The organism is Ureibacillus sp. 179-F W5.1 NHS (genome assembly GCF_045369345.1).
GTDB classification, from domain to species: Bacteria; Bacillota; Bacilli; order Bacillales_A; family Planococcaceae; genus Ureibacillus; species Ureibacillus halotolerans.
The window spans coordinates 1-44,224 of the sequence record NZ_JBIQFG010000025.1; the positions used below are offsets into that span (position 1 = coordinate 1).

A 44,224-nucleotide genomic window follows, 5' to 3' on the forward strand; every position below is an offset into this window, starting at 1 on the left:
TTGACACCCCGTATCATACCAAGAGGGCTCTTTTTTGTTCAAGTCCTCGAAAATCCTTCTAACAGGAATGCTCCTTTATGCAGCTTTATGTAAATAGATATTAAGTAAAGCATCTAATTCTTGGCTACATGTTACAGTTTCGGGGTGAGTAAAGCCTAAATTGTTTGCTTTTTTATACATATCCTTTCTTTTCATTTCAATAAGTAGTTTTAAAATTTGTCTATAAAATTTACTTCGCATTTAAATAATCCTCCAAGATTTAGTATTATATTAAAATTTAATAGATTTGTAATTTACTTTAGTAATTGTATATTACTTATCTTAAAAATTATGTCGGTTCATGGTTGAAAAAACGGAATTCACAAATATGTCACAATTAATCTTTTAAATAGACACATATTTTCATTTTAATCTTTGTAATAAATTTTTTTTTTGCGTAACGCTAGTAATCCCTAACAACCTCCGTATTTTAAAATAATCAAGACTTGTTTTAAAAAAATTAGTCCAATTAAGGTGAATTTGTCAAAATGCAAATTGTCGAAGTCGACACATACTCGAATAATGACGATTTTTTAAGAATACTTGTTGAAAAGAAAGAAAATAAATGAGTGATTAAATAGTTAGAAAATTTGAAATTTTTAATTGAAAAATATTATATTACAAAACTATTATTGGATCACTTTCAAAGTGAAAAATTTCACATTTTCTAATTTCTCCATGGAGCTTTTGTACTACTAATTTTCAAATTGTATAAAATAGTATACATGTATAAAATAGTTTACAAAAGATATTTTATATAATTACTAACAAATTTACAATATTTTTCTTTTTACAATATGCTGAACTTTATGTTACAAAATGATGTGGATTTGGATATATTTGTAACAAAATATAGGGGAGCTAAAATTTAAATTAGCTGCTTTTGAAAGAGAAATTAACGTAGGTCTTTTAAATTAATTTCCATTTTTTGAGTTTCTGCTATCCGTATAAAGTTACAAGTTATTGGTAAATTATAGTTGGAAAAGATAGTATAAGAGTAAGACATACTTTGGGGGTAAAAAGTGAAATCCTGGTCAAAAGAAATCGTAATTCATGCATCAATAGAAAAAATATGGAAGTTATTCGATGGTAATGTAGAAGAAATGCAAAAAATAATGCCTCAAGTTGTATCCCATGAACCGCTTAAGCTCACTTCCAATAAAGTTGGAAGTGTATATCTTCAAAAATATCGAGAAGGTAAACGAATCCAAGAGTATGAAGTAAAAACGTTAGAGTATGAGAATGAGTGCGATTATAAAAAACTAACGATAGGATTTAATCTTGCACAATGGTTTAATATATCAGCCCAATATGAATTGGAAAAAATAGATGATCAAAAAACGCTTTTTAAATACAAGACGACGAATCAACCTTTGAAATGGTTTTTAAAACCATTAGTAAAGTTTGCATCTGATAAACCTGTTATTCAATTTATGGGAAGGGTAAAAAAAGTAGCAGAAGCTGACTTAAAGGACAGATAAGTTTCTGTTCTTTTTTTGTTCCTTTACGTATATCATCCAAAGGTATAAATGGGTCTTCCAAATAAAATGAAACAAATCCCACTTATTTCTAAAAACATCCATAAATTTATTATTTTCACTAAAATGCTTGTTTTACTCCAATGTTCATTTATATTTTTTTATTTTTTGGACATTATAAAAGTTATAACAAGCGAGGTGTCTTCAAATGATTATTGAACGATCGACTAACTGGAGAGAGGACTTTTTTGAACGCTTTGAACAAGATGGTCCATGGGATAGTTGGACCCTTTATAAAATGAGTTATGAAATTGAGAAAATGAACTTAATACCTGAGTTTTCCGGATTGCAAGCTCCGAAATTTTTAACAAACTTACAATTATTACCTCATCAAGTAGAAGCAGCCCAAACCGTTATCGAAAAGATGAATGGAAAAGCGATTTTAGCAGATGAGGTAGGTCTAGGGAAAACCATAGAAGCCGGTTTGATTATGAAAGAATATATGATTCGTGGTTTAGTGAAGAAAGCCCTTATTTTAGTTCCCGCATCGTTGCAAAACCAATGGGTGACAGAGTTGAATGTACGTTTTTTCATACCAGCTATCTCCTATCGGAAAAATACACCTATTGATCATTATGATGTGGTAGTTATGAGTATGGATACTGCCAAAAAAAGTCCCCATCGAGAAAAAATTTATGAACAAGATTACGATATGATCATTATAGATGAAGCACATAAATTAAAAAATCATAAAACGCAAATCTATGAATTCGTACAAAGTTTAAAGAAAAAGTTTTGCCTGTTATTAACAGCAACACCGATTCAAAATGATGTATTTGAGATCTTTTACTTAGTTTCTTTATTAAAACCTGGTCATTTAGGTAACTATGAGGCATTTCAAAGTTCCTTTTCAGCTACAAAAAATAGTCTAGATGGAGAGAAATATTTAAGAGAGCTTGTGAATCAAGTAATGGTAAGGAACAGAAGACATGATACGGGAGTTGAGTGGACAAGAAGGAAAGTTCAAACGATAACAGTACAGTTCACTGAACAAGAAAAAGAAGTTTACGACATGATTAGTGAATTGAAATCAATATCCTCAATCTTTTCAAGCTCCTTTACAATGGTGACTTTACTGAAGGAAATGTGTAGCAGTAAAGAAGCAACCTTTTTAACGTTAAATAAAATGCTCCAAAAATGTGCTCAATCAGAAGAGAAGGAATATATAGAAGCAATAATGGAGAAGTTAATGAATCTAGAAATTAATGCAAAAGCGGAAAAGGTAATCGAAATTATAGAAAAAGCACAAGATAAAGTCATTATTTTTACTGAATATCGAGCAACACAAGCTTATTTACAATGGTATTTATACACAAAAGGAATTACTAGTGTATTATTTAACGGGAAATTTAGTAAAAGTAAACGGGATTGGATGAAACAATTATTCCGAGAACGTGCTCAAGTGCTTATAGCAACAGAGTCTGGAGGAGAGGGGATTAACCTTCAATTCTGTCATCATGTTATTAACTATGATTTACCGTGGAATCCGATGAAGTTGGAACAAAGAATAGGGCGTGTTCACCGTTTAGGACAAGAAGAAGATGTCCATATTTATAATTTAGCGATTGAACAGACGATTGAGCAGAAAATTTTAGATTTATTAAGTAGTAAAATTGATGTTTTTGAAAAAGTAGTAGGAGATTTAGACGACATTTTAACTCGAAAGGCGTAATTGTTGGATGATTAACTATAAAAAAATAGACCTTGGATGAAAAAGGGGTACTAATTTTATGTATGCTGAGGAAATTCATAATTATTTAAAAAGCTTTTTTAATGAAACAGGTTGCGAAGTTCTATCTGATGAAGGGCATTTATTAATGGTTCAATTAACAGTTGATATTGATAAAAAAATAATGAATCGCCCCTTCTACTGGCAATATATCGAGGCAACAAATAGTACGCCAAATCCAGCCAGACTTACATTAATTACGAATCGAACAAAAATAGATAATCCATTAATGGGTGAAATTATTCATTTCGGTTCTGGAAGATTAAATCAAATATTTAAAGCAACAAAGGACCTTGGTTCATTCGTAAAGATGTATCAACAATTTAGTAATGAGGAAGGGAAACAACAAACGTTAACACCATATTTTTGTGTTAATTATAAAGTTTCCTATTATTGTGATTACACAAAGGAAAAGCTTTATTCTTTAGGAATTAATTTAATAAATGGCGAGATTGAAGACCATTTTCATGAATTTGTTAGTCAATTAGATTTGGAACCTCTACCACCTAAAGATACTTTTTGTTTGCAATATATTATAAAGCCAACAAGAGCTTTGGAACGGTTAGATTTAATGATTCAAAATATTATCCAAAAGGATGATCATTCTTGGGCAGAAGAAGCAAAAAAACGATGGGTTAAAGAACAGGAAGTGTTAGATTACTTTTATGTTGGCGTAAAAGAAAAACCGGAAAGTTATGAAATTGAGAAAAGGGGATTGGAAGACCGGTTTAACCCTCGAATTAAAGTCGAAATCATCAACGGAGGTTTATTTTATATTAAATAATTTTTCCTTATAAAAATAAAAATTTTCTTATGTTGAATAGAAAGAATAGATTATTGGCTACCTTGATAAAAAGTATATGAAAAAGGAGAAAACACAAATGAAAAAAAGCTACATCTATGCTTTTTTATTAATTGCCATTGTTGTAGTCGCAGTAAGCTATATAGTAAATCCTCCAATTGAACAAGCCCCAGTTGAAAATAAACAACAATTAACAGCGAACAATGGGGCTTCTCCTAATGGGGAAACGAACAATTCAAATGAAATGTTGAATGTTAATTCCAATTATGAAGCTTGTGGCAAAGGTACATTACAATCGCCTATTAACATAGAAGTAAATGAAACGATTGACGAAGAGCAGGCAAAAAAATTAGCAGAACAAGTGTCATTAAATTACGATCAAGCGATATTTGCGGTGGAAAATATTGGACATACAATAGAAGCTAACTCAACTACTTTAGATAATTCTCTTTTAATGAACGACAAGGAATTTAAATTAACAGGAATTCATTTCCATTCTCCGAGTGAGCACCAATTAAATGGCCAATACTTCGATATGGAAGCGCAACTTTTCCATGAATCAGAAGAGGGTGAGCTAGCCATTATCGGTTTATTCATTGAAAGTGGAAAAGAAAATGCCGTTTTAGCAGAAATGTGGGATGAAATACCAACTGATGGTGATGCGGCAGCGAAATTGTTAAAAAACCCTGTTGATTTACAACAGCTTTTACCTGAAAATAAAGAAGTATATCAATATGTGGGATCTTTAACAGCTCCTCCATGTACAGAAGGTGTTAACTGGTTAATCTTAGAGGAGCCAATTGAAATGTCGAATGAACAAATTAATCGTTTTAGCTCCATTTTTTTACAGAATAATCGGCCAATACAACAATTAAATGATCGAGATGTATATAAATTTAATTTAAATTAAAAGGAAATGCGATTGAGAAGTTTTTCTCAATCGCATTTGTTCATTTGAATTGATCTTGATTAAATATTTCTACATCGATTAGCCTTGCTCCTACTTTGTGAAGAAGTTCTTCTACTTCTTTAATGGTTTGGTTGTTTGCTCCTTTACCTAAAGTCACAATAATTCTTCTTAAATACCAATTGTCATCATCGATTGAAAATACACCTTTTATAGTAGATTTTTTCTTAATGAGAGTTAAAATTTTAGCTAAAATTCCTTCCGTATCAGGAAGGGCAATTGTTAATGCACAACTGCCTGTTTTATATCCCCAAGCTTCTTCCAACAATTCAAATACTTTCGAATGGGTAATAATGCCTACAAATTGTTGATGTTCATCAACTACAGCTAAATAGGGTAGTCGTTTTATTGAAAAGAACACTTTAAAAAAAGAGCTTTCTTCATAAATGTGTCCATCTACATCTTGAACAAGTTGTGATATCGGGATATCCATATTGGGTTGTTCCAATAAATGTTCCAAAATCGCTACCTTATATGCATTTCCAATAAATTTTTGCCCATGGTCATCAAGAATCGGAATGCAGCGGAAGCCAGATTCTTTCAGTTTTGCTAAAACAGAAGTACAACTTTCTGATTCTGTACACCATACAACATCACTTTTTTTCACATATCTTTGTTTTACGATCAATTTTTTTCTTCCCTTCTCGTTGAGCGATTCCAAATTTTCTTAATAAAAACTGGAAATTTGGGCAAATGATTTTCATCATATTTTAGAATATGACCGCATAATTCGTTATATTCATCGAATAACAGTATAAATTTATGCGGATTGCAAAAAATAAAGATGCACAATAAAAATTGATTGTAGGAGGTTCACATGGGTATTATATATCGAATTTCACTTGTTCTTGTCATTATTGGGGCAATTAACTGGGGATTAATCGGTTTATTTAATTTTGATTTAGTTGCAACACTGTTTGGAGGTCAAGAATCAGCATTATCAAGAATTGTGTATAGCCTAGTCGGATTAGCTGGTTTATTATGTATACCACTGTTGTTTAGAGAATTAAAAGATGACGAAGTGGTGCTTGAAGATAATCGTCATTCCAATGCATATACAAATATGAATTACCAAACAGAATTCGGTGATGAACCTGATTTTTCGAAGGAAGAAAGAGAACGGGCATTAAATCTTTACGAAAATGACGGAAAAGGCGACAAAGAAGATAAAAATAAAAATGATCTTGTTTAATAATGAAAAGCGTGTGATGAATTCACACGCTTTTTAATGTTTACTTTGTTAAGTAATCAAATTTCTTTGGAAATGTCACATCGATTTTTTTAAATTCTGCCTTTGCTTCCTCTACACGACTTTTTACTTTTTCTTTTGTTTTTTCGTCTAATTTTTCATAACTTTCATGCATTGGATGTTTAGGCATTTCAACTCCAAGAGCAGCTAATTTTTGATCTGCTTCTTTTTTTGTAATTGTCCCATCTTTCTTTTGCTTAAAGATTTCTTTTACTTTTGTTTTCGTTGTTTCATCTAAATTCTCAAATGCTAGACAATGCTTATGTTTTTCTCGGGGATTTACTCCAAGAGCTTTAAACTGCTGATCGGCCTCTTCTTTTGTAATTTCACCTGATTTTAATTGTTTGAAAATTTCCTTTATCTTTTTTTTCGTTTCATCGTCTAATTTATCAAATTGTTCGTGTTTTTCTTTATGATCCGGTATTTCCAAACCAAGTTCCTTTAAGTCTGTTTTTAAAGAACTTAAAATATTGTCTACTTTTTCTTTTGTTTTAGCATCAAGTTGTTCATATTCATCGTGAAACTTATGATGGTTATTATGAGCGGAAACCGATGCTACAGAGCTAAAGGAAATTCCTACTGCTAGGAAAGTTGTTAAGACATAAATCCAATATTTATTTAATTGTTTCAATGTAGTCCCTCCTATTATTTTTTGATTTTCTCATTTATATTTTGCGTAAAAAGAAATGAATAATGTAACCATTTGTAGATTTTAAATTTGTACTTAAAAGTTACAAAAGGTTGTGGATTATTAAAGAAACGTTAATTTTCCATATATTGAATAACATCACCTAATTTATGGAATAATTGGTATATAATTATTCAAAAAGTAGGTGTTGAAGATGAATTATGTTTTCGTTTTAATTCTTTCTTTTGTTATGATGATTACAATTACCGCTACGAATGTGTATTTAGGTAAAAAAATATCTTACAATTACATACTTTATAATGCATCGATTACCTTTGGCAGTGGCGTAATTTTTTTTCTAGTAAAAATGATCGTAACGATAGATGTTGCTGGGAAAATAGAGCAACTTGCTGACATCGTCATAACGATGTTATTGATTTTAGTTTTCTTTATGTCATTAGTTGAAACGCTTGTGATTGAAGTAATGGAAAATGGAAAAGAGATAAAAGGGAATCTCCAAACATTTACAAATAAAGTAAAAGCAATAGACAGGGGAACGATTAAACAAATCCCTGGAATGTTCCATACGATTAAAAACAAAATGATCACGAAATCGAAATCCCTTTTCCCCGTATTTATTAGTTATATTAAAAAGGTAAAGTTAATTGATCATTTAATAAAAAATAAAGTTATAAATAAAAAGGTGTGAAGGAATGAATAGTGCTGTGTTTTTAGATCGGGATGGCGTTATTAATGAGGTTTTAACTAATCGAGTGAAGTTTGTAAATCAACCAAAGGATTTTTATTTTTTACCGGGTGTTCCAGAAGCCATTAAACAATTAAATCGCTATTTTGATTTTATTTTTGTAGTGACAAATCAAGGGGGAGTAGGACTTGGTTTTATGAAGGAGTCTCAACTTATTCAAATTCACGAACATATGGTGAAGGAATTAGCTAAATTTGGTGCAATCATACATGATGTGGCCTTTTGTCCTCATAAACCGAAAGCAGGATGTGAGTGCCGAAAACCAGGCAGTAAAATGCTAATCGATTTAAGTAGAAAATATCATGTGAATTTAGAGAACAGCTATATGGTAGGAGATACAGATACGGATATACAAGCGGGTAAAAAAGCAGGGACGAAAACGGTCTTCCTTGGTGAAAATGATCCATTAGCCGATGCTGTTTTTCCTGATTTACTTTCAGCATCTCAATGGATTATACAAGACGTACAAGCTCATTTAAAATGAAAAAACCGCTTTGAAATGCTGTAGGAGCAAAAAAGTGGTACTGATAATCATAACAACTTTTATCTTCTTTTCTTCTTATCTACGTTATTGACTAAAGATTGTTTCTTTACTGTTTCTAATTCAAGCTGTACATGATATTTGTTAGGCTCAATTTCGGTTACACTTATTACTTTTCCTTTACGACCTTTCAGTTTAATTTCAGCACCTTCAGTTGGAATATGATTAAGTAATTGACTAATAAAAAGGTTATTTTTTTCATAAAAATGAACAGCAAACATGAGTCCATCTCCTTTTAAGAAATTTACTTCCATTCTATGAAGGGAATCAAAATATAGAAGGACTTATAAAGGAGAAGAGGAAATATTTTTAAGTTTTAATTAAAGAATGGCTAATTCATTTTGATGAATTAGCCATTTATAATGAGACAAAGGTTAATTGGACCTAGTGACGCTTTCCTTAAAATATTTATTTAAAGTCATTAAAGCACTCCCGATTCGTTCATCTTGAGGAATGAGCATTCTTTTAACTCCTTGTTCCTTTAAGGCATTACCTGTCACTTTTCCTATTGGAAGCGCTAAAACGTTTTCTTCCAATGCACTTAAAAGTTCAAAATGAAGATTGCGTTGTTTCGCATATTTAAAAACGTAATGTACTTGTTGAACGCTAGTAAAACTGACAGCATCCAATTGATTTGTTAGAATTTCATTCAATAGTTGTTCCAATATCTCCTTTTGAGGTGGGATATGTTGATATGGAATAATTTCCTGAAAGTTTGCTTGTTGCTCCTTTAACCAATTTATCAATTCAATTGAAGGGGATCCGTATAATTGAACGGCAACGGATTGATTCTTAAGATTATGGGAAGCAAATGCACGAATTAGTCCTGCAATACTTCCATCATCATCTCTAACAATCGGAAATAATCCTCTTTTCTTTAAGGAATTCGCACCTTTATACCCGCGAACGGCAATTTTCATAGTGGAAAGGGCTTGTTGAAGATTTTCTTCATAATCCATCTCCTTTGCAACCTCAAATAATTTATCAATTCCAATACCTGTTGTGAAAATAATCCATTGAAATTTACCGTTAATAATTTCTTTAATTTCACTACCTATAAAACTGGAGTCAAAAAATACAGTTCCTTGCGCTGGTCGGTGAACAGCAGAACCTCCAAGTTGCTTAATAATATTCATTTGTTCGTCTACTTTACGTGTGCCTAATAAGGCAATACATTTATCGTCTAATCCACCCATTGTTTCGCCCTCCTAAACTATTCTTTATTTCATATTAACAGAAAACCGATGATAAAATTCTAAATGTTAAAAAAACTTACATAAATTTTATGAAAACGTTTAAAAATCCGTCGAATTTGACTTCTTACTATAAAAATCAAGCAAAAAGAAAACGTTTTCTATGAAAAATTGGAAAAAAGATGCTTTACAAATACTTCTTATGTGATATTATCTGACATAGATATAGTTTAGAATTTTCTGTTAATTCAAAACGATAAGAGGAGGATTATAAATGGAAAAAAGACGATTAGTCCTTGTTGGAAATGGGATGGCGGGTGTAAAAACAATCGAAGAAATTTTAGCAATTTCAAAAGATCAATTTGAAATAACGATAATTGGTGAAGAACCTCATCCAAATTATAATCGAATTTTATTGTCTAAAGTATTACAAGGTGATACGACGTTAGATGATATCACATTAAATGATTGGGATTGGTATGAGGAGAACAATATTCAATTGTTAACGAATGAAAAGGTAATTTATATTGATAGAGAAGAAAAGATGATTACAACAAATGTGGGAACAACTTTAACCTATGATGAGCTTATATTAGCTACTGGATCAAAACCATTTATTTTACCGATACCTGGAGCGGACTTAGAGGGAGTAACGACTTTCAGAGACATGAAAGATACCGATGAAATGCTTGCAGCCTCAAAAAAATATCGAAAAGCAGCTGTAATTGGAGGGGGACTTTTAGGATTAGAAGCGGCTAGAGGTTTATTAAATTTAGGAATGGATGTAACGGTTGTACACCTTGGAGAAAATTTAATGGATCGACAATTGGATGAAGCTGCAGCTACTTTATTAAAAAAAGAGTTGGAAAAACAAGGGATGCGTTTTTTACTACAAAAAAATACAACAGAAATAGTTGGTCAAAAAAGAGTGGAATTTTTAAAGTTTTCAGATGGAGAAACATTGATGTGCGACCTAGTTGTGATGGCAGTTGGGATTAAACCAAATATCGATTTAGCAAAAAGTGCGGGGCTTAAAACGAACCGTGGCATTATAGTCAATGACTTCTTGGAAACGAGTTTTCCTAACATATATGCTGTTGGAGAATGTGCAGAACATAATGGAATCGCATACGGATTAGTTGCTCCGCTTTTTGAACAAGGGAAAGTATTAGCTAAAAAGATTAGTGGATATGAAACAAATCCTTATAAAGGTTCAGTTGTATCTACCCAATTAAAAGTTTCTGGAGTGGAAGTTTTTTCTGCTGGAGATTTCATCGAAGGCGGAGAAAGAAAAGCTTTAAAGGTGTTTGACGAACAAGATGGTATTTATAAAAAAATGGTATTTGTCGGAAAGAAGTTAGTCGGTGCGGTACTGTTCGGTGATAGTAAAGAAGGAAATCGACTTTTTTCCATGATTAAAAAACAGGCTGATATTTCAGATACAGTAAAGGTAAGTTTATTGCAGCCGATTGGAGGTGATTCGGGCGAAAGTGTTGTTGCGTCAATGGCTTCCGATGAAATCATTTGTGGTTGTAATGGTGTATCTAAAGGAACAATCGTACAAGCGATTCATGAACAGGAGTGTACATCTGTTGATGGAATAAAAGCATGTACGAGTGCTTCAAGATCGTGCGGCGGCTGTAAATCAATGATCTCTGAATTACTTGAAATCACTTTAGGTGATCAATTTGTTGCAACAGTTTCGAAAGAAACTTTGTGTAGTTGTACGGATTTATCCCGTGACGAAGTTTTAGATGCAATTCGTAACAAAAAATTAATGCATACTCGGGAAGTGATGAATGTTTTAGGTTGGTCGACTAGTGAAGGCTGTTCAAAATGCCGTCCAGCTCTAAATTATTATTTAGGCATGATTTATCCACTTGACTATGAAGATGAAAATGAATCCCGTTATGTAAATGAACGCTTACATGCCAATATTCAAAAGGATGGTTCCTTTGGTGTTGTACCCCGTATGTATGGGGGTGTGACAAATTCAGATCAATTACGGAAAATCGCCGATGTGGCTGATAAATATAACGCAAAGTTATTGAAAATTACTGGTGGCCAACGAATTGATATTTTCGGTATCGAAAAAGAAGATTTACCTAAGGTTTGGGAAGAACTTGATATGCCTTCAGGTTATGCATATGGTAAAACTTTACGAACAGTGAAAACATGTGTTGGAGAAACGTTCTGTCGTTTTGGCACACAGGATTCTATGAGTTTAGGAATTGCTTTAGAGAAACGTTTAGAACGAGTAGGCAGTCCCCATAAATTTAAAATGGCCGTATCCGCTTGCCCGAGAAATTGTGCCGAATCAGGTATTAAAGATTTTGGTGTAGTTGGAGTAGAAGGTGGATTTGAAATGTATGTAGGGGGGAATGGAGGTACCCATCTACGAGCAGCTGACCTACTAGGAAAAGTAAAAACAGCGGACGAAGTAATTGAATACGCATCAGCTTACTTCCAATATTATCGCGAAACGGGAATTTATTTAGAACGGACATCTAAATGGTTAGAGCGAATGGGCTTAGACAATATTAAAGCCGTTATTGAAAATCCAAAACAACGAAAAGAATTAAATGAACGATTAGAAGTTGCTTTATCTGTTCAACAAGATCCTTGGAAGAAGATTATTCATAGTGAGAAGTTAAAAAGTGAGTTGTTTGAAAAAGTAAAAGTCTAATTATTCCAAACGGGAGGGAACAGGATGAAACAAGTAGTGGAACGTATAAAGGTATTAAAAATTGATGAAGTAGCAAAGGACTTCGGAAAAACGATTCGTGTAGGAGAAACAGAAATAGCTTTATTTCATTTGAAAAGTGGGGAATTTTATGCGATTGAAAATCGGTGTCCCCACAAAGGCGGTGTATTAGTAGAAGGTTTAATTAGTGGACAGCATGTTTTTTGCCCAATGCACGATTGGAAAATTGACGTTACGACAGGTAAAGTTCAAGAACCGGATCATGGATGTGTCAAAACTTATCAAGTAGAAGTCAAAGGGGACGATGTTTATATTCTTCTTTCTTAATCATTTAAGGAAGTATCCACTATTAAATAAAAAGGAGAATGCCTATGTCATATGTAAAACCGAAGCAAGTGATTGAAAATATGATTGAAGCAGGGACAGACAAAGCAAAACTATCGATTCATAATATGGTCTTACGGGGTATATTATCAGGTGCTTTATTAGGGTTTGGAACAACATTGGCTTTCTCAGCTGAAATGCAAACAAAATTAGGCATTGTAGGTGCGATTCTGTTTCCTGCTGCTTTTGTTATCATTATTTTACTTGGATTGGAATTGGTCACTGGGAATTTTGCTTTAATTCCATTGGCAGTACTCGAGAAAAAAGCAACAATCAAAGAAATGTTTTTGAATTGGTTTTGGGTTATTGTAGGGCATTTAATTGGCGGCTTTATTTATGCGGTATTATTCGTTGTTACTGTAACAAATTTTGGAACGACATCGGAGAATATGATAGCTGAAAAAATTATTCAAGTTGCTGAAGCAAAAACAATTGGCTATCAAGCCATTGGCGCAACAGGCATTATTGTAGTTATAGTCAAAGCAGTTCTTTGTAATTGGATGGTCTCTCTAGGGGCTGTAATGGCAATGACTACTCAGTCTACTATTGGAAAAATTGTTGCAATGTGGCTACCTATTTTAATCTTCTTTGCTCAAGGATTCGAACATGCCGTAGTTAACATGTTTGTCATTCCAGCAGGTATGTTATTGGGTGCTGATGTTGGCTTTGGTGACTGGTGGGTTTGGAACCAAATTCCTGTGTTATTTGGGAATATAATAGGTGGTTTTATTTTTACAGGATTAGTCCTTTATGCAACTTACCATGGATTTTCAAAAAATGGAGTCAGCTTGTACAAAATAAAACAATCAAGTTCCATTAAAGAAGTAGAGGATTTATAAATGGGAACTGTATATATCGTAGGTGCTGGTCCAGGTGATGAAGAGTTGATTACAGTAAAAGGATTAAATTGTATAAAAAAAGCTGATGTTATTCTCTATGACCGATTGATTAATCCAAATTTATTGAAATATGCTAAAAAGGGAGCGGAAATCATTTCCTGTGGTAAGCTACCGAATTGTCATACGATGCAACAAAATACGATTAATCTTGAATTAGTAAAATACGCAAAGCAAGGAAAAATTGTTACTCGTTTAAAAGGTGGCGACCCATTTATATTTGGTCGAGGTGGTGAAGAAGCTGAAGCTTGTATTAATGCAGGAGTTCCTTTTGAAATTGTTCCTGGAATAACATCGAGTATTGCAACCGCTGCTTATGCAGGCATACCAGTAACTCACCGAAACTATAGTTCTTCTTTTGCGCTAATAACTGGCCATCGTAAACAAGGGGAAACAGATAATATGAATTGGTCCGCTTTAGCTTCAAGTATTGATACGTTAGCCATTTATATGGGAATGAGAAATTTAAAGCATATTACCGAACAACTAATTGCCAATGGTAAAAGTAAAGAAACACCCGTTGCCCTTATTCATAAAGGAACTACTGCTTTTCAACGTACATTAGTAGGCACTTTAGATAATATTGAAGAAATGGCAAAGCAGGAGCAAATCACCAACCCTAGCATGATTATTATTGGTGAAGTAGTTCGATTTAGAGAAAAATTAAACTGGTTTGAATCCAGTGTTCAACTTCTGGCTGTAAATGATATTCCTTAATTCTTAAAAAGGATAGCTTATCAATCTCCAATACCTAATTTCGTGAAACTTTTTATTTACGGAAGGAAGTCTCTTTTCCTCCTATCGGATAGTATTTAATAGAATAGAGAATTCTTTTTTAAATTTGAGGCAACTGTTCTAACCTCTATTTATTCTATGCATATACTATTTCCGAGGGTGATGAAAAATGATAAAAATAGGATATGGTGCCGGTCATGGATATCATACACCAGGAAAACGGTCACCAGACGGAGAAAGAGAGTGGTCTTTTAACAATAAAGTTGCCCGTGCTTTTGCGAATGAATTAGCCTTGTATAAAGGGGTTATTACGAAAAGATTTGATGATCCAACTGGAGAAACAGATGTTCCATTAATTGTACGGACAAACGGCGCAAATAGTTGGGGTGCAGATTATTATATTTCATTTCATCACAACGCCCTATCTGGTCGATGGGGGACTCATACAGGTGTAGAAACATATACTTTCACATACCCATCTCCTCAAAGTGTTGCATTAGCAAACGCCATTCATCCAGCAGTTGTTAAAGCTTATGGCTTAACAAATAGAGGAATAAAACGAGCGAACCTACACATTGTTCGTGAAACAGAAATGCCTTCTATTTTAATTGAAGGCGGTTTTATGGATAGTACGATTGATATCGTAAAATTACGTAATGATGAAATTCTAGCGAATGTTGGAAAATCTGTTGCCCAAAGTCTTGCTCGTTTTTTAGGGCTCAGTAAAGTAGCTGAATCTGAACAAGAAACACCGGTTTCAACACCTAGCCGACCTCCAGTAAATTCACTAACTCCAACACCAGTTCCAACACCAAGTGAAAAACCATCCCAGTCATCAACAAAACTTGCGGTAGATGGTTATTGGGGACCAGCAACAACAAGAGCATTGCAACGTCATTATGGTACAACAGTCGATGGTATTATTAGCGGCCAACCGAGAAATCCGTCGACTGTAAATATTCCATCAGCTCGCTTTGGTAGTGGCGGAAGCCAATTAATTCGTGCAATGCAGAAAGATTTAGGAACAACGGTTGATGGATTTATAAGTTATCCCTCACTCATGATTAGAGCATTACAAAGAAGATTCGGTACGACACAAGATGGTTTTATTAGTAAACCATCCCAACTTGTAAAAGCAATGCAAAGAGCGTTAAATAATGGAACATTTTAACTTAAAAAACTGTACTCCCTAGTTGCTAGAAATAATCTAACATTACGGAGTATAGTTTTTTCTTTTTTTAAGCATGTTGAATGAACCTTTAAACCATAATAATAGAAATTCATTTAAAAGGTGTTTAATATGCTGCGTAAAATTTTATTTACAGTTGTTGGTATCTTTGTCATTTTAGGAATATTTGTTTTATCGTTATCCATGTCAAAAACTAAGGATATAGATGATATTGAGATTCAAACGAATAAGAAACCCGTTATTTTTATTACAGTCGATTCTCTTATGACCGAATCGCTTCAAAAAGCAATTGATCAAGGAAAGGCACCAGCACTAGAATTTTTAATTAAAAATGGAACGTTTTATTCAGATTTTGTTAGTTCCTATCCAACGATGTCCGTAACGATTGATAGTACGATTTTAACAGGTACTTACGCTAACGAGCATCGTATTCCCGGTTTAATTTGGTTTAATCAAAAGGAAAATCGAATGATTAGTTATGGAAGTGGTTTAGCTGAAATCTGGAACAATGGTATACGAAATGTCACGAAAGATAGTATTATTCATTTAAATAATGACCATTTAAATAAAGAGGTTTTAACGATTCATGAGGAGTTGGACAATAGAAATTTACAAAGTGCTTCTATTAACGGGCTTCTTTTTCGAGGAAACGAACGTCACCTATTAAATGTTCCGAAGATGGTTACGTGGCTTAATTTATTGCCAAAAAATGTTGAGGTAGTTGGTCCTACAATTTTGTCTTTAGGCGCTTTATCTCAATTGAATCCCCAAAATGATCGTCAAAAGTTTCTTTGGGATCGAATGGGTGTTAATAATGAATTTACGGTTAATGAATTGAACTATTTAATTGAACAACATAAATTACCTTCCTTTACCCTTGCTTATCTTCCTGATGCCGACGCGACTTTACATCGAAACGGTCCAGATGATTTATCGGCTATTGAAAAGGCAGATGAATCCCTTCAAAAACTGTTAAATAACTTCTCTTCATGGGATAAAGCAATTCAAGAAGTTACTTGGATTATAATGGGCGATAGTGCTCAATCTTTAGTGGAAAAGGATAAGAAAAAAGGTTTGATTGATTTAAATAAACTGTTAAATGGCTATAGCTTTTGGGATGGTGATAAACGGAATGGTCAAATTGCTATTGCCATTAATGAACGAATGGCTTACATCTATTTAAATGATGATAAATTATCGATAGATGAAATCGTTGGAAAGTTAAAGAAAGATGAACGGATTGGCTTTATAGCTTGGAAGGAAGCAGATCGTAATTATGTAATAAATCCTAATCAAAATGATTTACTCTCCTTTTATCCGGATGGATCATTTAAAGATAGTTATGGACAAAGTTGGCAGTTGGAAGGGGGTTTAACTGTATTAGATTTAAATTTTGATCATGAAGGAACTATTCAATTTAATGCGTATCCAGATGCTCTAGCTCGACTTCATGGTGCTCTACATTCAAATCCAGGTCGTTTTATTATTGTAGATGCCAAACCGCATTATGAATTTATCGAGGAACATAGTCATGATCATGCAGGAGGGGGAGCTCACGGTTCCCTTCATAAAATTGATTCACTCGTTCCGATGATAATTGTTGGAACAAATTCAAAGCCCGAAAGTCATCGCTTTGTAGAATTAAAAGAATGGTTAGTAGAAATAGTTGAAGAAGCAAATAATTCGTAATTGAAAATTGTAAGGTATATAATCGTAACACAATTATGGTAGAACATAATTGTGTTAAAAAGTAAAAAGTTATGGAGGTAATACACAATGACTAAGGAACCAATTACAGTTCATGCAATAATTAATGGGGAAAAAATTAAAACGGAAAAGACAATTCCGAGGGAAAACCCAACTCATCCAGATGAAATTGTAGGTTATGCTCCAAATAATACAAAAGAAGAAACGATTCAAGCAATCGATGCAGCATATAACGCCTTTAAAAATTGGGCTTGGACTGATGTAGATGATCGAATAGAACGAATGAAACGTGCTATTCAAAAATTAAAGGATTCGACAGATGAAATAGCCGAATTATTATCCCGTGAACATGGTAAAGCTCTTTATGATGCAAAAGGAGAAATTGCTATATCCATCATGTGGATGGAATTTGCTTGTGACCATGTGAAAAAGGTAGTAACGCCAGAAGTTAAGGAACATGAAAATGGTAGAACGATTATTACCTTTGATCCAATCGGTGTTGTATCTGCCATTACACCATGGAACTATCCAATTTCCTTATCAACGATTAAAATTGCACCAGCACTTTTAACAGGGAATACAATGGTTTTAAAACCAAGTCCTTTTGCTCCGTTAGCAGTTAGTCGTGTAACAGAAATAATTGCCAATGAATTCCCACCAGGTGTGTTAAATTTAGTTAACGGGGATGCGGAAGTAGGAATTGAGTTAACATCAAATCCGAAAGTAGCGAAAATCGCCTTTACAGGTGGGACAAACACTGCTAAGCACATAATGAAATCCGCTTCAGAAACAATCAAAAAAATGACATTAGAACTCGGTGGAAATGATGCTGCGATCGTGTTGGACGACTTTGATGTTAACGACGAACGTGCATTACGTCGAATGGTTATTTCGAATTTCTTAACTGCAGGACAAATTTGTATGATTGCAAAAAGAGTCTATGTGCACCGCTCCATTTATGATGCTTTTGTTGAAAAATATATTGAGGCGGCAAATAAATGGATTCGAGTAGGAGATCCTTTCCATCCAGACGTTACAGTAGGTCCGGTTAATAATAAAAATCAAGTGAAATACGTAAAAAGTTTAATTGAAGATGCAAAAAATAAAGGGGCTAAAATAATTCCGTTAGGGGAAGTATTAAATCCTGAATTAATGGATAATGGTTATTTCCTACAACCGACCCTTGTATTAGGTGCAGATTACCATGATCCGATTGTTGTAGAAGAACAATTTGGCCCAACTGTACCAATTCTTCCTTTCGATGATGAAGAACAAGTTATCGAGTTACACAATGAAAGTATTTATGGTTTAACAAGTTCGGTTTGGGGTGAGGAAGAACATGCTATTAAAGTAGCACGTCGCATTGAAGCTGGTACAACAATGATTAATACAGCTGCTGTTCAAGGGTTAGATGTTCGGTTCCCATTCGGAGGCGTAAAACAATCCGGAGTAGGAAGGGAATATGGGGAAGAAGGATTAAAATCTTATACTGAAACCCATGTCATTAATATTCCAAAAAATTTAGAATTACCATATATTCCTGAATAAAATAAAAACAGTTGGAGACCTGTTCTCCAACTGTTTTTTGTTAATAAACTTAATGCTGTAGCTTCTTGGGGGAATTGTTAATTCGATCTCTGCTTGTAAAATTCTTAAATTATGCATGTACTTTTTCAAGAGTTGCAAAATAAGGCTCCATTCCAGCGCGGAAGTAAGCGAGTAAATATCCTTCTTTCACTACAATTTGTCCATTTTTGAAAGCTTCATAATCTAGTGCAAAAGGAATCAATAAAGAATGTTTAAAGAATGCCTTTTCACTAAGGTCAAATTGGGTAAATTCTTCACCGGCAAGGGTTGGATTTTCCTTTAATATATTGTATATTTCTTTTTGTTCTTCCCGTGAAACCCGTTCATCCCACCATAATTTTCGCGGTTGGAATTGTTGTTTTGATAAATAATCAAGCTGCATTAAACTGCGAACGATATCAAGATTTACATTAGGTTGAGTAGCTAAAAACGCTTCTAACCTTTTAAACAAATCTTCGAGCTGGTGCCCAATTCGGGACCACCCTTTTTCTTCCCAATAAGTACCGAAGTTTTGGAAGAAATCAAAGGGAGTTTCAAAACTTTCCGTTACGAGGTATTCAATTGTATTATCCATTCGATGATCATTCCAATATTTCTCAAGTACATCTTCTGCCTGTTTAATTCGAACAATATCATCAAAAGTTAACACGTTATTAGAGAAAATTTCATAAGGTGCCACATCGACATACGTATAACCATATTTTTGTGCCTCTACACGCAGACCTGTCCCACGTAAAAGTTTTAAAAATCCAAGCTGTAACTCTTCAGGTCGCATCGCAAATACATCGTTAAAGGTTTGTCGGAAGCTATTATAGTCTTCTTCTGGGAGACCGGCGATTAAATCTAAATGTTGATCGATTTTGCCACCTTCTTTAACCATGGTTACTGTACGTTTCAGTTTTTCAAAGTTTTGACGACGTTTAACAAGTTCATTAGTTAAATCGTTTGTTGATTGAACACCAATTTCAAAGCGGAATAAACCTCTTGGTGCATTGTCATTTAAAAATTGAATTACTTCTGGACGCATAATGTCTGCTGTTATTTCAAATTGGAAAACGACACCAGGCACATGTTCATCGATTAAAAATTGGAACATTTCCATTGCATAACTACGACTAATGTTAAAGGTACGATCGACAAATTTAATCGTTTTTGCACCATGGGCCATTAAGTACCTTATATCCTCTTTAATTTTTTCCCGATTAAAGTAACGGACGCCTACTTCAATAGAAGATAAACAAAATTGACAAGAGAACGGACAGCCACGACTTGTTTCGATATATTGAATTCGCTTACCAAGATGGGGAAGATCTTCTTCGAAACGGAATGGACTAGGAAGTTCACGTAGATCAACTTTTTTCGGTTGGGCATGGATTTTCATTTTGCCCTCTTGTAAATAACAAATTCCCGGTACATCTTCGATGGCGATTTCACCATTGAAATATTTTAATAATTGTTTAAAAGATACTTCACCTTCACCCAATACGATAAAGTCTACTTCTGGTAGTCGACGTATCCAATCATGGACATCATAGGAAACTTCAGGCCCACCTAAAACAATTTTTGTTTGTGGCGATACGGTTTTAAGCATTCGAATGACGCGAATTGTTTCTTCGATATTCCAAATATAACAGCTAAATCCAACAACATCCGGCTTGTATTGATAAAGATCGGACACGATGTTAAATGCAGGGTCTTTTATCGTATATTCAACAATTGTCGGATCAAATTCTGGTCTAGCTGATCCTTTCAAATATCGTAACGCCAAGTTGGTATGGATATATTTGGCGTTTAAAGTTGTTAATACTATATTCATCAATGAATACTCCTTTATATATACAGTTACTATATCTAACTATATGATTTTAGCAGTAATAATGGATTTATGCTACAAAGGTATTATAGAAATCAATAGAATAGGCTACACTTTGATTTGAGTCTAGAAATAATTACCAATCTTAAAGCGGTAATTCATTTCTACATTTTTACCATCTTATTTTAAATTGTTTACACACCTTTTGTTCCTATTATTTCCAACTTATGAAGGTTTTAAATCTTTAATTAACTATTTTTATATAATCGTCGCAGATTTAATCGTAAATGTACGATAGAATATGGTACTGTTGAAATAAATAAAATTTGTAAGTTATTTAAAGGTACACTTGGATTATAGTGAAATTAAGAAGTATGAAAAGACCTTAAACAATAGTCTAGTTGATTACAAAAGGAATCTATTAAAGGAGGAAATACAACGATGGATTTTGAAACCGTTATGATGGAACTAGAATCCCTAGGTAAAGAACGAACGAAGAAAATGTACATATCTAACGGTGCCCGTGAGCCTCTTTTTGGCGTCGCAACCGGTGCTATGAAACCTATTGCAAAGAAAATAAAAATAAATCAACCTTTAGCAGAACAACTATATGCAACGGGAAACTATGATGCAATGTATTTTGCCGGTATTATTGCAGACCCAAATGGTATGACGGAATTGGATTATGATCGTTGGATGGACGATGCCTATTTTTATATGTTGTCCGATTATGTAGTGGCAGTTACTTTATCAGAATCAGCCATTGCTCAAGACGTTGCTGATAAATGGATTGCCAGTGGTGATGAGTTGAGAATGTCGGCAGGTTGGAGCTGTTACTGTTGGCTTTTAGGAAGTCTTAAAGACAATGAATTTTCCGAAAGTAAAATTTCTCGTATGCTTGATTTGGTAAAAAATACTATCCATCATTCACCAGAAAGAACGAAATCGGCAATGAATAATTTTTTATACACTGTAGGAACTTCCTATTTACCATTACATGAAAAAGCTCTTTTAATTGCTGAGGAAGTAGGAATTGTAGAAGTAAAAAGGGATAGCAAAAAATCTAGTTACTTAAATGCTTATGAAAATATTCAAAAACAAAAAGAAAAGGATAGACTTGGATTCAAACGGAAGTATGTTAGATGTTGATATTTTAATAAAGGACGCATTTCTAAAATAGAAATAGCGTTCTTTTTTATTTCCAGTCTTTATAAAGCCATCTTCATTTTCATGTGAAATGTAAATATGAGAATTGAAATTAGTAATAAACCTTAGATGTACTCTAGTTCGAATAAAAGAGGACATTTGAGTTACTTTGTAGAATAAGATGACATTGTATAGATATGTATGATACTAATTTAAAGGTAAGGGAGTGTTGGATATAGTTCATGCAAAAGATATTTTAACGGATCAATTATTAGCAAATGCAAATGACCCCAGTTGGTATGAACCTTTTTCAGTTGCTGTAGAAAATTTGTCTGAGGAGCAAGCCTTTTGGAAGCCAAACGAAGATAGTAATAGTATTGCTGAAAACGTGCAACATTTACTTTATTGGAATCAAACATGGCAAACAAGGTACGAAGCATCGCATGTTGATGCTGTTCCTTCAATAGGAAATAATGATAATAGTTTTATAATTCCTGAAAATTTTATTTTTAACGATTTAAAAAAAACAACTATTAGAAGTGCTTATACGGTGGGAAAAGTTATTAACTGATGAAAAGATTGAATCTGATGTAAAAGGTTTCCCAGAAGTTGTAAAGTGGTGGCAAGTGCTTGGGAATGTTTCAACTCATAATGCCTATCACATCGGTCAAATTATATATATTCGAAAGATGCTTAAAAACTGGAAATAGAGGAAATATAAGAGTGAAAAATTCTTTAAAGTTATTAATCGGGCGCTATTCTTTTATAAGAAGCGCCTTTTTCAATTTATTTCAGAATGACAGGAGCAATAAATTTTAATATGTGAGGATCATTGTGTTAAATTATATAAGGGCTATTGAGGTGTAACAGAGTGCGTGGGCAAGAGTTGAAAATCAGGAGATTTTTTTGATTATAAAAACCGATGAACTAATTATTTTCTTTGTTATGGTAAAAATAATATTTATGGTTGAGTTAAATTACGACAATTTATTTTTTTATGAAGTACTTGTAAAACTTGTTATTTTTTGTATACTTTTTTATTCCATACAAGTATAATCAACTCGGAGTATGGAAGAAAAGCACTACAATTATGCTTTATTTGACAGAAAACATCTACACTTTAGTTATTATGGGATGTATTAGCTATTTAGTAAAGATGGCGGAACTTTATGAAACACATAAGAAATAAAGGATTTGAAAGGTGTTTTACATATGATACAAGTAAAAAAAGAAAATATATAGGCTTTAACCCTACACCAATAGCATTACTTTTAAGAACATGATTTTCATAACAATTAAAGGGGGTAAAAATGATGAACATAGACATGTCCGCAAACAATGGTTCGACCATTGCAAAAAATAATATTAGAACAGTACCTATTATCGTTTCGTTCCTAATCGCGGGCTTTATTGGACTTTTCAGTGAAACGGCATTGAATATGGCATTAAATAGTCTTATTACTGATTTTGGAATTAATGAAACTACTGTCCAGTGGTTAACAACTGGTTATTTATTAACGTTGGGGATATTAGTTCCCGTTTCAGGTCTAATTTTACAATGGTTTTCGACTAGACAATTATTTATCACTTCTCTTATTTTTTCGATTATTGGTACTTTTATTGCTGCTCTTGCACCAAGCTTTACGGTTTTAATGATCGCTCGTGTCATTCAGGCAGTAGGGACAGCACTATTATTACCTCTTATGTTTAATACCATCCTTGTCCTAATTCCACCGCAAAATCGTGGTAAAATTATGGGTTTAATGGGATTGGTGATTAGCTTTGCACCAGCTGTGGGGCCAACAATTTCAGGCTTAATTTTAAAATGGTTAACTTGGCATTGGATTTTCTGGATTTCATTACCGTTATTAATTGTAGCAATTGTATTTGGAAGTTTCTTTATGCAAAATGTTACAACACCAACTAAACCAAAAATTGATATTTTATCTATCCTATTATCCACAATTGCTTTTGGAGGAATTGTTTATGGATTTAGTAGTGCAGGAGAAGGTGGAGGTTGGGGCAGTTTAGAAGTAATCATTGCCTTAGTATCAGGTGTCCTAGGTTTATTATTATTTGCTATTCGTCAGTTAACAATGAAGCAGCCAATTATGAATTTAAGTGTATTTAAATATCCTATGTTTGTAATTGGTTTAATTCTTATAGTTATCGTTATGATGGTGATGCTTTCTTCTATGATCCTATTACCACTGTATTTACAGACTGTACTTGCACTTAGCACATTTACAGCAGGATTACTTTTACTGCCAGGTGGATTAATGAATGGATTGCTATCCCCATTAATGGGTGGACTTTTTGATCGATTTGGACCTAAGTGGCTAGTAATTCCCGGTTTCGTATTAGTAATGGCAACATTATTTGGTTTTTCTACAATTGACCTAGATACTTCCAAAGGTTTCATTATAGGTTTACTGATTGTTTTAATGATTGGTGTATCAATGATTATGATGCCAGCGCAAACGAATGGATTAAATCAATTGCCACCAGAGTTATATCCACATGGAACAGCTGTTATGAATACTTTGCAACAAGTAGCTGGAGCAATCGGTACAGCAATTGCAATTTCATTATTATCGTCAGGAACTAATGATTATTTAAGTAATCCTGTAGATGCAACGAATCCACTAAATCCTTTATTAGCATTTACAGAAGGTTTACACAGATCATTTACTTTTGCTATTATTGTGGTTGTAATTGGTTTAGTTATTTCTTTCTTTATTAAACGAGTGAAAGTAGAGCATAGTTAATTAATTAATGGTCAGCCATGAAAAAAATGCTCCTTTGTTTAGCAATAATAATGTTTGATATGAGTTCAGTTTTATATTAACTCATGTCTTTTAATATAAAAGCCGGATTATATATCCCGGCTTTTTCCTTTCCAAAAGAAATCTAGTACTATTCTTTCTTTAGATTATATCATTTTAAATTAATGATCCCATGTCAACTCACCTAATGTTAATAGGGATTCTATTAATAACAATAGATAGGAAGCTGTATGAAAGTCTTTTAAATTTTTACCTGTTAATTCTTCTATTTTTCTAATTCGATATTGGATTCCACCCATTGATAAGGATAAGTCTTTCATCGTTTTTTCAAGATGTCTTCCATTCACTAAATAAATATAAAGGGAATAAAGTAAATCTTTATTTTTATTATCTTCGCATATTAATTTCCCTAATTCATTTTGTGCAGTCTGTCGAATGCTTTCTATATTCGAATTGGATAGAAAATTACCAAGTAAACCAAGTTCCTCAAATTGAATAATATTTTGCGAACGGGGTAACAAAGCTGCTCGCTTTGATTGATGTAAATGATCGATAAAGTTTGTTAAATTTGAAAATTGCTTACTTATACCTATTTTATATGGTACGTCGGGATTGTGGAAATAATTACCCGTGATCTATTGGCAATTGGAACCCATGTCACATCTTTATACGAAGATGCGATAGATGCTTATGGTAAGCATTTATTTGATTATCCTTCGCCAGTATTAGGGTAAGAATAACGAAAATAAAAAGTGAATCGTATTTTTAAGAAGGGTATCATACTTTTTCGATAGTAAGAATATTAAATATAAGATAGTAAAACTTTTTATTTAAAAGAAGGTCTTCATTTGTAATTAAACAAAGGTTTAACTAAAAGAGTGTTTCATGATAAGGAAGTTGTAAACATCTCATTGTTTAGGGATATTTACAACTTCTTCTCATTGAACAAAAAGGATGTGTACCATGCCTGGTCACTATAAGTTTACTTTATATTTATTAATGTTTTGTATGTTTATTACGATGGGCGGATTAGGAATCATTGTCCCTGTAATGCCGGCATATTTAGAAATGTTTGATGCAGGGGGAAGGATATATGGTTTATTAATTGCCACCTTTTCTTTCGCACAGTTTGTTTTATCTCCTTTCATAGGTGAACTATCAGATAAATATGGTCGGAAAAATTTTATTATTATAGGTTTGATATTTTTCGGTAGTGCCCTCATATTGTTTGGACTTGCAAATTCTTTATGGTTACTTTTTGTTTCACGATTAATTTCAGGCATTGGCGCTGCGTTTGTGATGCCAACAATATTGGCCTATGTTGGTGATGTTACGCCGTTGGGAGAACGGGGAAAAGGTATGAGTTTAATCGGCGCAGCAATTAGTTTAGGGTTTACAGTAGGGCCTAGCATAGGGGGCGGTTTATCAGGAATTACTTTAGAATTCCCATTTTATTTTGCTGGTTCAATCGCATTAGTTGCGGCAGTTGTTTCTTATTTTGTTTTACCGAATGTTGAACAAAAATTGAATGTGCCAGCAGGTAGACCGAACCAAAATACTTTTCATCAACTAATCTCTTCTTTTAAAGTTCCATATTTTGTTTTTTTAATCGTTGTATTTACATTCAGTTTTGGGATTGCCAATTATCAAGCTACTATGTCACTATATTTAGATGATAAATTTCAATATACACCCTTTTTAATTTCAGTCATTTTTACTGTTGGTGGATTTGCAGGTGTAATACTTCAATTGTTTTGGATGGATAAATTATTCCTTCGCTTTGGCGAAATGAAAATTATTTTATTTCATTTAGTGGTAGCCTCGATTACCCTTGTACTATTAATTTATGTAAATGGATTTTTCATAATATTAACTGTTGCCTCTTTAAACATGATTGCTGCTACTTTCATTCGTCCGGCAGTTAATACAGCAATTAGTAAAATGGCGGGGGATGAACAAGGATTTGCTGCTGGAATGAATAATGCATATATGAGTTTAGGGAACATGGTCGGTCCGATATGCGCGGGAATGTTATATGATTGGAAAATCGATTCACCCTATTTATTTGGAGCCTTTGTATTATTCAGTTGTTTCATTCTGACTTATTTTTGGTCGATGAAAAAATCTGCCCAACAAAAATTACAATCATCGAATCCATAATGGAGATAATAGGAATAAACTGATTTCTGTATGAAAGGGATCAGTTTTTATGTGGAATTTATTTAATTAGGAAAACAATAAATTTGTAGTTTTTTTCATATGATTGTATTTTTATTAGAAAGCTACACACTATTGGGTTATATAATCAAATTAAAATCTTTTCTCTAAAAATAATATCCTTCGAGAAAGGAGTCTATAGATGGGGATTGAAATAAAAGAGATTTTATCAAAGAAAATATTGACGGAAGCAAAAGGTTATCTAGATGTTGGATTTACCCATTCTCTTAATCCGTACAGTGGTTGCGCCTTTTCATGTAAATACTGTTATGTAAGGGAAATGCCCATTCAAAAATTCAACGAAATTCCATGGGGTGAATGGTTAAATATTAAATTAAATGCAGCGGAAAATTATCGTAAGGAAGTCATCAAAATTCGGAAGAAACAAGATCCTTTGAATATTTTTATGTCATCAGCAACAGATCCGTATCAGCCGATAGAACGCAAGGCACACATAACAAGAAGCATTTTAGAAGCAATGATTGAATTTCCACCCGATTTTCTTCAAATTCAAACTCGTAGCCCTTTAGTTACAAGGGATATGGACTTGTTACTAAAATTAAAAGAAAAATGTAAAGTTGTCGTATCTATGACAATTGAAACAGACCGAGATGACATTCGGAAATTATTTGCGCCATTTTCTCCTAGTATAAATTTACGTTTACGTGCTTTAGAAGAACTGCGTAAAGAGGGTATATCCACACAAGCTTCCATTTCACCTGTATTACCATTTACACCTGACTTCCCAAAGGTTCTAGAAATAAGAGCGGATACTATTTGGATTGACACATTAAATATTGGGGATGGGGCGATGGGAAAACGTTCAGAAAGATTAGGGATGCCACAACTATTTGAAGAGCATGGTCTATCCAAGTGGTATCGAAAAGACATACACGAAATGGTTGCAAAATATTTTAAAAAATTCCTTCCAAAAGACATTATTCGAGTATCAAAAAATGATGCCTTCCCACGATGAAAAGCTTGTTTGTTCAAGCTTTTTTATTTTTCACTATAATTTAATGAAGGAGAAATCTTTTTGAATCTCTCTCTTTATATGTACCAATTGTTTATAGATTATAAATAGCAATCAATTGATAGAATATTTATATTCTTATAGAATTAACAATAAATGATTAAAAGAGGATGCGTTATATGAGGAGAGTATCAATCCAAACAAAGATTTTAGGATTAACATTATCATTAAGTTTTTTAATTATTCTCCTATTAACTTCTTATTTTACCTATATGCACGGTAAACAAATAGCAGAAGATCGAGGTCGCTTAGCATTAGAACTATCCAAATCCGTTTCAATGATGCCAACAATTATCGAGGCGTTTGGAAGTGAAAATCCATCGGAAATGATTCAACCCGTAGTAGAAAAAATTCGTCAAAAAACTGGAGCAGAGTTTATTGTAGTCGGTAATAAGGAAGGGATTCGTTACTCCCACCCACAAGAATCAGAAATTGGGAAGAAAATGGTAGGTGGGGACAGTAAACGGGCAATTGAAAAGGGTGAATATTATATTTCGGAAGCTCGTGGTTCCCTTGGTCTTTCAATGCGAGGTAAATCGCCTATTTTTAATCAAAATGGTGACATCATCGGAGTCGTATCAGTTGGATTTTTAGTAGAAGATATAGAAAAACAAATATTTAAAAATATATCAAAAGAATTGGTCATTTCGTTATCCGCTCTAATTGCATCTATTATAGGAAGTTTTTTACTTGCGAAAAGTATTCGAAAAGATACTTTAGGATTAGAGCCTTACGAAATTGTTAATTTATATAAAGTGAAAAACGCTGTATTACATTCCGTACAAGAAGGAATTTTGTCAATTGACAAAAATGGAATCATTACTTCCATGAATCAGCGAGCTAAAAGTTTACTTGGTATAAAAGGTTCTGTCCGTCACTTAAAAGTCGATGGTTTATTTCCATCAAATTATTTATATGATGTGTTAAATTCAGGAGAGCCCCAATTCGATAAAGAGTTAACATGGAAAAATAAAACGATAATCGTCAGTTGTACACCGATAAAAGATGAAAAAAGTGTGAATGGTGTCGTTGCTGTATTTCGTGAAAAAACAGAAATCGAGCAAATGATAAATACACTTTCTGAAATGAAAACCTACTCGGAAGAGTTAAGGGCGCAAACCCATGAATTTACGAATAAATTATATGTGCTATCAGGGCTTTTACAATTAGGTGAGTATGATGAAGCAATCGAAATGATTCAAGGGGAAACAACGGAGTTAGAGTTTCAGAACCAAATCGTGTTTGAACAAATTAGGGATACGAAAGTTCAAGTCATTTTATTAGGGAAAATAGGGAAGGCATCGGAGAAAAAAATACTATTTGAAATAGCTCCAGAAACTTATATCGACAAACTTCCTGATCATATTAGACTTTCTCAGTTGACCCTTATACTTGGAAATATAATAGATAATGCATTTGAAGCTGTTTCTGATGTAGAAAAACCAGTTATTAAATTTTTCGCGACAGATATTGGTGAGGATATTATTTTTGAAATAAGTGACAATGGAAAAGGAATAGCAGATGAAGATATGCCATCCCTTTTCGAAAGGGGCTTTAGTTCAAAAGAAGGGGAAGACCTAAGGGGATATGGATTGTCAAACGCTGACAAATCGGTAAAAGAACTAGGCGGTATTATTGAAGTCCAAAATGGCAAAGAGAACACGGTATTTACAGTGTATCTTCCGAAACAGCTGCAAGGAGGGGAAAAACAGTGAAATTAAAAGCAGTTATCGCAGAAGATGACTTTCGTGTAGCAGCTATTCATGAAAAGTTTTTAGGAAATTTTGAAGGAATTGAAGTTGTAGGGAAAGCACTTAATGGAAAAGAGACAATTGAAATATTAAAAAAAGAGAAGCCAGATTTACTTTTACTTGATGTATATATGCCCGACCAACTGGGAACGGATTTGCTACCTAACATTCGTAAACAATTTTCGAATTTAGATATTATTATGATTACAGCAGCAACCGATAAAGAGCTATTTACAAAGGCACTGCATTACGGAGTAGAATATTTTTTAATTAAACCGGTTAAGATGGAACGGTTTAATGAAACAATTGAAGAGTATTTGAATAAACATCAGCTTTTGCAATCAAAACAGGAAATAGATCAAGATTTTGTTGATCTCATATTGAAAAAATCTGCTCCCTCTACTACGACAAAGGAAACTGCATTACCGAAAGGGATTGATGAAATTACCCTCGTAAAAGTGAGAAATGTTCTGGAGAATAGTAAAACGAGTTTATCGGCTGAGCAAGTAAGCGAACAAATTGGCGCTTCTCGAATTACTGCAAGACGTTATTTAGAATATTTAATCACTGTAAAGGAATGTAAAGCAGAAGTCGTCTATGGTGTAGTTGGAAGACCTGAACGAAGATATTGTAAAATTTAAAGATATTGTATTTTCTTCAATGGTGAAAGGGAGGATGAAAATGTTAGAAAATGGAGATTTACTTATTTGGGAACCACTTCAAGTGAATCCCTTTGATCGATTTCATGCACCAATGAATCTAGTATCTATGCATTTTGAAGGTGATTTTGTACTGAAATTTAATACGTTTAACAGTTCAATGGAGTATGTATTTACTTACAAACAAAGTCAATCCAATTATTACGCTATTCGTCATTTTCGTATTCTCGAAGAGTTTATAAGGCATGATGTTGAAATATTAATTGATCAATTTCGTTTAAAAAGGGAATCGCTAGGTCTACCTAAATTAACATATGACTCTACTTTTTTTAAAATAGAAAATTCTAGCTTTTTATCTTGGTATCGAAGCATAGATCCATCCTTCCCATTACAAGAAGATTGCTGTGTGGAACATCATTTATATATTACAACGGATTATTTTATTGATGTATTAAGTGAACAGCAACCTAATATTACGATATCTACTAAAAATGAAAGCGGTAATATATTAGAATAATATTCCCTTTTACATATTTGTGGGCACTTTTAATGGTGCCCACTTTTTATATTGTAATAAAGTTTCTGTATTTTCATGTTCGGACATAATATTCCGTTATTCCGTGAACACAATGAACAAAAGTTTCGTAATGTTCTTAAAAAACATTATTTTGCAATCGCTTACAAACTAACTTTTCTCCTCTACAATTTATTTAAAGGGAAAATAGTAGATTGTTATTTTACTTCATAAGGGGGAGAAGAAAAAATATGCTAGCTATATTAGGATTTTTAATGATTATTGTATTTATGGTTCTAATTATGACCGGACGACTTTCAGCAATGATTGCATTGATTATGATCCCAATCGTCTTTGCGTTAATTGGTGGGTTCGGTAGTGAAATGGGACCGATGATGTTAGACGGAATTAAAAGTGTAGCACCAACAGGGATCATGATTTTATTTGCCATTCTTTATTTTGGTACATTAATTGATGCCGGGGTTTTTGACCCGATCATTAATACGATTCTTAAAATTGTAAAAGGTGATCCTGTTAAAATTGCCATCGGTACAGCGATATTAGCCTTACTTATTTCATTAGATGGCGATGGCACTACTACATATATGATTACTATTTCAGCAATGCTTCCATTATATAAGAGAATTGGAATGAGACCGATACTATTAGCGGGTATTGCAGTTTCTGCTTCTGGGGTTATGAATTTATTACCTTGGGGTGGACCAACAGCACGTGTTATGTCCGCTTTAAATTTAGAAATGTCTGAAGTATTTACACCAGTTATTCCTGCAATGGTCGGCGGGGCTCTTTTTGTCCTGTTTATGGCGTTTATTTTAGGTCGAAAGGAAAGAAAGAGAATTGGAGTGATTGAATTTGATTACCAAACAATCGCTCAATTAACGGCTACTGTAGATGAGAACAATTTAAAACGTCCAAAATTGATAATTTTTAATTATGCATTAACGATTGCTTTATTAGTTGCACTAATTATGGAGTTGTTACCACCAGTTGCATTGTTCATGCTTGGATTTGCAATTGCAATAACAGTTAACTATCCAAAAATGAAGGATCAAAAAGAACGTATAGCAAATTATGCGGATAATGCATTGTCTGTCGTATCGATGGTTTTTGCAGCAGGTATTTTTACAGGTATTCTTTCAGGTACAACAATGGTGGATGCCATGGCTAATTCGGTTATCCAATACATACCAGAATCTATGGGGTCCCATTTTACTATCATCACAGCTATCCTTAGTGCTCCTTTTACTTTCTTTATGTCAAACGATGCTTTTTACTACGGTGTCCTACCGCTACTTGCTAAAGCAGGAGCTGTATATGGCATTGATCCGGCATTAATTGGTAGAGCTTCACTATTAGGTTTACCAGTACATTTATTAAGTCCATTAGTTCCGTCTACTTATTTATTAGTAGGGATGGTTGGAGAAGATTTCGGGAAATTCCAACGCATCTTCTTAAAATGGGCTTTCGGATCGACAATTGTTATGGTGATCGTTTGTCTTGTATTAGGTATCATTCCTTTTTAAAGTAAATTTTTTAAATAAAGTTCGTAAGATAACGGTAGTGAATACTATCGTTATCTTTTTATTTTTATAGATTATCAATTGAATTTAATTACGAACACAACTTCTTGACTCAAAAACAATATAACACTACAATGTGTAATGTGAGGTGGTAAATCGTGTTGATTCGAAAATTTAAAATGAAGGAAAGTGGCTTAAACCGCTTTTTTGGACCGCTTGAAGCAAAAATTATGGACATATTATGGAATGTAGAAAAAGAAATGACCATTAAAGATGTTCAATTTGAGTTGGAAAAAGAGAAGTCTACTAATTTTAATACGGTAATGACCGTCATGAATCGTCTAGTTGAAAAGGGGATTCTTCGAAAAAAAACGGTAGGTCGTTCTTCTGTTTATGCCCCTGTTCAAACGAGAGCATCTTTTTTGAATGAACAATCGAAGGAAATGACTCATGAATTAATGGATGAATTCGGGACTGTTGTTGTCAGTCATATGTTAGATGCGCTTGAAGATGTTGATGAAGACCTTGTATCAAAACTTGAACAAAAAATTAAAGAATTAAAAAAGGAAAAATAACTATGTCAAAACGTCGCGCAACCATTACATATATAGTTCCATTAGCCATATCAAGTATTATTTTTGTTCAAATGGGATTATACATCCTTTCGATAATGGGTATTTGGAATTCAAAGTACAATTTAGTCGTTGCTTGTCATAGCCTTTTAAAAGCCATTGGTCTTTCGTCACTTCGATATGCATTAGATTTACTCGTTTTTTATACGGTACTTTATTTAATGTGGAAAATCGGCTCCCAACTGATCAATAGTTGGAATTTGAAGCGGAAATTTAAACAATATCAAGATATTACCCTCACAAATGACTTTAATTTAATGTATCAAAAGGAAAGGGACGATATTGTTGTTATATCGCACCCAGTTCCACTTGCTATTACAATGGGGTTTATTAAACCTAAAATTGTGATTTCAACAGGGGTAATTAATTTGTTAACGGAAGAAGAATTACGCTCGGTTATATCCCATGAATTTTATCATTATAGAAATCGTGACCCACTAAAAGTATTTTTAATCTCTTTATGTGCTTCTACAATGTGGTATATTCCGATTTTACAATGGTTTACCCAACAATACCGAATTATTCAAGAAATATTAGCAGATGATTACGCCATTAAAAGGCAAAATACACCGGTTTATTTAAGTAGTGCATTGTTGAAAATGATTAAAGTAGGTAAGCAACATAAAATGCCTTTTGCATACGTATCCTTTGCAGATACATCTGTAAATTATCGAATTGAGTATATTTTGAATCCATTAAAAAATATAGAATGGAAGATTCCTAAGAAAGAGTCCTATATTTCACTCTTTATCTTCCTATTAATTTGCATATTTTTTATTTACGCTTTAGCGTAAATTTTTTACCCCATTACACTACGTTATGTAGTTTGAATTAGGAGTGTTTCAAATGTCTAAAAAAATATTTTGGATTATCGGCATCATTGCTGTTTGTTTAATTGGTATTATCGTGTTAACAAATGTTCAAACCGAATCGGCTAAAATTGATTACGAAGGGCAGCCTTTTTTAGGAGAAGAATCTGCACCAGTCGAAATTGTTGAATTTGGAGATTATAAATGTCCCCACTGTGGAGAATTTAACAGTTCATTTGTTCCGTTTATAAAAGAGGAATTTGTTGAAACGGGAAAAGCCAAATTTTACTTTATGAACTATTCATTTATTGCTTTTGATTCAACGATTTCTGCCCAATTTGCTGAAACAGTATATAAAGAACTTGGTAATGAAACATTTTGGGAATTCCATGATTTATTATTTGCAAACCAAACAAATGCGTCAGGAAAAGAGAATGTATTAACCGAAGAGTTTTTAAAAGCTATATTATTAGAAGTTGCTTCACTAGAAGAAACGGAGAAAGTAATAGAAGCGTTCAAAAATGATGGGGGAACAAAGGCACTAGATCATGACATGGGAATTGCAAAAGGCTTAGGTATTAACTCCACACCGACTATCTATATCGGGGGAGAAAAATTCACAGGACAAACTTTAGACGATTTTAGAGAAATGGTAGAGGAAGCGGCTAAAAATGATCAATAAGTCAATATTATTTGCATGGATTACCTCTATTATTGCGATGGGGGGAAGTTTATTTTTTAGTGAACAAATGGGTTTTATACCATGTACCCTCTGTTGGTATCAACGGATCTTAATGTATCCCCTTGTTATTCTATTAGGAATTGCGTTCTATAAGAGCGATAAGGAAATTTACAAATATATTTTACCTTTATCAATTATCGGAATGGCAATGTCAAGTTATCATTATACGATACAAAAAATTCCAGCCATGCAAGAATTTCATACATGTACAAGCGGTGTTCCATGTTCTGGCCAATATATTAATTGGTTTGGATTCGTTACCATACCGTTTTTAGCACTGATTGCATTTACAATCATTACGATTTCAATGATTGTCCTTTGGAAAAGAAAATAACGTATACTGAAAGGAAATTATGAACATGGATAAAAAGAAAAAACGTCGTTATTTACGAGCTGTTATTCTTGTCATTTTGTTTGGCGCCATTGTATTTACAATCTACTCAACTTTTACAAAAGAAAAAGTTGAAGTATTGCAAGAAGGGGATATGGCTCCTGATTTTGAATTAGTGGATATGAATGGTCATACCCATCGACTATCAGATTATAAAGGGCAAGGTGTTTTTCTCAACTTTTGGGGGACATGGTGTAAACCGTGTGAAAGAGAATTTCCAGTCATTGATCATTATTATAAAACATATCAAAACGATGGTATTCAAGTATTAGCTATTAATATTGCTGAAACTGATTTCACAGTCCAAAAGTATGTAGAAAATAAAGGGTTAACATTCCCAGTACTTATTGATAAATCGAAAAGTGTGTTGTCAACGTATAATATCAATCCGTTACCAACCACTTTTTTAATAAACCCTGAAGGCGAGATTGAAAAAATTATTACTGGGGAAATGACGGATGAAATGATCTTAAACAACATGAAGCAAATTATGCCAAAGGATATTTAAAGGAAAAACTTTGAGAGGGAGACTTCTCGAAGTTTTTTCTTTTTCCTTGAAGATTGTTTGATTGTTTACAAAAAGAGATGTGTAGATATTAAAGACTTACTTACAAACAGGTATCATTATTATTTTATACGAATTTGTTCTGTAACCAAACCAACACTTTTTTAGCAATAATTACTATTGAAAATAGGGAACATTTGTTCTATAATTTAAATTAAACAAGAACGAGCTTCATGAAAAAGGAGTTGTATCAATGAAAGAACAGTTACTGAAGGCAATGAAACGTAATCAACTAGTTGAGATGATGTACATTTCCAAAGCAGGGGAAATTACAAAACGCCGTATTAAAGTTCTCAAAGTATCGAATGATACATTTGAATCGTACTGTTTTCTTAAGCAAAGTAAAAGAACGTTTATCATTCAGAATGTTCTTGCATTGATACCAATTATACGAAAAGAACGAGATGTTATCTGACTAAAAAATGATGAATTTTAAAGCTTTTAAATAATGTTTATTGTTACTTACTATGATTGTTTTTACACTTCTAATAATCAAGGAAGATGAAAAAACTATATTTTTCAATTCATTGGGCGTATTACAATTTAGAGGTGATAAATAGTGAATAAGAAACAAGAACAAAACAAACAAAGGATGAACGTAGAATTAGGTGGAATGGATCTGTTTGGAACAACTTCCAATGCAGAAGTCGGTGGCTATAAAGCTTCTGGAGATATTGAAAATGCGGGAAGATTAGATAAAGGTTTTCAAAAAGTGGAAGATGATGATCTTACTCCAAACGCTTCTATTAAAGAAGGGAAACAAAAAGAGTATTAACTTTATTTCTCGTTGTAAAAATAGCTATTTCATTAGGCGGATTTTCCTAATGGGGTAGCTTTTTTTATTAGATGTATGAATAAATAAAGTATAAGTACTAACCCTTATTATTAGTTTTTTATCTCTTATGTCTATATCATGAAAACAAATGAAGCTCGTTCATTAAGAAAGGGAGAGACAACACATGAATGTATTAGTCATAGGCGCAAATGGTCAAATTGGGCAACATGTAATCAGTAAGCTAAAAATATCAGAAAAACATAATCCAATTGCAATGGTACGTAAAAAGGACCAGCAACTAAAATTTGAAAAAGAAGGTGTTCAAACAGTTTTAGTAGATTTAGAAGGAAGTATTGATCATATTGTTGAAGCAGCAAAGGAAACAGATGCAATTGTATTTACTGCGGGATCAGGAGGACATACAGGTGCCGATAAAACAATGATGATTGACTTGGACGGAGCAATCAAATCCATGAAGGCTGCGAAACGTGCAGGCGTAAAACGTTTTATCATTGTTAGTGCAATCGGTATCCATAAATGGCACGAAAACAATCATCCTGGATGGATGGATCGTACACCTTATTACAGTGCGGCAAAATATTATGCAGATCTCTGGTTAGAGAATAGCGGACTCGATTATACAATCATTCGCCCTGGGGGATTAGTTAATGAGCAGGGAACTGGTAAAATACAATTGGGTAATGATCTTGAGATGGCTTCAATTCCTCGTGAAGATGTAGCAACTACAATCGTTGCAGCATTAGAACATGATAATACAATTGGTAAAGCATTTGATTTAACCACTGGTCAAACTCAAATCGAAGAGGGAATTAAAAGCTTATAGTTTATGTAATAATCTGTTAAATCCATTGTTGTACTTACAAAGGATTTTTTAAATATTTCTGAAAAAACACTTTCTAAAACTAATGGTATTAGTTATAATAAAACTAATATCATTAGTTTTTGGAGGTTAATGGTGAAATTAACGAAAGCGAATCATATTTATCAACTTACGTTTTTACCTAGTTTTTTCCCAGTTAACTGTTATTTTGTAGAAGAGGAAGATTATTTTACTTTAATTGATGCAGGCCTACCTTTTAGTAAGAAAGATATATTGAAAACCGCTTCTCATTTAGGAAAGTCGATACGTAAAATTGTTTTAACCCATGTTCATAGTGATCATATTGGAGCCCTTGATGGGTTGAAAGAGGAACTTCCGGATGTGGAAGTTTTCATCCCGAAAAGGGAGTTAAAGATTTTAAACGGAGATCTGTCGTTAGAAAATGGGGAAGGGGAAATGCCCATTAAAGGAAGTATTCCAAAGAATATTAAAACAGTACCAGATCAATTAATAGAAGATGGAGATCAAATAGGTTCCATCAAAGCTATTCACTCACCCGGTCATACTCCGGGAATGATGTCGTTTTTAGATATTCGAGATAATACGTTAATTGTAGGAGATGCATTCCAATCAAGGGGAGGAATTGCTGTAGCAGGAGATATTCGTTGGAGTTTTCCATTCCCAAGCTTTGGGACATGGAACAAAAAAATCGCAATTGAATCTGCTGAAAAATTATTAACATATAATCCATCTGTACTTGCGGTAGGGCATGGAAATTTAATCTTTGACGCTGAAGAGAAAATGAACCAGGCAATTGAAAAGGCAAAAAAATCAATAAAGTAGGGAAAAACGATGTCACCACGTTCTGGAATAAATCAAGAAGTAATCATAAATAAAGCTGTAGAAATCGCTGAAAAAGAAGGGATGGAGGCAGTCACGATGGCAACATTGGCAAGGGAGTTGTCCATTAAATCACCATCCCTTTATAATCATTTCAAAGGTTTAAACGAAATAAAACTAGCTCTAGCTATGAAGTCATTAAACCTTTTTTATCAATATTTAAAAAATGCTACTTTAAATCAAAAGAATGGACCTGAAGCGATACGCGCAATTGGAAAAGCATATATAGAGTTTGCGTATCAGCATCCCGGATTATATGAAGCGCTAATATCATCACCAGATTCAACATGTAAAAACATCCAAATGGCTGAAGAAGCTATAGTAAATTTAATAAAGAAACCTATCGCTGTTTTTCCATTGGATGAAAAAGAACAAATTCATGCTGTTAGGGGATTAAGAAGTTTACTCCATGGATTAGTAGATTTAAAACGAAAAGGTGGGTTTAATCTGCCACTAGACTTCGAGGAATCTTTAGAAGTGAATCTCGAAATATTTATTAAAGGACTTAAGATTGATTAATAATGTGAGATGACATAACTTATAAAAAAGAATACCGATATTTCATTGAAAGTTGAAATATCGGCATCTAAATTAATCTGATTTTAGTTTAGAAAAGATGGTTAAATCGATCAATTGACCTTTTGACTTCTCTGCTTGTCTAAGTGTACCTTCCATTGTAAAGTTTAACTTTTGTAGCACTTTAATTGAATTAACATTTTCTGGCTCAACCTTTGCTTCAACTCTATTGAAATGAAGAGTGTGAAATGCATGTTCAACAAGGGCAGAGATTGCTTCTGGAGCGTAGCCTTTACCCCAATGTTCTTTAGCTATTTCGTAACCAATTTCCGTCTTTTCATTTTCAAAGTCGAATGAATTATAACCACAAGAACCAATGATTTCATTTGAATTTAATTCGATGATAGAAAAACGAATAGCTTGTTTCTTGTTTGCTAGTTTATCAAGATGATAGATCATTTCCATAGCTTGGCTTTTTTCTGTAAAACCGTCGATGTTCATAAATTTAGTTACTTCCGGATCAGACCAAATTTTAAATAAACTAGATGAATCGGAAGTCCTAACTTTTCTTAAAAGCAACTTATTTGTGTACAATTTAGTAATCAATACTCTTACCTCCATATAATTTTTGACGAGTAAAAAATATTGATCTCTATCTGTGCATAGTTCAGTCCCTTCTATTCAATATGATTCTATTATAGAGGTAGAAATAGAATATGAACACATAAATGAATGTTCAAAACTATATATCAACAAATTTAATAGGAGAGTCCTCATGAAAGGAAATGTTTTTATGTCTATGAATTTTTTCATTATATTTGGTATTGGTATTTATTTAATGGTTTATAGCTTTATGGAAAATATAGAAGTAAGCACTGGAATTCCAGTTATATTAGGTACTTTAATAGGTTATTCTATCTATTCAACATATGAACTTACTAAAATGAGAAGGATTTTACTCGAACTTGTTTTCTAATAGAAGAATAGTTATTAAATTTTAATAGGAGATGTATAAATGACTATTAAGTGGTATAGTGAGAATTTAATATTTGATAGTTTACACGAAGCCGATGTATGGGCAGATTCAATAGCCAATGAAATTTGTGCAAGATTATATGATGGTTATATTACACCCGATTATAAAATAGCGTATGCTTTAGCTTTTCGATTAGCTGAATTCCAAGAATTAAGAGTAATCACTAAAGCTACGAAGGATGGGTATAAAGTTTGGGTAATTCCTTCTTAACACAAATATTCTACTTAATAATTAAGGATGGAGACTATCTATAGTAAGAATCCAAATAGTTCATATTTTGGGGAGATTTAAGATGTATAAAAAGTTAAGTACGATTGACTTTCACTATTTTATTGGTCAAAAGATTACGGAAGTGAATACAGAAAAGAATGTGCCCTTTGGGATGGAATTTGAATCTGGGAGCTTAATTATTGAATGCCCTTGGAGGATACTAACTTCTAATGAAGTTGTAATTGGATACTCGGACTGTTTACAATCGCCTGATCAATACTCCTATAAAGAAGTAGAAAAAATACTGACAGGAAAAAGAATAGTAAATATTTTTCATTTTGAACATATATCTGATTTAGTGTTAGAGGCAGAAGGGAATATATATGTTGAGTTATTTCACGATAGTAATTATTTTGAAGGTTGGCAGTTACGAGGAGACAACGAATTTTATTTAGTATCCTTACCTGGAGGTTCTTATGCGGAATTTTAAACCGTTAAATTGACTGTCGTTAATAAACTTATTAACCGATATGTATCAATCTATATTATGGAATAAAACTATAAAAGTGTAAATTTATGTTAAAATAAAAACGATAATAATTTTATTCTTTAATGGGTACAAACATGGGGTATGTAAAAATAGGAGTATTAGTCTTAATGGGTACATTATTTTTAACAGCTTGTACTGAAGAAAAACTTGTTCAAAAAAATGAAGATGAATTGTCTGTTAAAGAAGCAGCAATTAATGATATACCCATAGATGATGAGTTTACCCTATTTGAGTTGACGACTGAAGAAAGAGAGATCTACACTAATTTTCAAAAAGATTTAAATATTGAACATCTAAGTGGATTGGATTCTGTAAGTGTTGCCAAGTTATATGTTCAAGCTGTGGTAGATAAAAATTATGATGTTAAATACGCCTTATACACAGACAGGGAAGAATATATTCTATGATCAAAAGAGGAAGATCAAAATATTCCTGAATCTGATAGAGGTTCAAAAGAACAGCTTATAAAGCAGTTTAGTAATATTGACAATGGAACATTCATTCAAACTAGTGATTATGAAGGATATATTGAATATGACACAGGTGAAGGGATGAAGGGCTTCAAAATGGTTAAAAATGTAGATGGAACTTGGCAAGTGTCATTTTTGCCTATTCAATAGATAGAATAATTGTGGCCCATTAATAAAATTTTGAATAGTGTTAATGTTTGGAAGTTTCATACATAAAATTACTAAGGAATAGTAATAATAAATATTTTTGAAAAGGGGTATGAAACATTCGAAACTATTTAAAGCATTTTATCAATGGGGAATGGGTGGAATCTACTGGTTCAAAAACAGTTGATGTAATAAATCCAGCTACGGAAGAAGTCTTTGGTCGAATTAGTGATGGAACAATTGAAGATTTGAATAAAGCGGTTGCAGCAGCCAAAGCAGCATTTCCTTCATTTTCTCAAACATCGAAAGAAGAACGAATGGAATTGTTAAATCGAATTGCAGATGAGTATGAGAAACGTAAAGACGATATCGTTGAAGTGATTACACAAGAATTAGGGGCACCCGTTACAATTAGTGAACATACACATTACAACATGGGCTTAGGTCATTTTCGTCAAGCAGCTAAAGAATTGGAAAGCTTCGAATTTACTGAAAGACGAGGGGGTGCGTTAGTTCGTAAAGAACCAATCGGTGTTTGCGGACTTATTACACCTTGGAACTTCCCGACAAATCAGACATCTACAAAGCTTGCTAGTGCATTCGCTGCTGGTTGTACCGTAGTGTTAAAACCTTCTGAACTAACACCATTTGCAGCGATTATTTTAGCTGAAATTTTCCAAGCTGCTGGCTTACCAAAAGGCGTCTTTAATTTAGTAAATGGTACGGGAGAAATTGTTGGTAACGGCATTAGTTCGCATCCAGATATTGATTTTGTATCCTTTACCGGTTCCGGAGCAGTTGGTCAAAAGATTTCAGAAAATGCTGCAAAAACTATTAAGAAAGTGGCTTTAGAACTTGGCGGTAAATCTCCCCTTGTTATTCTCGATGACTATGATATGAAGGAAGCTGCGCAAATTGCCATTTCGAATGTCGTTTTTAATACAGGTCAAGTTTGTGTTGCAGCTACACGTACCCTCGTTCCAAAATTAAAACATGATGAATTTGTTGAGGCAGTGAAGGAAATCTTGCCAACTATACCTTATGGTGATCCTCAAGATAAGAATAATATTTTCGGACCTCTTGTTTCTGAGAAACAGTTTAATCGTGTCCAAGGATATATAAAAAAAGGATTAGAAGAAGGGGCGACCCTTGTCACTGGAGGTCCAGGTAAACCAGGAGGATTAGAAAAAGGATATTTCGTAAAACCGACTGTGTTTACGAATGTAAAAAATGACATGGTGATTGCTCAAGAGGAAATTTTTGGGCCAGTGATGTCGATTATTACTTACGAAGACATTGATGAAGCAATTGAGATCGCCAATGATACGGTTTACGGATTAGCAGGTTATGTAGTGGGAGAGGACAAAGAAAAAGTAGAGAAAGTGGCATCTTCCATTCGAGCAGGCCATATTACCATTAATAATGCACCTATGGAACTGTCTGCTCCATTTGGAGGTTATAAACAATCAGGAGTCGGCCGTGAATGGGGCAGCTACGGTATTGAAGAATACTTGGAAGTAAAATCGATTCTCGGTATGCCGTCCTAATTATTATTGGAATTTAGTTATAGAACTGTATAAAATTCTTTTCAAAAACTGGCGCATTTCTTTTAGATGGAATGCGTCACTTTCTTTAAATCAGCCACCTATGCTTAACAACATCTATAGAGTTTACCGTTACCAGTTAAATGAAATGTGATAGATAAAAAATAGAAGGGTGTAATAAATATGTCTAAAATTGGTCTTTACACAACATCATATTTCTATTCTTTCCAACTTGTGATCTTTTATCATTAGAGGTTTACTTAAAATTAATAGATTTCTAGAAAATTCGTTAGTAAATGTCAGAGATTTGACCGAACAGAAACGTATCTTCAAAATGTAAAAAGTGATAAACCTTTTATATCTCAACATTTAAAGAGGGAGTTATTATAATGAAAATATCATTTTTTGTTGAATTATATGATGATATGATTGGAGAATCTTTTAATATACGTGACTATTTAGCCTGTCGTTTATGTATTTTTGTTCAGCAAAATGGAGAAAAAAATGAAGTTTGTAATTCCACTTTCCACGATGCCTTACTTTTAGGCATGGGAGATATTCTTCTGGAATTAAAAGAAAACAATACATCTTTTTCTGAAGTTATAGAAACCTTTGAAAATGCAATGAAATATAATCTGAATAAAACCGGAAATTTATTAAATATTAAAGCCTACAGTGAATATGACGGGACAACAGAAATTGTCTTTCAAGGTGAGTTTGAAGATTTTCTTATAGCTTTCTTTAAAGAATATGAACGCTACTTTAAAGGAATTCTTCAAAAGGATTCAAATACCATTCAACACAAATCTGTTGAAATGATGGAGCGACAATTAAAAGTCTATAAGGCACTAATAAATAAATATTAACTTACAACATTTAAAGATATGCTGATAGTTATTCCATTAAAGGGTGCAATTCAGAAAATGAATTGTCCCTTTTTGAGCAATCGGGACATATTTTTGAATAAAAGTTTGTTACCAAACTAATAATACGGTGAATTTTACACTATAAACAATCAAAATAAATTATTCAAAAAGCAACTATATAAAACCACTTTTTAAATGGTGATATTAGGATATATTGTTTGGGAGGCGTATCGTCTTACTAGTTAATAGCTGGCAAAATATAAGCAATGGAAAACAAAATTAGTTATAAAACTATTTTAAAGGAGGTGAAATTTAATTGGATAGTATAATTTTTGATTTAGATGGAACTCTATGGGATCCAATTGACACAGTACTTAGTGCTTGGAACAGCGTTATAAGAAATAATGACCAAATAAAAAGTGAATTAACTAGGAAAGACTTTGAAGGTACAATGGGATTACAGATGAATGAAATAAGTAGAAAACTCTTTCCTACTTTAAGTTATAAGGAACGGCAACAATTAGTAAAAGTTTGTTGCGAAGTAGAACAATCTTTCTTAGAAAAACATGGTGGCTATCTCTATCAAAATGTAGAGAATGTCCTAAAAGAGCTTTCTCAAAATTATAAACTATACATTGTTAGCAACTGCCAAGAGGGCTACATAGAAACTTTTTACAAGTATCATAAACTTGAAAAGTATTTTTTGGATTTTGAAAATCATGGGAGAACCGCCCTGTCAAAAGGTGAAAATATTAAATTAGTGATTGATAGAAACAACTTATTAAATCCAGTTTATATGGGTGACACAGAAGGTGATTTAAATGCAGCCAGATTTGCGAAAATTCCTTTTATATTTGCTAAATACGGATTTGGGCAAGTAAGTCAATTTGATAATGAAATTGAAAGTTTTGATGAACTTTTAAATCTTTTCTAGTGAAGTATTAACAATTTTAAGAAGGTGAAAATATAATTATATATCATAATAGAAACCTAATGTAATTATACATCCCCCAATTAAAAATACTTAAGTAGTTACGGGGATGTATTTGATAAGCTAAAACTGAGCCACCATCGCAGTTGAAAAGTGAGCCACTTTTATATGAAAATAATCCTAAC

At 33.1% G+C, this 44,224-nt stretch carries 47 protein-coding genes and 1 pseudogene; 40 read left to right on the forward strand and 8 right to left on the reverse strand.

Annotated features, from left to right (window positions below):
• Window positions 1-75: 75 nt before the first annotated feature.
• Window positions 76-240: an aspartyl-phosphate phosphatase Spo0E family protein gene (locus ACH0B5_RS11655; protein WP_122970513.1), complete on the reverse strand. Its 165-nt coding sequence runs from the start codon at window positions 238-240 to the stop codon at window positions 76-78.
• A gap of 821 nt (window positions 241-1,061) precedes the next feature.
• On the opposite strand from ACH0B5_RS11655, the gene ACH0B5_RS11660 reads away from it, so the two are divergent.
• The 4 genes from ACH0B5_RS11660 (at window position 1,062) to ACH0B5_RS11675 (ending at window position 5,018) form a co-directional block, all read left to right on the forward strand.
• Entirely contained in the window at window positions 1,062-1,520 is a 459-nt protein-coding gene (locus ACH0B5_RS11660) for an SRPBCC family protein (protein ID WP_122970514.1), read from the forward strand.
• 205 nt (window positions 1,521-1,725) lie between these two features.
• Window positions 1,726-3,249 (forward strand): DEAD/DEAH box helicase, encoded by a 1,524-nt coding sequence (locus ACH0B5_RS11665; protein ID WP_122970515.1) that lies wholly within the window; start codon window positions 1,726-1,728, stop codon window positions 3,247-3,249.
• 58 nt (window positions 3,250-3,307) lie between these two features.
• Complete coding sequence (locus ACH0B5_RS11670; RefSeq protein WP_341362187.1) at window positions 3,308-4,090, forward strand: YqhG family protein; 783 nt, start codon at window positions 3,308-3,310, stop codon at window positions 4,088-4,090.
• A gap of 97 nt (window positions 4,091-4,187) precedes the next feature.
• Window positions 4,188-5,018 carry a carbonic anhydrase gene (locus ACH0B5_RS11675; RefSeq protein WP_406927843.1) on the forward strand — a complete coding sequence of 277 codons (831 nt, stop codon included), beginning with the start codon at window positions 4,188-4,190 and terminating at the stop codon, window positions 5,016-5,018.
• A gap of 40 nt (window positions 5,019-5,058) precedes the next feature.
• Here ACH0B5_RS11675 and cbpA read toward each other — a convergent pair whose 3' ends face one another.
• On the reverse strand, window positions 5,059-5,703 hold the full coding sequence (cbpA, locus tag ACH0B5_RS11680; protein ID WP_406927844.1) for a cyclic di-AMP binding protein CbpA: 645 nt from the start codon (window positions 5,701-5,703) through the stop codon (window positions 5,059-5,061).
• Window positions 5,704-5,892: 189 nt separating this feature from the next.
• Between cbpA and ACH0B5_RS11685 the strand changes: the two genes are divergently transcribed.
• Window positions 5,893-6,267, forward strand: a complete 375-nt coding sequence (locus tag ACH0B5_RS11685) for a DUF378 domain-containing protein (protein WP_122970519.1) — start codon at window positions 5,893-5,895, stop codon at window positions 6,265-6,267.
• Window positions 6,268-6,307: 40 nt separating this feature from the next.
• Here the strand turns inward: ACH0B5_RS11685 and ACH0B5_RS11690 are convergent, their stop codons facing one another.
• Window positions 6,308-6,955, reverse strand: a complete 648-nt coding sequence (locus tag ACH0B5_RS11690) for a hypothetical protein (protein ID WP_406927845.1) — start codon at window positions 6,953-6,955, stop codon at window positions 6,308-6,310.
• 211 nt (window positions 6,956-7,166) lie between these two features.
• Here ACH0B5_RS11690 and ACH0B5_RS11695 point away from each other — a divergent pair, with 211 nt between their 5' ends.
• Entirely contained in the window at window positions 7,167-7,661 is a 495-nt protein-coding gene (locus tag ACH0B5_RS11695) for a hypothetical protein (protein WP_122970521.1), read from the forward strand.
• 4 nt (window positions 7,662-7,665) lie between these two features.
• On the forward strand, window positions 7,666-8,202 hold the full coding sequence (locus ACH0B5_RS11700) for a D-glycero-alpha-D-manno-heptose-1,7-bisphosphate 7-phosphatase (protein ID WP_341362184.1): 537 nt from the start codon (window positions 7,666-7,668) through the stop codon (window positions 8,200-8,202).
• A 59-nt stretch (window positions 8,203-8,261) separates the two neighbouring features.
• Here the strand turns inward: ACH0B5_RS11700 and ACH0B5_RS11705 are convergent, their stop codons facing one another.
• Entirely contained in the window at window positions 8,262-8,480 is a 219-nt protein-coding gene (locus tag ACH0B5_RS11705) for a hypothetical protein (RefSeq protein ID WP_122970523.1), read from the reverse strand.
• A 153-nt stretch (window positions 8,481-8,633) separates the two neighbouring features.
• Window positions 8,634-9,455 (reverse strand): uroporphyrinogen-III synthase, encoded by an 822-nt coding sequence (locus ACH0B5_RS11710; RefSeq protein ID WP_341362183.1) that lies wholly within the window; start codon window positions 9,453-9,455, stop codon window positions 8,634-8,636.
• A 271-nt stretch (window positions 9,456-9,726) separates the two neighbouring features.
• Here ACH0B5_RS11710 and nirB point away from each other — a divergent pair, with 271 nt between their 5' ends.
• From nirB to ACH0B5_RS11745, 7 genes are all read left to right on the forward strand, one after another.
• A complete protein-coding gene (gene nirB / locus ACH0B5_RS11715; protein ID WP_406927846.1) occupies window positions 9,727-12,138 on the forward strand; it encodes a nitrite reductase large subunit NirB in 2,412 nt (803 codons plus the stop codon).
• Between the two features lie 24 nt (window positions 12,139-12,162).
• Complete coding sequence (gene nirD / locus ACH0B5_RS11720; RefSeq protein WP_122970526.1) at window positions 12,163-12,483, forward strand: nitrite reductase small subunit NirD; 321 nt, start codon at window positions 12,163-12,165, stop codon at window positions 12,481-12,483.
• 44 nt (window positions 12,484-12,527) lie between these two features.
• Window positions 12,528-13,379 (forward strand): formate/nitrite transporter family protein, encoded by an 852-nt coding sequence (locus tag ACH0B5_RS11725; RefSeq protein WP_406927847.1) that lies wholly within the window; start codon window positions 12,528-12,530, stop codon window positions 13,377-13,379.
• On the forward strand, window positions 13,380-14,153 hold the full coding sequence (gene cobA, locus ACH0B5_RS11730) for a uroporphyrinogen-III C-methyltransferase (protein WP_406927848.1): 774 nt from the start codon (window positions 13,380-13,382) through the stop codon (window positions 14,151-14,153). It begins immediately after the preceding gene.
• 187 nt (window positions 14,154-14,340) lie between these two features.
• Window positions 14,341-15,342, forward strand: a complete 1,002-nt coding sequence (locus ACH0B5_RS11735; protein WP_341362180.1) for an N-acetylmuramoyl-L-alanine amidase — start codon at window positions 14,341-14,343, stop codon at window positions 15,340-15,342.
• 129 nt (window positions 15,343-15,471) lie between these two features.
• Complete coding sequence (locus ACH0B5_RS11740) at window positions 15,472-17,049, forward strand: alkaline phosphatase family protein (RefSeq protein ID WP_406927849.1); 1,578 nt, start codon at window positions 15,472-15,474, stop codon at window positions 17,047-17,049.
• 87 nt (window positions 17,050-17,136) lie between these two features.
• Window positions 17,137-18,615, forward strand: a complete 1,479-nt coding sequence (locus ACH0B5_RS11745; RefSeq protein WP_122970531.1) for an aldehyde dehydrogenase family protein — start codon at window positions 17,137-17,139, stop codon at window positions 18,613-18,615.
• Between the two features lie 109 nt (window positions 18,616-18,724).
• Here ACH0B5_RS11745 and ACH0B5_RS11750 read toward each other — a convergent pair whose 3' ends face one another.
• Window positions 18,725-20,470, reverse strand: a complete 1,746-nt coding sequence (locus tag ACH0B5_RS11750) for a B12-binding domain-containing radical SAM protein (RefSeq protein ID WP_406927850.1) — start codon at window positions 20,468-20,470, stop codon at window positions 18,725-18,727.
• Between the two features lie 438 nt (window positions 20,471-20,908).
• On the opposite strand from ACH0B5_RS11750, the gene ACH0B5_RS11755 reads away from it, so the two are divergent.
• The 3 genes and pseudogenes from ACH0B5_RS11755 to ACH0B5_RS11765 all read left to right on the forward strand — a co-directional run bounded on the left by ACH0B5_RS11755 (window position 20,909) and on the right by ACH0B5_RS11765 (window position 24,381).
• Window positions 20,909-21,616: a DNA alkylation repair protein gene (locus ACH0B5_RS11755; protein ID WP_406927851.1), complete on the forward strand. Its 708-nt coding sequence runs from the start codon at window positions 20,909-20,911 to the stop codon at window positions 21,614-21,616.
• Between the two features lie 232 nt (window positions 21,617-21,848).
• Window positions 21,849-22,323, forward strand: a pseudogene (locus ACH0B5_RS11760) (DinB family protein).
• Between the two features lie 615 nt (window positions 22,324-22,938).
• Complete coding sequence (locus tag ACH0B5_RS11765; RefSeq protein ID WP_406927864.1) at window positions 22,939-24,381, forward strand: DHA2 family efflux MFS transporter permease subunit; 1,443 nt, start codon at window positions 22,939-22,941, stop codon at window positions 24,379-24,381.
• Between the two features lie 179 nt (window positions 24,382-24,560).
• Here the strand turns inward: ACH0B5_RS11765 and ACH0B5_RS11770 are convergent, their stop codons facing one another.
• Window positions 24,561-24,920, reverse strand: a complete 360-nt coding sequence (locus ACH0B5_RS11770) for a helix-turn-helix domain-containing protein (protein WP_341362175.1) — start codon at window positions 24,918-24,920, stop codon at window positions 24,561-24,563.
• Window positions 24,921-25,362: 442 nt separating this feature from the next.
• On the opposite strand from ACH0B5_RS11770, the gene ACH0B5_RS11775 reads away from it, so the two are divergent.
• From ACH0B5_RS11775 to ACH0B5_RS11850, 16 genes are all read left to right on the forward strand, one after another.
• On the forward strand, window positions 25,363-26,559 hold the full coding sequence (locus ACH0B5_RS11775) for an MFS transporter (protein WP_406927852.1): 1,197 nt from the start codon (window positions 25,363-25,365) through the stop codon (window positions 26,557-26,559).
• Window positions 26,560-26,758: 199 nt separating this feature from the next.
• Complete coding sequence (locus ACH0B5_RS11780; RefSeq protein ID WP_122970537.1) at window positions 26,759-27,592, forward strand: SPL family radical SAM protein; 834 nt, start codon at window positions 26,759-26,761, stop codon at window positions 27,590-27,592.
• A 176-nt stretch (window positions 27,593-27,768) separates the two neighbouring features.
• On the forward strand, window positions 27,769-29,364 hold the full coding sequence (locus ACH0B5_RS11785; protein ID WP_406927853.1) for an ATP-binding protein: 1,596 nt from the start codon (window positions 27,769-27,771) through the stop codon (window positions 29,362-29,364).
• Complete coding sequence (locus tag ACH0B5_RS11790; protein WP_122970539.1) at window positions 29,361-30,041, forward strand: response regulator; 681 nt, start codon at window positions 29,361-29,363, stop codon at window positions 30,039-30,041. The genes ACH0B5_RS11785 and ACH0B5_RS11790 overlap by 4 nt, the downstream gene beginning before the upstream one ends.
• A 40-nt stretch (window positions 30,042-30,081) precedes the next feature.
• A complete protein-coding gene (locus ACH0B5_RS11795) occupies window positions 30,082-30,576 on the forward strand; it encodes a hypothetical protein (protein ID WP_122970540.1) in 495 nt (164 codons plus the stop codon).
• 248 nt (window positions 30,577-30,824) lie between these two features.
• A complete protein-coding gene (locus ACH0B5_RS11800; protein WP_406927854.1) occupies window positions 30,825-32,117 on the forward strand; it encodes a CitMHS family transporter in 1,293 nt (430 codons plus the stop codon).
• Between the two features lie 155 nt (window positions 32,118-32,272).
• A complete protein-coding gene (locus ACH0B5_RS11805; RefSeq protein WP_122970542.1) occupies window positions 32,273-32,689 on the forward strand; it encodes a BlaI/MecI/CopY family transcriptional regulator in 417 nt (138 codons plus the stop codon).
• 2 nt (window positions 32,690-32,691) lie between these two features.
• The gene (locus ACH0B5_RS11810) at window positions 32,692-33,540 is read left to right on the forward strand and encodes a M56 family metallopeptidase (RefSeq protein WP_341362169.1); all 849 of its coding nucleotides are present in this window, start codon (window positions 32,692-32,694) and stop codon (window positions 33,538-33,540) included.
• Between the two features lie 52 nt (window positions 33,541-33,592).
• On the forward strand, window positions 33,593-34,237 hold the full coding sequence (locus ACH0B5_RS11815; RefSeq protein ID WP_406927855.1) for a DsbA family protein: 645 nt from the start codon (window positions 33,593-33,595) through the stop codon (window positions 34,235-34,237).
• The gene (locus tag ACH0B5_RS11820; protein ID WP_341362966.1) at window positions 34,230-34,631 is read left to right on the forward strand and encodes a disulfide oxidoreductase; all 402 of its coding nucleotides are present in this window, start codon (window positions 34,230-34,232) and stop codon (window positions 34,629-34,631) included. Before ACH0B5_RS11815 ends, ACH0B5_RS11820 begins: the two co-directional genes overlap by 8 nt.
• Before the next feature lie 25 nt (window positions 34,632-34,656).
• Window positions 34,657-35,196 carry a thiol-disulfide oxidoreductase ResA gene (resA, locus tag ACH0B5_RS11825; protein WP_406927856.1) on the forward strand — a complete coding sequence of 180 codons (540 nt, stop codon included), beginning with the start codon at window positions 34,657-34,659 and terminating at the stop codon, window positions 35,194-35,196.
• 250 nt (window positions 35,197-35,446) lie between these two features.
• Window positions 35,447-35,668 carry a transcriptional regulator gene (locus tag ACH0B5_RS11830; RefSeq protein ID WP_122970546.1) on the forward strand — a complete coding sequence of 74 codons (222 nt, stop codon included), beginning with the start codon at window positions 35,447-35,449 and terminating at the stop codon, window positions 35,666-35,668.
• A gap of 144 nt (window positions 35,669-35,812) precedes the next feature.
• Window positions 35,813-36,028: a hypothetical protein gene (locus ACH0B5_RS11835; RefSeq protein ID WP_122970547.1), complete on the forward strand. Its 216-nt coding sequence runs from the start codon at window positions 35,813-35,815 to the stop codon at window positions 36,026-36,028.
• A 184-nt stretch (window positions 36,029-36,212) separates the two neighbouring features.
• The gene (locus tag ACH0B5_RS11840) at window positions 36,213-36,872 is read left to right on the forward strand and encodes an SDR family oxidoreductase (protein WP_406927857.1); all 660 of its coding nucleotides are present in this window, start codon (window positions 36,213-36,215) and stop codon (window positions 36,870-36,872) included.
• Window positions 36,873-37,004: 132 nt separating this feature from the next.
• A complete protein-coding gene (locus ACH0B5_RS11845) occupies window positions 37,005-37,712 on the forward strand; it encodes an MBL fold metallo-hydrolase (RefSeq protein WP_122970549.1) in 708 nt (235 codons plus the stop codon).
• A 9-nt stretch (window positions 37,713-37,721) separates the two neighbouring features.
• Window positions 37,722-38,288, forward strand: a complete 567-nt coding sequence (locus tag ACH0B5_RS11850) for a TetR/AcrR family transcriptional regulator (RefSeq protein WP_122970550.1) — start codon at window positions 37,722-37,724, stop codon at window positions 38,286-38,288.
• A gap of 72 nt (window positions 38,289-38,360) precedes the next feature.
• On the opposite strand, the gene ACH0B5_RS11855 is transcribed toward ACH0B5_RS11850, so the two are convergent.
• Window positions 38,361-38,891: a GNAT family N-acetyltransferase gene (locus tag ACH0B5_RS11855; protein WP_406927858.1), complete on the reverse strand. Its 531-nt coding sequence runs from the start codon at window positions 38,889-38,891 to the stop codon at window positions 38,361-38,363.
• Between the two features lie 169 nt (window positions 38,892-39,060).
• Here ACH0B5_RS11855 and ACH0B5_RS11860 point away from each other — a divergent pair, with 169 nt between their 5' ends.
• The 7 genes from ACH0B5_RS11860 to ACH0B5_RS11890 all read left to right on the forward strand — a co-directional run bounded on the left by ACH0B5_RS11860 (window position 39,061) and on the right by ACH0B5_RS11890 (window position 44,042).
• A complete protein-coding gene (locus ACH0B5_RS11860; protein ID WP_406927859.1) occupies window positions 39,061-39,261 on the forward strand; it encodes a hypothetical protein in 201 nt (66 codons plus the stop codon).
• A gap of 39 nt (window positions 39,262-39,300) precedes the next feature.
• Window positions 39,301-39,531 (forward strand): hypothetical protein, encoded by a 231-nt coding sequence (locus ACH0B5_RS11865; protein ID WP_406927860.1) that lies wholly within the window; start codon window positions 39,301-39,303, stop codon window positions 39,529-39,531.
• 82 nt (window positions 39,532-39,613) lie between these two features.
• Window positions 39,614-40,021: a hypothetical protein gene (locus ACH0B5_RS11870; RefSeq protein ID WP_122970554.1), complete on the forward strand. Its 408-nt coding sequence runs from the start codon at window positions 39,614-39,616 to the stop codon at window positions 40,019-40,021.
• 167 nt (window positions 40,022-40,188) lie between these two features.
• Complete coding sequence (locus ACH0B5_RS11875) at window positions 40,189-40,488, forward strand: hypothetical protein (protein WP_406927861.1); 300 nt, start codon at window positions 40,189-40,191, stop codon at window positions 40,486-40,488.
• A gap of 329 nt (window positions 40,489-40,817) precedes the next feature.
• A complete protein-coding gene (locus tag ACH0B5_RS11880) occupies window positions 40,818-42,245 on the forward strand; it encodes an aldehyde dehydrogenase family protein (RefSeq protein ID WP_341362965.1) in 1,428 nt (475 codons plus the stop codon).
• Between the two features lie 386 nt (window positions 42,246-42,631).
• On the forward strand, window positions 42,632-43,108 hold the full coding sequence (locus ACH0B5_RS11885) for a hypothetical protein (protein ID WP_406927862.1): 477 nt from the start codon (window positions 42,632-42,634) through the stop codon (window positions 43,106-43,108).
• Window positions 43,109-43,424: 316 nt separating this feature from the next.
• Window positions 43,425-44,042, forward strand: coding sequence for an HAD family hydrolase (locus tag ACH0B5_RS11890; protein WP_406927863.1), 618 nt, complete (start codon window positions 43,425-43,427; stop codon window positions 44,040-44,042).
• Window positions 44,043-44,224: the final 182 nt, after the last annotated feature.

Bases quoted from the DNA above. Each gene is read 5' to 3' on its own strand.
- ACH0B5_RS11655 (WP_122970513.1), bottom strand. From the start codon at position 240: ATGCGAAGTAAATTTTATAGACAAATTTTAAAACTACTTATTGAAATG.
- ACH0B5_RS11665 (WP_122970515.1), top strand. From the start codon at position 1,726: ATGATTATTGAACGATCGACTAACTGGAGAGAGGACTTTTTTGAACGC.
- ACH0B5_RS11670 (WP_341362187.1), top strand. From the start codon at position 3,308: ATGTATGCTGAGGAAATTCATAATTATTTAAAAAGCTTTTTTAATGAA.
- ACH0B5_RS11675 (WP_406927843.1), top strand. From the start codon at position 4,188: ATGAAAAAAAGCTACATCTATGCTTTTTTATTAATTGCCATTGTTGTA.
- ACH0B5_RS11685 (WP_122970519.1), top strand. From the start codon at position 5,893: ATGGGTATTATATATCGAATTTCACTTGTTCTTGTCATTATTGGGGCA.
- ACH0B5_RS11695 (WP_122970521.1), top strand. From the start codon at position 7,167: ATGAATTATGTTTTCGTTTTAATTCTTTCTTTTGTTATGATGATTACA.
- ACH0B5_RS11700 (WP_341362184.1), top strand. From the start codon at position 7,666: ATGAATAGTGCTGTGTTTTTAGATCGGGATGGCGTTATTAATGAGGTT.
- ACH0B5_RS11705 (WP_122970523.1), bottom strand. From the start codon at position 8,480: ATGTTTGCTGTTCATTTTTATGAAAAAAATAACCTTTTTATTAGTCAA.
- ACH0B5_RS11710 (WP_341362183.1), bottom strand. From the start codon at position 9,455: ATGGGTGGATTAGACGATAAATGTATTGCCTTATTAGGCACACGTAAA.
- nirB (WP_406927846.1), top strand. From the start codon at position 9,727: ATGGAAAAAAGACGATTAGTCCTTGTTGGAAATGGGATGGCGGGTGTA.
- nirD (WP_122970526.1), top strand. From the start codon at position 12,163: ATGAAACAAGTAGTGGAACGTATAAAGGTATTAAAAATTGATGAAGTA.
- ACH0B5_RS11725 (WP_406927847.1), top strand. From the start codon at position 12,528: ATGTCATATGTAAAACCGAAGCAAGTGATTGAAAATATGATTGAAGCA.
- cobA (WP_406927848.1), top strand. From the start codon at position 13,380: ATGGGAACTGTATATATCGTAGGTGCTGGTCCAGGTGATGAAGAGTTG.
- ACH0B5_RS11735 (WP_341362180.1), top strand. From the start codon at position 14,341: ATGATAAAAATAGGATATGGTGCCGGTCATGGATATCATACACCAGGA.
- ACH0B5_RS11740 (WP_406927849.1), top strand. From the start codon at position 15,472: ATGCTGCGTAAAATTTTATTTACAGTTGTTGGTATCTTTGTCATTTTA.
- ACH0B5_RS11745 (WP_122970531.1), top strand. From the start codon at position 17,137: ATGACTAAGGAACCAATTACAGTTCATGCAATAATTAATGGGGAAAAA.
- ACH0B5_RS11750 (WP_406927850.1), bottom strand. From the start codon at position 20,470: ATGAATATAGTATTAACAACTTTAAACGCCAAATATATCCATACCAAC.
- ACH0B5_RS11755 (WP_406927851.1), top strand. From the start codon at position 20,909: ATGGATTTTGAAACCGTTATGATGGAACTAGAATCCCTAGGTAAAGAA.
- ACH0B5_RS11765 (WP_406927864.1), top strand. From the start codon at position 22,939: ATGTCCGCAAACAATGGTTCGACCATTGCAAAAAATAATATTAGAACA.
- ACH0B5_RS11775 (WP_406927852.1), top strand. From the start codon at position 25,363: ATGCCTGGTCACTATAAGTTTACTTTATATTTATTAATGTTTTGTATG.
- ACH0B5_RS11780 (WP_122970537.1), top strand. From the start codon at position 26,759: ATGGGGATTGAAATAAAAGAGATTTTATCAAAGAAAATATTGACGGAA.
- ACH0B5_RS11785 (WP_406927853.1), top strand. From the start codon at position 27,769: ATGAGGAGAGTATCAATCCAAACAAAGATTTTAGGATTAACATTATCA.
- ACH0B5_RS11795 (WP_122970540.1), top strand. From the start codon at position 30,082: ATGTTAGAAAATGGAGATTTACTTATTTGGGAACCACTTCAAGTGAAT.
- ACH0B5_RS11800 (WP_406927854.1), top strand. From the start codon at position 30,825: ATGCTAGCTATATTAGGATTTTTAATGATTATTGTATTTATGGTTCTA.
- ACH0B5_RS11810 (WP_341362169.1), top strand. From the start codon at position 32,692: ATGTCAAAACGTCGCGCAACCATTACATATATAGTTCCATTAGCCATA.
- ACH0B5_RS11815 (WP_406927855.1), top strand. From the start codon at position 33,593: ATGTCTAAAAAAATATTTTGGATTATCGGCATCATTGCTGTTTGTTTA.
- resA (WP_406927856.1), top strand. From the start codon at position 34,657: ATGGATAAAAAGAAAAAACGTCGTTATTTACGAGCTGTTATTCTTGTC.
- ACH0B5_RS11830 (WP_122970546.1), top strand. From the start codon at position 35,447: ATGAAAGAACAGTTACTGAAGGCAATGAAACGTAATCAACTAGTTGAG.
- ACH0B5_RS11840 (WP_406927857.1), top strand. From the start codon at position 36,213: ATGAATGTATTAGTCATAGGCGCAAATGGTCAAATTGGGCAACATGTA.
- ACH0B5_RS11850 (WP_122970550.1), top strand. From the start codon at position 37,722: ATGTCACCACGTTCTGGAATAAATCAAGAAGTAATCATAAATAAAGCT.
- ACH0B5_RS11860 (WP_406927859.1), top strand. From the start codon at position 39,061: ATGAAAGGAAATGTTTTTATGTCTATGAATTTTTTCATTATATTTGGT.
- ACH0B5_RS11865 (WP_406927860.1), top strand. From the start codon at position 39,301: ATGACTATTAAGTGGTATAGTGAGAATTTAATATTTGATAGTTTACAC.
- ACH0B5_RS11870 (WP_122970554.1), top strand. From the start codon at position 39,614: ATGTATAAAAAGTTAAGTACGATTGACTTTCACTATTTTATTGGTCAA.
- ACH0B5_RS11875 (WP_406927861.1), top strand. From the start codon at position 40,189: ATGGGTACATTATTTTTAACAGCTTGTACTGAAGAAAAACTTGTTCAA.
- ACH0B5_RS11885 (WP_406927862.1), top strand. From the start codon at position 42,632: ATGAAAATATCATTTTTTGTTGAATTATATGATGATATGATTGGAGAA.